Origin of the sequence: Streptomyces sp. NPDC051207 (genome assembly GCF_040682395.1) — a bacterium.
GTDB lineage: Bacteria > Actinomycetota > Actinomycetes > Streptomycetales > Streptomycetaceae > Streptomyces.
The window spans coordinates 1-57,671 of record NZ_JBFBAX010000030.1 but is presented as its reverse complement, the minus strand read 5'-3'; the positions used below and the strand labels follow the sequence as shown (position 1 = coordinate 57,671).

41 protein-coding genes (1 of these 41 running past the window's edge) are annotated in these 57,671 nt (G+C 73.1%); 28 read left to right on the top strand and 13 right to left on the bottom strand.

Annotated elements, in window-relative coordinates:
* Positions 1 to 110, bottom strand: partial view of a phosphatase PAP2 family protein gene (locus tag AB0M97_RS25040; protein ID WP_365963213.1) — the 5' portion only. Its footprint begins 556 nt before the window's first position; 110 of the gene's 666 nt are visible here — the first part of the coding sequence; its start codon is at positions 108 to 110; its stop codon lies off the left edge, out of view.
* 142 nt (positions 111 to 252) lie between these two features.
* Between AB0M97_RS25040 and AB0M97_RS25035 the strand changes: the two genes are divergently transcribed.
* Positions 253 to 1,314 (top strand): N-acetylmuramoyl-L-alanine amidase, encoded by a 1,062-nt coding sequence (locus AB0M97_RS25035; protein WP_365963212.1) that lies wholly within the window; start codon positions 253 to 255, stop codon positions 1,312 to 1,314.
* A gap of 22 nt (positions 1,315 to 1,336) precedes the next feature.
* Positions 1,337 to 2,149, top strand: a complete 813-nt coding sequence (locus tag AB0M97_RS25030) for a VCBS repeat-containing protein (RefSeq protein WP_365963211.1) — start codon at positions 1,337 to 1,339, stop codon at positions 2,147 to 2,149.
* Positions 2,150 to 2,507: 358 nt separating this feature from the next.
* On the opposite strand, the gene gabT is transcribed toward AB0M97_RS25030, so the two are convergent.
* Positions 2,508 to 3,842 (bottom strand): 4-aminobutyrate--2-oxoglutarate transaminase, encoded by a 1,335-nt coding sequence (gene gabT / locus AB0M97_RS25025; RefSeq protein ID WP_365963210.1) that lies wholly within the window; start codon positions 3,840 to 3,842, stop codon positions 2,508 to 2,510.
* A gap of 262 nt (positions 3,843 to 4,104) precedes the next feature.
* On the opposite strand from gabT, the gene AB0M97_RS25020 reads away from it, so the two are divergent.
* The 3 genes from AB0M97_RS25020 (at position 4,105) to AB0M97_RS25010 (ending at position 9,929) form a co-directional block, all read left to right on the top strand.
* Positions 4,105 to 6,507, top strand: coding sequence for an ATP/GTP-binding protein (locus tag AB0M97_RS25020; RefSeq protein WP_365963209.1), 2,403 nt, complete (start codon positions 4,105 to 4,107; stop codon positions 6,505 to 6,507).
* Between the two features lie 184 nt (positions 6,508 to 6,691).
* The gene (locus AB0M97_RS25015) at positions 6,692 to 8,347 is read left to right on the top strand and encodes a PucR family transcriptional regulator (protein ID WP_365963208.1); all 1,656 of its coding nucleotides are present in this window, start codon (positions 6,692 to 6,694) and stop codon (positions 8,345 to 8,347) included.
* Positions 8,348 to 8,483: 136 nt separating this feature from the next.
* Positions 8,484 to 9,929 carry an aldehyde dehydrogenase family protein gene (locus tag AB0M97_RS25010; RefSeq protein WP_365963207.1) on the top strand — a complete coding sequence of 482 codons (1,446 nt, stop codon included), beginning with the start codon at positions 8,484 to 8,486 and terminating at the stop codon, positions 9,927 to 9,929.
* Positions 9,930 to 10,000: 71 nt separating this feature from the next.
* Here the strand turns inward: AB0M97_RS25010 and AB0M97_RS25005 are convergent, their stop codons facing one another.
* On the bottom strand, positions 10,001 to 12,829 hold the full coding sequence (locus tag AB0M97_RS25005; RefSeq protein WP_365963206.1) for a glycoside hydrolase family 3 C-terminal domain-containing protein: 2,829 nt from the start codon (positions 12,827 to 12,829) through the stop codon (positions 10,001 to 10,003).
* Between the two features lie 357 nt (positions 12,830 to 13,186).
* Here AB0M97_RS25005 and AB0M97_RS25000 point away from each other — a divergent pair, with 357 nt between their 5' ends.
* From AB0M97_RS25000 to AB0M97_RS24970, 7 genes are all read left to right on the top strand, one after another.
* Complete coding sequence (locus AB0M97_RS25000; protein WP_365963205.1) at positions 13,187 to 14,872, top strand: extracellular solute-binding protein; 1,686 nt, start codon at positions 13,187 to 13,189, stop codon at positions 14,870 to 14,872.
* A 21-nt stretch (positions 14,873 to 14,893) separates the two neighbouring features.
* Positions 14,894 to 15,925 carry an ABC transporter permease subunit gene (locus AB0M97_RS24995; protein WP_365963204.1) on the top strand — a complete coding sequence of 344 codons (1,032 nt, stop codon included), beginning with the start codon at positions 14,894 to 14,896 and terminating at the stop codon, positions 15,923 to 15,925.
* On the top strand, positions 15,922 to 16,869 hold the full coding sequence (locus AB0M97_RS24990; protein ID WP_365963203.1) for a carbohydrate ABC transporter permease: 948 nt from the start codon (positions 15,922 to 15,924) through the stop codon (positions 16,867 to 16,869). Before AB0M97_RS24995 ends, AB0M97_RS24990 begins: the two co-directional genes overlap by 4 nt.
* Before the next feature lie 154 nt (positions 16,870 to 17,023).
* Positions 17,024 to 19,195, top strand: a complete 2,172-nt coding sequence (locus AB0M97_RS24985; RefSeq protein ID WP_365963202.1) for a 1,4-beta-glucanase — start codon at positions 17,024 to 17,026, stop codon at positions 19,193 to 19,195.
* Positions 19,195 to 21,162, top strand: a complete 1,968-nt coding sequence (locus AB0M97_RS24980; protein ID WP_365963201.1) for a beta-galactosidase — start codon at positions 19,195 to 19,197, stop codon at positions 21,160 to 21,162. The genes AB0M97_RS24985 and AB0M97_RS24980 overlap by 1 nt, the downstream gene beginning before the upstream one ends.
* On the top strand, positions 21,159 to 23,447 hold the full coding sequence (locus AB0M97_RS24975) for a glycoside hydrolase N-terminal domain-containing protein (protein WP_365963200.1): 2,289 nt from the start codon (positions 21,159 to 21,161) through the stop codon (positions 23,445 to 23,447). The genes AB0M97_RS24980 and AB0M97_RS24975 overlap by 4 nt, the downstream gene beginning before the upstream one ends.
* 38 nt (positions 23,448 to 23,485) lie before the next feature.
* Complete coding sequence (locus AB0M97_RS24970; RefSeq protein ID WP_365963199.1) at positions 23,486 to 24,199, top strand: hypothetical protein; 714 nt, start codon at positions 23,486 to 23,488, stop codon at positions 24,197 to 24,199.
* Positions 24,200 to 24,259: 60 nt separating this feature from the next.
* On the opposite strand, the gene AB0M97_RS24965 is transcribed toward AB0M97_RS24970, so the two are convergent.
* Together AB0M97_RS24965 and AB0M97_RS24960 are read right to left on the bottom strand one after the other, a co-directional pair.
* Positions 24,260 to 26,302 (bottom strand): glycoside hydrolase family 31 protein, encoded by a 2,043-nt coding sequence (locus AB0M97_RS24965; RefSeq protein WP_365963198.1) that lies wholly within the window; start codon positions 26,300 to 26,302, stop codon positions 24,260 to 24,262.
* 102 nt (positions 26,303 to 26,404) lie between these two features.
* Positions 26,405 to 27,454 carry a LacI family DNA-binding transcriptional regulator gene (locus tag AB0M97_RS24960; RefSeq protein WP_365963196.1) on the bottom strand — a complete coding sequence of 350 codons (1,050 nt, stop codon included), beginning with the start codon at positions 27,452 to 27,454 and terminating at the stop codon, positions 26,405 to 26,407.
* Positions 27,455 to 27,762: 308 nt separating this feature from the next.
* Between AB0M97_RS24960 and AB0M97_RS24955 the strand changes: the two genes are divergently transcribed.
* From AB0M97_RS24955 to AB0M97_RS24925, 7 genes are all read left to right on the top strand, one after another.
* Positions 27,763 to 29,703: an acyl-CoA dehydrogenase family protein gene (locus AB0M97_RS24955; RefSeq protein WP_365963195.1), complete on the top strand. Its 1,941-nt coding sequence runs from the start codon at positions 27,763 to 27,765 to the stop codon at positions 29,701 to 29,703.
* Between the two features lie 109 nt (positions 29,704 to 29,812).
* On the top strand, positions 29,813 to 31,075 hold the full coding sequence (gene dxr / locus AB0M97_RS24950) for a 1-deoxy-D-xylulose-5-phosphate reductoisomerase (protein ID WP_365963194.1): 1,263 nt from the start codon (positions 29,813 to 29,815) through the stop codon (positions 31,073 to 31,075).
* Positions 31,076 to 31,083: 8 nt separating this feature from the next.
* Entirely contained in the window at positions 31,084 to 32,376 is a 1,293-nt protein-coding gene (locus AB0M97_RS24945; RefSeq protein WP_365963238.1) for a site-2 protease family protein, read from the top strand.
* A gap of 169 nt (positions 32,377 to 32,545) precedes the next feature.
* Positions 32,546 to 33,703: a flavodoxin-dependent (E)-4-hydroxy-3-methylbut-2-enyl-diphosphate synthase gene (ispG, locus tag AB0M97_RS24940; protein WP_365963193.1), complete on the top strand. Its 1,158-nt coding sequence runs from the start codon at positions 32,546 to 32,548 to the stop codon at positions 33,701 to 33,703.
* A 193-nt stretch (positions 33,704 to 33,896) separates the two neighbouring features.
* Positions 33,897 to 34,745, top strand: coding sequence for a GNAT family N-acetyltransferase (locus AB0M97_RS24935; RefSeq protein ID WP_365963192.1), 849 nt, complete (start codon positions 33,897 to 33,899; stop codon positions 34,743 to 34,745).
* Between the two features lie 20 nt (positions 34,746 to 34,765).
* The gene (locus tag AB0M97_RS24930) at positions 34,766 to 35,296 is read left to right on the top strand and encodes a GNAT family N-acetyltransferase (RefSeq protein ID WP_365963191.1); all 531 of its coding nucleotides are present in this window, start codon (positions 34,766 to 34,768) and stop codon (positions 35,294 to 35,296) included.
* Between the two features lie 109 nt (positions 35,297 to 35,405).
* Positions 35,406 to 37,106 (top strand): proline--tRNA ligase, encoded by a 1,701-nt coding sequence (locus tag AB0M97_RS24925; RefSeq protein WP_365963190.1) that lies wholly within the window; start codon positions 35,406 to 35,408, stop codon positions 37,104 to 37,106.
* Between the two features lie 109 nt (positions 37,107 to 37,215).
* Here the strand turns inward: AB0M97_RS24925 and AB0M97_RS24920 are convergent, their stop codons facing one another.
* Genes AB0M97_RS24920 through AB0M97_RS24910 form a run of 3 tightly spaced genes read right to left on the bottom strand, consistent with a single transcriptional unit; the run spans position 37,216 to position 39,288 of the window.
* Positions 37,216 to 38,115 carry an aminoglycoside phosphotransferase family protein gene (locus AB0M97_RS24920; protein ID WP_365963189.1) on the bottom strand — a complete coding sequence of 300 codons (900 nt, stop codon included), beginning with the start codon at positions 38,113 to 38,115 and terminating at the stop codon, positions 37,216 to 37,218.
* Between the two features lie 22 nt (positions 38,116 to 38,137).
* Positions 38,138 to 38,614, bottom strand: coding sequence for a ferritin-like domain-containing protein (locus AB0M97_RS24915; protein WP_365963188.1), 477 nt, complete (start codon positions 38,612 to 38,614; stop codon positions 38,138 to 38,140).
* Complete coding sequence (locus tag AB0M97_RS24910) at positions 38,611 to 39,288, bottom strand: hypothetical protein (protein ID WP_365963187.1); 678 nt, start codon at positions 39,286 to 39,288, stop codon at positions 38,611 to 38,613. The genes AB0M97_RS24915 and AB0M97_RS24910 overlap by 4 nt, the downstream gene beginning before the upstream one ends.
* A gap of 197 nt (positions 39,289 to 39,485) precedes the next feature.
* On the opposite strand from AB0M97_RS24910, the gene rimP reads away from it, so the two are divergent.
* The 9 genes from rimP (at position 39,486) to AB0M97_RS24865 (ending at position 51,340) form a co-directional block, all read left to right on the top strand.
* Positions 39,486 to 39,995 (top strand): ribosome maturation factor RimP, encoded by a 510-nt coding sequence (gene rimP, locus AB0M97_RS24905; RefSeq protein ID WP_365963186.1) that lies wholly within the window; start codon positions 39,486 to 39,488, stop codon positions 39,993 to 39,995.
* A gap of 2 nt (positions 39,996 to 39,997) precedes the next feature.
* Positions 39,998 to 40,996 carry a transcription termination factor NusA gene (nusA, locus tag AB0M97_RS24900; RefSeq protein WP_365963185.1) on the top strand — a complete coding sequence of 333 codons (999 nt, stop codon included), beginning with the start codon at positions 39,998 to 40,000 and terminating at the stop codon, positions 40,994 to 40,996.
* 101 nt (positions 40,997 to 41,097) lie between these two features.
* Positions 41,098 to 41,391 (top strand): YlxR family RNase P modulator, encoded by a 294-nt coding sequence (locus tag AB0M97_RS24895; RefSeq protein ID WP_365963184.1) that lies wholly within the window; start codon positions 41,098 to 41,100, stop codon positions 41,389 to 41,391.
* A 173-nt stretch (positions 41,392 to 41,564) separates the two neighbouring features.
* Positions 41,565 to 44,642 (top strand): translation initiation factor IF-2, encoded by a 3,078-nt coding sequence (gene infB, locus AB0M97_RS24890; protein WP_365963183.1) that lies wholly within the window; start codon positions 41,565 to 41,567, stop codon positions 44,640 to 44,642.
* Between the two features lie 154 nt (positions 44,643 to 44,796).
* Positions 44,797 to 45,090: a DUF503 domain-containing protein gene (locus AB0M97_RS24885; protein WP_365963182.1), complete on the top strand. Its 294-nt coding sequence runs from the start codon at positions 44,797 to 44,799 to the stop codon at positions 45,088 to 45,090.
* Positions 45,091 to 45,128: 38 nt separating this feature from the next.
* Complete coding sequence (gene rbfA / locus AB0M97_RS24880) at positions 45,129 to 45,584, top strand: 30S ribosome-binding factor RbfA (RefSeq protein ID WP_365963181.1); 456 nt, start codon at positions 45,129 to 45,131, stop codon at positions 45,582 to 45,584.
* Positions 45,581 to 46,486 carry a tRNA pseudouridine(55) synthase TruB gene (gene truB / locus AB0M97_RS24875; RefSeq protein ID WP_365963180.1) on the top strand — a complete coding sequence of 302 codons (906 nt, stop codon included), beginning with the start codon at positions 45,581 to 45,583 and terminating at the stop codon, positions 46,484 to 46,486. Before rbfA ends, truB begins: the two co-directional genes overlap by 4 nt.
* Positions 46,487 to 46,746: 260 nt before the next feature.
* Positions 46,747 to 50,256, top strand: coding sequence for a serine protease (locus AB0M97_RS24870; RefSeq protein ID WP_365963179.1), 3,510 nt, complete (start codon positions 46,747 to 46,749; stop codon positions 50,254 to 50,256).
* A gap of 133 nt (positions 50,257 to 50,389) precedes the next feature.
* Complete coding sequence (locus AB0M97_RS24865; RefSeq protein ID WP_365963178.1) at positions 50,390 to 51,340, top strand: bifunctional riboflavin kinase/FAD synthetase; 951 nt, start codon at positions 50,390 to 50,392, stop codon at positions 51,338 to 51,340.
* Between the two features lie 27 nt (positions 51,341 to 51,367).
* On the opposite strand, the gene AB0M97_RS24860 is transcribed toward AB0M97_RS24865, so the two are convergent.
* The 5 genes from AB0M97_RS24860 to AB0M97_RS24840 are packed head-to-tail and all read right to left on the bottom strand — an operon-like array spanning position 51,368 to position 57,313.
* Positions 51,368 to 52,387 (bottom strand): ABC transporter ATP-binding protein, encoded by a 1,020-nt coding sequence (locus AB0M97_RS24860; RefSeq protein ID WP_365963177.1) that lies wholly within the window; start codon positions 52,385 to 52,387, stop codon positions 51,368 to 51,370.
* The gene (locus AB0M97_RS24855; protein ID WP_365963176.1) at positions 52,384 to 53,385 is read right to left on the bottom strand and encodes an ABC transporter ATP-binding protein; all 1,002 of its coding nucleotides are present in this window, start codon (positions 53,383 to 53,385) and stop codon (positions 52,384 to 52,386) included. Before AB0M97_RS24855 ends, AB0M97_RS24860 begins: the two co-directional genes overlap by 4 nt.
* Positions 53,382 to 54,308, bottom strand: coding sequence for an ABC transporter permease (locus AB0M97_RS24850; RefSeq protein ID WP_365963175.1), 927 nt, complete (start codon positions 54,306 to 54,308; stop codon positions 53,382 to 53,384). Before AB0M97_RS24850 ends, AB0M97_RS24855 begins: the two co-directional genes overlap by 4 nt.
* Complete coding sequence (locus tag AB0M97_RS24845) at positions 54,305 to 55,372, bottom strand: ABC transporter permease (protein ID WP_365963174.1); 1,068 nt, start codon at positions 55,370 to 55,372, stop codon at positions 54,305 to 54,307. Before AB0M97_RS24845 ends, AB0M97_RS24850 begins: the two co-directional genes overlap by 4 nt.
* 60 nt (positions 55,373 to 55,432) lie before the next feature.
* Positions 55,433 to 57,313, bottom strand: coding sequence for an ABC transporter substrate-binding protein (locus AB0M97_RS24840; RefSeq protein ID WP_365963173.1), 1,881 nt, complete (start codon positions 57,311 to 57,313; stop codon positions 55,433 to 55,435).
* Between the last annotated feature and the right edge of the window lie 358 nt (positions 57,314 to 57,671).

The window sequence follows — 57,671 nt, the reverse complement described above, 5'->3', positions numbered from 1 at the left end:
GCGTCGGCGTCCAGCAGCGGACCGTCGGCGACGACCTGCCAGGTGATCAGCCCGAAGGCAACGGCAGGCAACCACAGGGACGCAAGGAACGGCAGAAACAGGCGGGACACGGATACAGCTTGACAGGACCGGTCAATATGACGCATCCCGGTGTAGCGCGACACGGCGGGCGGAATCATCCAGCCGGACACCCCGTCCACGCCCCCCGCCGACGCCGCCCGGCGCGGCCCCCAGCGAACCGGAGGACTGCGCATGGCCGAACCGCTCACCGCGAGCCGGCTGGTCGCCGCGCTGCGCGAGGAGGGCTGCACGGTGCGGGAGGTCGGTGACTGGCGCACCAACAACCGCAACCACACGGGCCCCTGGGGCCCCGTCAACGGCGTGATGATCCACCACACCGTCACCGGCCCCTCGTACGATGTCGTGAGCCTCATCTACCACGGCCACAGCAAACTCCCGGGCCCGCTCTCGACCGGCTGCATCACCAAGGACGGCACCGTGCACCTGGTGGGCAACGGCCGCGCCAACCACGCGGGCGGCGGCGACCCGGACGTTCTCAGAGCCGTGGTGAGCGAGTCGTACGGCGACTACCCGCCCCGCACGAACGAACACCAGGACTCCTCCGGAGCCGTCGACGGCAACGCCCGCTTCTACGGCTTCGAGTGCGAGAACCTCGGCGACGGCAAGGACCCCTGGCCGCCCGCCCAGTACACCGCCATGGTCAGGGCCGCGGCGGCGATCTGCCGCGCGCACGGCTGGGGCCCGAAGTCGGCGATCGGCCACCTGGAGTGGTCCGACCACAAGTCCGACCCCCGGGGCTTCGACATGAAGGACTTCCGCCGCGACCTCGCCGACTGCCTGGCGCTCCCGGCGGGCCAGTGGGAAGGAGAGGACCCCGTGCCCCAGTACGTCAACCTCGGTCTCGCGGAGGCCTACACGCTCACCCCGGGCGACTGGAACAGCATCGAGTTCACCAGGGAGTGGAGCGACGAGCCGGGTCACCACGCCGGCGGCGGAGCCGTGTGGGCGCGCGGCCCGGCCCGGTTCACCGGTTCCGTCAGCCTGCGCATAGACGGCCTGCCCGTCGGCGCGGTGCTCCAGGCGCGGATGAGCGAGTACGAGGGCTCCGAGCACCGCACGGACCACTCGATACACGAGGTCGTCGGCACCCCGGGCGGCACGTTCGCCACGCTGCCCGTCACCAAGCGCCTGGCGTCCGGCCGGGGGATGCGGATACGGCTGCTGAACCAGGCCGGCCGACCGGTGACGGTCTCCAGCGCCGTGCTGACCGTGCTGCTGTGGAAGGAAGGCTGACGGCGGGCGCCCCGCGCGGCGGATGACGCCGACGGAAACGGGCGCCGCGTACAACCCCGGTGGCCCGCGGGCCGTCCACGTCACCATGAGCGGTCACATGCGGTCCCGCAACGGCGGACGGCGGCTGCGGCGGGGTGCCGCGCTGCCGGTGGTGGCACTGGTGCTGCTCGCCGGGTGCGGGGACGACGGGGACCCGCCGCCCGCCCCCGACGGCCCGCCGAAGGTGGCGGCCTGTGTCGGCGCGGACGGGGCCCTCGTCGCGGACGTCGACGGGGACGGCCGCGCCGACCGGGTGCTGGACCCCTCGGGCACGGGCAGGCGGCTCGCCGTGGCCTTCGGCGGACGGTCCGGCTCCGGACATCCCGTCCCCGTGCGGGAACTGGCCGGGGACGGCGCCGAGGACGCGAAGGACGTGGTGGGTGCCGTGGCGGACTTCGACCGGGACGGTTGGCCCGACCTGGTCGTGGCGGCCACGGGGGAGTGGCGGGGCGACGACCCGGTCGAGCCCGACGTGGCGGAGGTGCGCTTCGGGCCGTTCTCGGCCTCCGGCGGCGGACAGCGCACCCGCGGCCTCGACCTCGGCGAGACCCGCGGCCTCGCCGTCGCCGACTACGACCACGACCGCCACCCGGACCTGGCCGTCTACGCGTACGCGGGCGACGGTGTCCACGAGGTGCAGGCCCGCCTCGGAAACGTCGGCACGGGGCTCGGCGACGCCGACGAGCGCTCCCGTCGGTACACGGTCCTGCCGGAGAGGTTCGACGAGAGCACCCCGAGCGGGATGCCCCGCGACGCGCTGAGCGCCTTCCACCCGCGCTGCCGGGACAGCGGCTGAGAAACGGCCGAAGGGCCGGCGCAGGGGGGAGTGCGCCGGCCCTTCAAGAACGTCCGCGTCGGCCGTTCTGACCGGAACGTCGCGCGCCCCGGGGGGTTTGGGGCGGGCGACCGTCCGATCGGTGAGGAGATCCGAAGCCGAGACTTCGGTGTGCGCGAGGCACGACCAGGCCGAAGCTGGGGAGGCCCCGGCCCGATGTCACCCACAGTCCCCTGTGGGCGGGGGTGTATCTCTCAACTGCGTAGAACCTACGACAGGGGGTGCGCCCGCGACAGGCGCAACCGCCCCCTGCCATGCACCTCGCACACCTTCTTCACACGCTCTGCGGCTGGGGCGTCACCGCTGCGGCGCACCCCGCTCAGATGCGCGTGAACGCCTGCTCGATGATGTCCAGGCCCTCGTTCAGCAGGTCCTCGCCGATCACCAGCGGCGGCAGGAAACGCAGCACGTTGCCGTAGGTGCCACAGGTCAGCACCAGCAGGCCCTCCTGGTGGCAGGCCTTGGCGAGCGCGGCCGTCGCCTGCGCGTCCGGCTCCTTGGTCGTGCGGTCCTTGACCAGCTCGACGGCGATCATCGCGCCCCGGCCCCGGATGTCGCCGATGAGGTCGAACTTCTCGGCCATGGCGGCCAGGCGGCCCTTCATGACCTCCTCGATGCGCCTGGCCCTCGCGTTGAGGTCCAGCTCCTTCATCGTCTCGATCGCGCCGAGCGCACCCGCGCAGGCGACCGGGTTGCCGCCGTAGGTGCCGCCGAGGCCGCCCGCGTGCGCGGCGTCCATGATCTCGGCGCGGCCCGTCACGGCGGCCAGCGGCAGTCCGCCGGCGATGCCCTTCGCGGTCGTGATGAGGTCCGGGACGATGCCCTCGTCCTCGCAGGCGAACCACTGGCCGGTGCGGCAGAAGCCGGACTGGATCTCGTCGGCGACGAAGACGATGCCGTGGTCGGAGGCGAACTTGCTGATCGCCGGCAGGAAGCCCTTCGCGGGCTCGATGAAGCCGCCCTCGCCGAGCACCGGCTCGATGATGATCGCGGCGACGTTCTCCGGGCCGACCTGCTTGGTGATCTGGTCGACGGCCTGCGCGGCGGCCTCGGGACCGGCGTTGTCCGCACCGGTCGGCCAGCGGTAGCCGTAGGCGACGGGCACGCGGTAGACCTCGGGGGCGAACGGGCCGAAGCCGTGCTTGTACGGCATGTTCTTCGCGGTCAGCGCCATCGTGAGGTTGGTCCGGCCGTGGTAGCCGTGGTCGAACACCACGACCGCCTGGCGCTTCGTGTACGCGCGGGCGATCTTGACGGCGTTCTCGACGGCCTCGGCGCCGCTGTTGAACAGGGCCGACTTCTTCGCGTGGTCGCCCGGCGTCAGCTCGGCCAGCGCCTCGGCGACGGCGACGTACCCCTCGTACGGCGTGACCATGAAGCAGGTGTGGGTGAAGTCCGCGAGCTGGGCGGACGCCTTGCGGACGACGGCCTCGGCGGAGGCGCCGACCGACGTCACGGCGATGCCGGAACCGAAGTCGATCAGGCGGTTGCCGTCGACGTCCTCGATGATGCCGCCGCCCGCCCGCGCGGTGAAGACGGGCAGTACGGAACCCACGCCCTGCGCGACCGCGGCGGTGCGGCGGGCCTGCAGCTCCTGCGACTTCGGGCCGGGAATGGCGGTGACGACGCGGCGCTCCTGCGGAAGTGCGGTCATGCGGGGCTCCTGGGGGGTCTTGCGGACGCTTGCCTTCTTTTCTCGCAGGCTAGGGGCGCGGCCGGAGGGTGGGCATGCTCCATGTGGGCGTTGTCGCGGGACCCGGTTGTCCGCCGTGGACATAGCGGCCGGGTGACCTGGACACGGTGACGCGATGGCCGATCCGCGCGGGCCCGGCCGCGTAACCGGCCAACGCCCCGTGCGAGGGCACTAGATTGACCCGCGAACGAGGCACGGACCGGCTGGCCAGGGGGCACGCACGATGGACACTGACGGCACGCACGACGCTCGCGGCACGCACGCCGACCGGGTACCGCGCCCCGCCTCGCCCGCGCAGCCGCCGCCGGGCGCGCTTCCCCCCGTGCCGCCCATGCCGCCCGCGCCCCCCGTGCCGCAGGTCCGGCCCGGTGCCCCGTCCCCCGTCGCCGAGTGGCTCGACGCGCCGCGTCCCGTCGTGGGCCCCGGCGTCTGGCGGTTCGGATTCACCCCGCCCCGGCAAGCGAGCGCGAAGCAGCGGCTGGACCCGTCGACGTTGGCGGCCTCCCTGGTCCCGCTGGCCGTGGCGCTGCTCCTGTGGTTCATGTGGAGCGAGGGGAACGCGCCCTACCAGTGGGTCCTCATCCAGTGGCTCACGCCGGACGAGTGGTGGTACCGGGGCACGGTCTGGCCCCGGACGTGGCAGGGCGTGCACGCCAAGATCGTCTACGACCATCTGGCCCCGCTCGTCTTCCTCCTGGTCGCCGGCTACCTCGGAAGCCTGCCGAGGGTGATCCGGTTCTACCTCGACCGCCACGGCGAGCGGACCCGTGCCGCGGTGACGGCGCTCGCCGCCCTGGTCACGCTCGGCCTCGTCTGGCCGGAAGCCGTTCCCGGCGAGCCCTGGTTCACGCTGCCGGTCGTCGACCCCGTGCTCTCCCTGGTGACCCTCGTCGCGGGCGGCGTCGAGGTCTTCCGGTCCCCGGTGATCACCTATGGCCTGTACGCCCTGATCACCGCGGCGGTCCTGTGGCCCTTCGCCCGGATCGGCGGCTGGTGGCCGCTCGCCAGGCGCCGCCTCGACGCACGCTCCGCGCAGACCGGGCCCCCGCCCACGATGGCGCCCGGCCGGGCCCAGTGGCCGCAGCTCAGGGAGGCAGGACAGCATCGGGCGGCCGACCTGCTCCTCGCCGAAGTGCTGGCGGGACGGATGAACGACGTCGACTGCGTACGCGTACGGCACGCCTGGACGCGGGCGCGCCGCGACGCCGCCCGCGTGGCCGACTTCGCCGAGACGGTGCTCCGCAACGGGGCCGCGGCCTGGACCCACCCGTCGGGCGCCCGGGACCTGCCCGCCCGCACGGCCCGGCACGACCTGCTCGCCGGCCAGGTGCGGATCGGCACCTGCGTCGCGGCGAAGACCAACCCGCCCGAACGGCACGGGGCGGGCGTCGCACTCGACCCGTCGACGCTCGGCACCTCCCTGCTCGCCGTGGGGCCGTCCGGCGCCGGCAAGACCCGCGGCCTCGTCCGGCCCGTCGTCGAGACCCTCGCCCTCCAGGCGCTCACCGGGGACTGCGCCGTCGTGGCGGTCGGCGCCGCGGGCGCCCCCCTCGGCCCGGACGGGGCGTACGACGTCGTCGTCCGGCTCGGCGACCCCGCCTCCGTCCACGACCTGGACCTCTACGCCGACTCCACCGACCCCGACGAGGCGGCCTCCTTCCTGGCGGAGGGCCTGGTCGGAGACCTGGACGCGGTCGACAGCCGGCGCGCGGCCACCGCCCTGGCCCAGCTGCTGGGCCCGTACCGTGCCGTGCACGGCCGTTTCCCGGCCGTGCCGGTGTTGCGCGAACTCCTCGAAGGGGACCCGGAGGCGCTGTCCGCCCTCCGGGGCGCGCTGGACGCGGGCGCGCATCCCGCCATGCGCCGCGAACTGGAGGCCCGCATCCGGCAGGCGGGCACCGCGACCGACCCCGGACCGGCGCTGGCGGACCGGCTCGCCCTCCTCGACCGTCCCGCCTTCGAGCGGTTCTTCGGCGCCGGGGACGCCCGGCACTTCTCGCTGCGTTCCGTGACCCACCATCCGCTGCGGGTCCGTGTCGACCTGCCCGAGCGCGGCCACGAGGAGGCGTCGAGGCTCCTCGCCCGGTTGCTGCTGGCCCAGTTCACGGCCGTGGCCCGCTCCGCCGGCGACCGCGGTCACTTCGTCTGCCTGGTCCTGGACGACGCCGCGGGCACCCTGACCACCGGGACCGTCCGCGGGATCCAGCGGCTCCGCTCCCTGAACGCCGGCGTGGTCCTCACCCTGCGGACCCTCGCGGAGGTGCCCGAGCCGCTGCACGGGCCCCTGTTCAGCGCGGTCGGCTGCCGCATGGCGTTCTCCGGCGTCACCACCTGGGACGGGCGCGCCTTCGCCGAGGCGTGGGGCAAGGAGTGGGTGGAGACCGAGGAGGTCGCCCAGCACACCGTTTTCGCCGACCAGCCCCTGACCCGCGCTCTCCACACGCTGCGCAGGATGGTGACCGGCAAGGCCGTGACGACGGAGGCCGTGACCGTGCGGCGGGTGGAGCGGGAGCGCTGGTCCGCGTCCGAGCTGGCGCACGCCGTGCCGCCGGCGCACGCGGTGCTGTCGCTCACCGACGTGACGGGAGAGCACGCGCCGCCGCTGCTGGTCGACCTGCGGGGCTGAGACGGCCGGAAACGGAGGTCCGCGGGCACGGGGGACCGTACGGTGAGGCAGAATCGACATGGGTCGTTCATACGTGACGGCCAAATGATCACAATGATCACCCGATCTCCCTGTCCCGCCACATCCCGCCACTTGAGCCCCCCGCTTGCCGCAGCCGCCCCACTCGAAGAGACCCGAAGGCCTCATGCCCCCCACGCTCGCCTCGCTCGTCCACCACTCCGCGCTGAAGCTGACCGTGCGGGCCGGCGAGGACCGCCTGGACGTGCCCGTGCGCTGGGCGCACGTCAGCGAGCTCGCCGACCCCGTGCCGTACATGGAGGGCGGGGAACTGCTGCTGATCACCGCGCTGAAACTCGACGCGGAGAACCCCGACGCGATGCGCCGCTATGTGAAGCGGCTGGTCGAGGCGGGCGTCGTCGGGCTCGGCTTCGCCGTCGGCGTCAACTACGAGCAGATCCCCGAGGCCCTCGTCGAGGCCGCCGCACAGGAAGGGCTGCCGCTGCTGGAGGTGCCGCGCCGCACCCCGTTCCTCGCCATCAGCAAGGCCGTGTCCGCCGCGATCGCCGCCGACCAGTACCGGGCCGTGACCGCGGGCTTCGCCGCCCAGCGCGAGCTGACCCGACAGGCCCTCACCTCCGGCCCCGAGGGACTGCTCGCCGCGCTCGCCGCACAGGTCGACGGCTGGGCGGCGCTGTACGACGCCTCGGGCGCCGTCGTCGCCACCGCACCCGAGTGGGCCGTCCGGCGTGCCGCCCGGCTGACGGAGGACGTGCGGCGGCTGCGGGAGCGGTCCGCGCCCGCCTCCTCGGTGGTGGGCGGCCCCGACCACGAGGACCGCGTCGAACTGCACTCCCTGGGCACCGGCCGGCGGCCCCGCGCCGCGCTCGCCGTCGGCACGGCCGCCGCCCTCGGCACCGCCGAGCGATACGCCGTCCACTCGGCCATCGCCCTGCTCACCCTCACCACCGAACGCTCGCGCTCGCTGCACGCGGCCGAGCAGCGCATCGGCGCGGCCGTGCTGCGCATGCTGCTGGCCGGGGAACCGGACCACGCCCGCGCGGTCGCCGGCGACCTGTACGGCGGGCTGCTGGACGCGCCGTTCCGGATGCTCGTCGCCGAGTCGGCGTCGGCCCTGTCCGCACGGGTCCCCACCGAACCGCACCCGCCCGCGCCCGTCGTGCCGTCCGCGTCGGCCGCCGCGCTCGCCGCCGCCGACGCGGGCGGGGACCCGCTCGGCGCGTTCGCCGAGGTGGTGGAGTCCGCCGCGGCCCGCGCGGGCGAGGCCCTGCTCGTCGTGCCCGAGGGGGAGCGGCTGGTGGTGCTGGCCGGGGACGGCGGGGCGGCCGTCGCGGCCTGCGGCGAGTACGCCGCCGCGGTGGAGGCGGGCCGGTCCGAGCAGGCGGCGGCCGACGAGGACGAGGTCGTCCTCGGGATGTCGGCGCCGGTCGGGCCCATCGCCGCGGCAGCCGCCTACAAGCAGGCCGAGCAGGCGCTGTCGGTGGCGCGGCGGCGCGGCCGCGTCCTGGTCGAGCACGAGCAGCTCGCGGCGGGGTCGGTGCTGCCGCTGCTCGCCGACGACGCGGTGCGGGCGTTCGCGGACGGACTGCTGCGGGCGCTGTACGAGCACGACGCGACCGGCCGCGGCGACCTCGTCAAGTCGCTGCGCGCCTGGCTGTCCCGGCACGGTCAGTGGGACGCCGCGGCGGCCGACCTCGGGGTGCACCGGCACACCCTGCGCTACCGGATGCGCCGCGTGGAGGAGATCCTCGGCCGCTCGCTCGACGACGCGGACGTCCGCATGGAGCTGTGGCTGGCCCTGAAGGCCACCTCCGCCGACTAGACCGCCGCGTACGCCAAACCGTCCTACCGGAAGCGCCGACTGCTACGACTCGGACAAGCGACCCTCCGCCGTCGCCCCCCTACGGTGGACCCGACAGCACCAGCACACCCCCAACGCGGAAGGGCCGGGACTCGCTATGACTTCCACCCACGCCTTCTGGCTCGCCGGCCGCCAGGTCACCGGCGAGGACACCTTCGACGTCACCTCCCCGTGGGACGGCCGTCTCGTCGGCCGGGTCGCCGTGCCGACGGACGCCCAGGTCGAGGAGGCCGTGGCCGCCGCGTACGCCGTACGGGACGAGTTCGCCGCCACCCCCGCCCACGTGCGCGCCGCCGCCCTCGACCACGTCAGCCGGCGGCTCGCCGAGCGCACCGAGGAGATCGCCCGGCTGATCTCCGCCGAGAACGGCAAGCCCATCAAGTGGGCCCGCGGCGAGGTCGGGCGCGCCGTGTCGGTGTTCCGCTTCGCGGCCGAGGAGGCCCGGCGGTTCAACGGCGGCGAGGCGCAGCGCCTCGACACCGACCCCGGCGGCCAGGGCCGGCTCGCCCTCACCCGGCGCTTCCCGAAGGGCGTCGTGCTCGGCATCGCGCCCTTCAACTTCCCGCTGAACCTGTGCGCCCACAAGGTCGCCCCGGCCATCGCCGCCGGCGCGCCCATCATCCTCAAGCCCGCCCCGGCCACCCCGCTGTCCGGGCTGGTCATCGGCGAGCTGCTGGCCGAGACCGAGCTGCCCGCCGGTTCGTGGAGCATCCTGCCGGTGCCGAACGACGCCATGCCCGCCCTGGTCCAGGACGAGCGCCTGCCGGTCATCTCCTTCACGGGCTCCGAGAAGGTCGGCTACGCGATCATGGACTCGGTGCCGCGCAAGCACTGCACGCTGGAGCTGGGCGGCAACGGCGCGGCCGTCGTGCTGGCCGACTGGGCGAGCGACGAGGACCTGGACTGGGCCGCGAACCGCATCGCCACCTTCTCCAACTACCAGGGCGGCCAGTCCTGCATCTCCGTGCAGCGGGTCGTCGCCGACGCCTCCGTGTACGACCGGCTGCTGCCGCGCATCGTCGCCGCTGTCGAGGCCCAGGTCACCGGCGACCCCTCCGACGACGCGACGGACGTCGGCCCGCTGGTCAGCGAGGACGCCGCCAAGCGCGTCGAGACGTGGGTGGACGAGGCCGTGGCGGCGGGCGCGAAGCTGCTCACCGGCGGCAAGCGCGACGGCGCCTCCTACGCGCCGACCGTCCTCACCGAGGTGCCCGCCGACGTGACGATCTCCTGCGAGGAGGTCTTCGGGCCGGTCCTCACCGTGCAGAGGACGGACGGCGAGGCCGAGGCCTTCACCGCCGTCAACGACTCCAAGTACGGCCTCCAGGCGGGCGTGTTCACGCACGACGTGCAGACCGCCTTCCGCGCCCACCGCGCCCTGGAGGTCGGCGGCGTCGTCATCGGCGACGTGCCGTCCTACCGCGCCGACCAGATGCCGTACGGCGGCGCCAAGCAGTCCGGTGTGGGCCGCGAGGGCGTGCGGTTCGCCATGGAGGACTACACGTACGAGCGCGTGCTGGTCCTGACCGGTCTCGCCCTCTGACGCCACTGTGACCAGCGGCCGGAGCCCGTCTGTGCGGGGGCTCCGGCCGCTGCCGGGCGCCGTCCGGGCCCTCAGGCGGAGAAGGCGACGTGCGCGAGCCGCAGCGGGCCGCGCAGCCGCAGCGTCACGTCGTGCACGCCGTCGGCGGTGAGACCCGCGGTGACGGACGTGTAGTCGTACGGGCCCGCCGTGGGCGTCTCCAGGGTCAGGACCGTCCGCGCGGTGCCGCCGTCCAGGGACACCTCGACGCTGCCCTCCCCGGCGACCCGCGCCGTCACGCGCGTCACGCCGGAGCCGAAGTCGCAGGCGCGGAACAGCAGTTCGCCCGGTCCGCCGCCCGCGACCGGCGTCACCGCGTCGCCCGCGGTCTTCGCGCGGTCGGTGATCTCCGTGCCGCTCTGCTCGTCGTAGTCGGCCGCGTCCAGCCCGCGTTCGGCGACCGGGCGGGGCGCGCCGGGCTCGCCGTCCAGCGTGAGAGTCGTCCGCAGCCGGACGTCCTCGCTGGAGGCACCCGCGAGGAGTTCGTACGGGCCCGGCTCCACGCGCCACCGGCCGTGCGCGACGTCCCAGAACGCGAAGGCGGACAGCGGGACCTCGAAGGCCGGCGCGGCCGTGGCGCCCGGCGCCAGGGTGATCCGGCGGTGCGCGACCAGCTCGCGGCGCGGACGCGGCACCGAGGGGTCCACGGCCCGCGTGTAGAGCTGGACGACCTCGTCGGCCGTCACCTCGCCGGTGTTGGTGACCGTGAACGACACCCGCACCGCGTCCTCGCCGACCTGGGCCGTGAGGTCGGCGTACGCGAACGACGCGTAGGACAGCCCGTGCCCGAACGGGAACAGCGGGGTGCCCTCGAAGTACAGGTAGGTCTGCCGGCCGCCGATCACGTCGTAGTCGAGCAGGCCGGGCAGGTCCGCGTCGTCGGCGTACCAGGTCTGGGGGAGCCGGCCGGCCGGGGAGGTGTCGCCGGCCAGCACCCGGGCCAGGGCGGTGCCCGCCGCCTGCCCGCCGTGCGCGGTCCACAGCGCCGCCGCCAGGGGCGCCGTGTCCACCGCGTACGGGTAGGCGGAGACCAGCGTCAGCACCGTGCGGGGGTTCGCGGCGCGGGCCGCGCGCAGCAGCCGCTCCTGGTGCGCGGGCAGCCGCAGCGTCGTGCGGTCCTCGGTCTCGCGGCCGTTGATGTGCGGGTCGTTGCCCGCGACGACCACCACCACGTCGGCCCGCGCCGCCGCCCGTGCCACCGCGTCCTCGCCGCGCTCGGCGACGACCAGCTCGAACACCTCCGGGCCGGTGTCGGCAACCTTCACGCCGTCGGCGGCGACCTGCACGGGGCGACCCGTCCCCAGATGCCTGAGGAGGTGACCGTGCGCGTGCGGTTCCAGGCGGAACGTCTCCTGCACGACCCAGCCGCCGGGCTGGTCGGCGGAGGCGCGCAGATAGCCGTCGTCGGCGACCGAGAGGTAGCGGCCGTCGGGGGCGCGCAGCGTCAGGACGCCGTCGCCCCAGTCGGCGAGGGCCAGTTCGGAGCCGGTGGCGTCGGCGGTGAGCGGCGGCAGGTCGGTGCGGCCCGCGAGCAGCGCCGGGTCCAGGGCGCCCGCCGCGCCGCGCGCCTCCGCGGGCGCGTCCGGGGCCTTCGGCACCGACAGGTACGTGCCCGCCGACGTCCTCAGGCGGACGCGGTCCACGCCCTCGGCGAACTCCACGTGGTCCGCGCCGAACCGCTCGTACAGGCCGTCCAGCGGGGTGGAACGGTGGATCAGGGTGCCGCTGTACCAGTCGAGCTTGCACTCGTCGGCGAGCAGCCCGACGACGGCGATCCGCGTGCCGGGGGACAGCGGCAGCACGCCGTCGTTCCTCAGCAGGACGACCGCCTGCTCGGCGGCCTCCTGGGCGAGCGCCCGGTGCTCGGGGGTGTCGAAGGCGCCCGGCTCGTCGTAGCCGTCGAACTCGCCGAGCCGGAAGCGGACCGACAGCTGCCGGCGCACGGCGGTGTCGATGTCCGCCTCGGTCAGCAGGCCCTGCCGGAGGGCCCCGCGGACCCGCGCGAGGACGGCCGAGGAGTCCGTGCCGTGGTCGGTGAAGCTGTCGACGCCGGCCCGCAGCGCGGCGGCGGTCGCCTCCTCGTGGGTGGCGAAGTAGTGCTCGGAGTCGACCAGGTTGGAGGGCGCGCCCGCGTCCGAGCAGACCAGCAGCTCCTGGCCGGTCCAGGTGCGCAGGTGCTCCCGCAGGTACGGGGAGACGTGGTTGGGGCGGCCGTTGACCAGGTTGTACGCCGGCATCACGCCCGCCACCGCGCCCGCCTCGACGGCCTCGCGGAAGGCGCGCAGGTCGTACTCGTGCAGCACGCGCGGGCGGACCGAACTGGAGGTGGTGTCCCGGTCGGTCTCGTTGTTGTGGGCGAGCCAGTGCTTGAGGACCGGGGCGGTGCGCCAGTACACGGGGTGTTCCCCGCGCAGCCCGCGCGTGTAGGCGGTGGCGAGGGCGGAGGTGAGCTTCGGGTCCTCCGAGTAGCCCTCCTCGCCCCGGCCCCACAGCGGGTGGCGCAGCAGGTTGACGGTCGGCGACCACACGTTGAGGCCGACGCGTTCGTCCCGGGCGCGCATCGCGCGGATCTCCTTCGACACCGCGTCGCCGACCCGGCGGACCAGGTCCTCGTTCCAGGTCGCGCCGAGCCCGACCGCCTGCGGGAACACCGTCGCCGGGCCCATCCACGCGACCCCGTGCAGGGCCTCCTGGCCGGTGCGGAACGCGGCGATGCCCAGGCGCTCGACGGCCGGCGCGAACTGGTGCAGGAAGCCGGTCTTCTCCTCCAGGCTCAGCCGTGCCAGAAGGTCGTCGACGCGCTTCGCGAACGGCAGGCTCGTGTCGCGGAACGGTGGTGCGGGCGACGGGTGTGCGGTCACGTGGGGATCCCCTTGCGATGGAACGGCTCGACGCTTTCGAAGCGCTTCGATGCTCATTCGGCACGGGGCGGGTGTCAAGACGCCGCCACCCAACACGTCCGTGTCCCGGCCGTCGTCTCCAGCAGTACAAGAGGGCAGACGCACGGCGGCCGGTCCCAGGAATCTTGGAAGCGACCCTTGTGCACCCCCAGGCGTTCACTTAACCTCGCAGCAACATCGAAGCGCTTCGACTACGGGGTCTGCCGCCGGACGTACGCAGCCTCCCAGGGTCGCTTCAGCTCAGCCAGTTCCACTCGAGACACCGCAGCCGCCGGCACGACCGCCGGGTGTCCTGGTGCGCCATGAAGGGTTGACGCAATGACGCCGAACGCCGCCTCCACCCCAACCAGCCGGCGAAGCTTCCTCGCCTCCACGGCGGTGGCCACCGCAGCGGTGGCCGGGGGCATGCCGCTGCTCGCCGCCTGCGGAGGCTCCGGCGGCGGATCGCGCGAGGGCACCACGTCGGGCAAGGACGCCGAGAAGATCCTCCCCGCGTACGTGGCCGGCAGCGTGGTGACGCCGGACATCCCCGCGAAGAACGGCTCCGCCGCCGGCTTCACCGGCAAGCTCGACCTGGCAGACCTGAAGACGTCGGTGCCGAAGAAGCTGGGCAAGGGCGGCCGGGTCAGCGTCATGTCGCCGTTCTGGGGCTCGCCGCCCAAGAACGACAACGCCTACTACCGGGCGATGAACGACCTGACCGGCGTCGACGTGCGGTGGCGGAACCAGGACGGCAACACCTACGACCAGAAGCTCGGCGCGGTCCTCGCCTCCAGCGACATCCCGGACGTCGTGGTCGTCCCCGGTTGGAACATGTCGGGCAAGATACCCAGCGCCGTCATCGGCAAGTTCGCCGATCTCGGCCCCTACCTGTCCGGTGACGCCGTCAAGGAGTACCCGAACCTCGCGGCGATCCCGACCGACGCCTGGCAGCGCTCCATCTTCGGCGGCAAGCTGCGCGGCCTGCCCATGCCGTCGTCGTACGTCACGGGCATCGTGCCCCTGTACCGCAAGGACGTCTTCGACAAGGAGGGCTACGAAGTCCCCACGTCGGCCGACGAGTTCATGGCGCTGGCCAAGGACGCGACCAGCGCCCGCGCCAAGCGGTGGGCGTGCCTGGACATGAAGTGGACCGCCTTCAACGCCTTCGGGGTGCTCTCCGGCGAGGAGAAGTCCCTCGGCTGGAACATGACCGACGGCAAGCTGATCTACCGCATCGAGACCGAGGAGTACCTCGAGGCGCTGGAGTGGACCCGCAAGCTGTTCGCCGCGGGCGTCGTCCACCCCGACGCCGGGCTCGGCAAGAGCCAGGCGACCGACCCCGGCCCGAAGTTCGCCAAGGGCGAGTTCCTCATCTACAACCAGGACCTCTCCCAGTGGTGGAGCCGCACCGCCGAACAGGCCGCCCAGAACCCGGAGTTCGAGATCTGGGGCATGGACATCTTCGGCCACGACGGCGGCGACCCGACGCTGTGGGCGAAGAACCCGGCCGGCATCTTCGCCTTCGTCAACAAGAAGGCCTCCGAGGCCGTCGTCCGTGACGTGCTCGCCGTCGCCAACGTCACCGCCGCCCCGTACGGCACCAAGGAGTACATGCTCACCAACTACGGCGTCGAGGGCACGCACTACACCGTCAAGGACGGCGTCCCGGTCAAGACCGAGCAGGGCAACATCGACGTGATGAACGCCTTCGTGATGATCGCGAGCCCCGCCCCGACCATCGCCCACCCCGACTTCCCCGAGGTCGCCAGGGGTCAGGTCGAGTGGCAGCAGCGGATGGGCGCCTTCACGAAGAAGTCCTCTTTCTACGGCATGCAGATCACCGAGCCCGCCCGGTACGCCAACCTGTCCAACGACTTCGAGCAGCTCGAGGACGACATCGTCCGGGGCCGCAGGAAGATCGGCGACATGCAGCAGGCCGTCTCCAACTGGAAGAGGAAGGGCGGCGACGAACTGCGCGACTGGTACAAGAAGATCCTCGACGAGAACGGCTCCGCCAACTGACCCGAGGCAAGGAGAACGGCCGTGTCCCACAGCACGGTGCCTCGGAGCAGGCCCGAGGCCGACACGACGGCGAAGACCCCGGCGCCCGGTGACACCGGCGGCACCGGAAAGCGGCGGGCACAGGACGGGCGCGGCATCAGAGTCAGGTTCCGGCGCGACCGCGTCCTGATCCTCATGACCCTGCCGGCCCTCGCGCTGGTCCTCCTCTTCAACTACGTGCCGATCCTCGGCAACGTCGTCGCCTTCCAGGAGTACGACCCCTACATCAGCGACAACGGCGTCGTCTCCATCCTGAACAGCCCCTTCGTCGGCGTCGAGAACTTCCAGCGGATCTTCGCCGACTCCGCGTTCTGGAACGCCGTCAAGAACACCCTCGTGCTGTTCTTCCTCCAGCTCGTCCTGTTCTTCCCGATCCCGATCCTGCTCGCGCTGCTCATCAACAGCGTCGTCAGGCCCCGGGTCCGGGCGGTCGCGCAGGCCGTCCTGTACCTGCCGCACTTCTTCTCGTGGGTGCTGGTCATCGCCGTCTTCCAGCAACTGCTCGGCGGCGCCGGGATCTTCTCCCAGCTGCTGCGGCAGCACGGGTACGACGGGCTCGACATCATGACCGACCCGGACACCTTCGCCTTCCTGATCACCGCGCAGAGCGTGTGGAAGGACGCCGGCTGGGGGATCATCGTCTTCCTCGCCGCGCTGTCCTCGGTCAGCCCCGACCTGTACGAGGCCGCCGCGATGGACGGCGCGAACCGCTGGCGCCGCATGTGGCACGTGACGCTGCCCGCGCTGCGCCCGGTGATCGCCCTGCTGCTGGTGCTGCGCGTCGGCGACGCCCTGACCGTCGGCTTCGAACAGATCCTGCTGCAACGCGACGCGGTCGGGCCGGGCGCCTCCGAGGTGCTCGACACCTTCGTGTGGTGGAACGGCGTACGCAACCAGGACTTCGGCTACGCCGCTGCCGCCGGCCTGGTCAAGGGCGTGGTCAGCCTCGGTCTGGTCCTCGCGGCGAACAAGGTGGCCCATCTCATGGGCGAGCAGGGGGTGTACAAGAAGTGACCGCCGTCCTCGGCAAACCCGCGCGCGGACCGGCCCGCCGCGACCGCTGGTGGTCCGCCCCGCCCCGCCCGGTGTGGGACGAGAAACCCACTGCGGCGGGCGCGGCCGGCAAGGGCCTGGTGCTGGTGCTGGCCTGCCTCGCGATCCTCTTCCCGCTGTGGATCGTCGTCGTCACGAGCCTGTCCTCGCGCCGGGCGATCGACGAGGCCGGCGGCCTGGTCATGATCCCCGGCGACATCACGTTCGTGGCCTACCAGGAGCTGCTGAGCGGGGGCCAGGTCACCCGGGCCGCGGTCATCAGCGTCCTCGTCACGCTCGTCGGCACGCTGTTCTCGATGACCGTGTCCGTGCTGTGCGCCTACGGGCTGTCCCGCAGCGGCTCGCTCGGGCACCGCTGGTTCCTGATGATCCTGCTGGCGACGATGTTCTTCAGCGCCGGCCTCATCCCGACGTACCTGCTGGTGCAGACCCTCGGGCTGACCGACAGCTATCTCGCGCTGATCCTGCCGAGCGCGGTGAGCGTGTTCAACATCCTGGTGCTGCGCGGCTTCTTCATGGGCATCTCGCAGGAGCTGGTCGACAGCGCCCGCATCGACGGCGCCGGGGACTTCCGCATCCTGTGGCAGATCGTCATGCCGCTGTCCCGGGCGGTCCTCGCGGTGATCACGCTGTTCTACGCGGTCGGGTACTGGAGCGCGTGGTTCAACGCGTCGCTGTACCTGAACGACCAGGACATGATGCCGCTGCAGAACGTCATGATCCAGCTGGTGCAGAAGCAGGAGGCGCCGGTGGGGCTCGGGCAGGCGATCAAGACCGGGGAGCTGTCCGGGCTCGCCGTGCAGATGGCGGTGATGGTGATGGCGTTGCTGCCGGTCGCGGTGCTGTCGCCGTTCGTGCAGAAGCACTTCCGCAAGGGGATGCTGACCGGGGCCGTCAAGGGCTGAGGCCCGGGGCGCGGCGGGGCTTGGGGCTTGCGGTTCGTTTGCGAGTGCCGGTCCGCTGTGGTTGGTCGCGCCCGCGCGGCGGAGCCGCACATCGACACGGCCCGGCGCCCCCGAGTGGCTCTCCTCCCCCTCTACTACCAAGCGAGGTCATGTCATGGTCGCGTCTTATCCGAGTCGGCGTGGGGTTCTTGTCGGGGGCGCTGCCCTTGCCGCTCTGGCCGCACTGCCGGTGTCCGAGGCGGTTGCCGGGTCCCGTGGGTATCGCTGGCGGAATGTCGTCATCGGGGGGACCGGGTTCGTCACCGGGGTGCTGTTCCATCCGGCGGTGCGCGGGCTTGCCTATGCGCGGACCGACATCGGGGGTGCCTATCGGTGGGACGAACGGCGCGGGCGGTGGCTTCCGCTGCTCGACCACATCGGGTGGGACGACTGGAATCTGCTCGGCGTCGAGGCGATGGCCGTCGATCCCGCCCACCCCGACCGGCTGTATCTCGCCGTCGGCACCTATGCCCAGGCCTGGGCGTCCAACGGGGCCGTCCTGCGGTCCGACGACCGGGGCGCCACCTGGGCGCGGACCGATCTCGCCGTGAAGCTCGGGGCCAACGAGGACGGGCGGGGGACCGGGGAGCGGCTGCTGGTCGACCCGCGCGACAGCGACGTGCTGTGGCTGGGGACACGGCACGACGGGCTGCTCAAGTCCACCGACCGGGGCGCCACGTGGGCAGCCGCCGACGGCTTCCCGGCGACCCCGAGCGCCACCGGGCAGGGCGTCACCCTGCTCGTCGCCGCCGGGCGGGCGGTCTACGCCGGGTGGGGCGACGGCTCGCCCGCCCTGTACCGCACCACCGACGGCACCACCTGGACCGCCGTCCCCGGGCAGCCCGCGGGCGCCGCCGCCCGGGTGCCGATCCGGGCCGCCCACGACCGGCACAGCCGTGCGCTGTACGTGACCTACGCCGACGCTCCCGGGCCCAACGGGCAGTCCGACGGCAGCGTGCACAAGCTGTCGACCACCGACGGGCGGTGGACGGAGGTCACCCCGGTGAAGCCGGACGGCGCGTCGGACACCTTCGGGTACGGCGGTGTCGCCGTGGACGCCCGGCGGCCCGGGACCGTCGTCGTCTCCACCAACAACCGCTGGGCGGCCGTCGACACCGTGTACCGGTCCACCGACGGCGGTCGCAGCTGGACGTCCCTGAAGGAGACGGCCGTCCTCGACGTGTCCGAGACGCCGTACCTGAAGTGGGGCGGCGAGCAGGCCAAGTTCGGCTGGTGGATCCAGGCGCTCGCCGTCGACCCGTACGACTCGCGGCACGTGGTGTTCGGCACCGGCGCGACCCTCTACGGCACCCGCGACCTCGTCCACTGGGCGCCGCAGATCCGCGGCCTGGAGGAGAGTTCCGTGCGGCAGCTGATCTCACCCCCGGCCGGTGAGGCGCACCTGATCAGCGGGCTCGGCGACATCGGCGTGATGTACCACGAGCGGCTCACCGCCTCCCCGTCGCGCGGCATGGCCGCCAACCCCGTCTTCGGCACGGCCACCGGACTCGCGCAGGCCGCGGCGAAACCGTCGTACGTCGTGCGCACCGGCTGGGGCGACCACGGCAACGGCGCCCACTCCGAGGACGGCGGGAAGACCTGGGCGCCCTTCGCGGCGCAGCCGGCCATCGCCAAGGACGCGCCGGGGCCGATCGCCGTGAGCGCCGACGGCCGGGTGCTGCTGTGGAGCTTCGTGCACTGGGACGGCACCCGGCACCCCGCCCACCGCTCGGCGGACCACGGCGCCACCTGGACCGAGGTCGCCTCCTTCCCGAAAGGCGCCACCCCGCTCGCCGACCCCGTGGACCCGGCCCGCTTCTACGCCTACGACACCGGCACCGGGACCGTGCACGCCAGCACCGACGGCGGACTGACCTTCGCCGCGCGGGCCGGTGGACTGCCGTCCGGGGACAGCCAGTTCAAGCTCGTCGCCGCGCCCGGGCGGACCGGCGACCTGTGGCTGAGCGCCAAGTGGAACGGGCTGTACCGGTCCACCGACGGCGGCGCCACCTTCACCAAGGTCGACAGCTGCTGGGCCTCCTACGCCCTCGGCTTCGGCAAGGCCGCCGACGGCGCCGGCTACCCGGCCGTCTACCAGGTCGGCGCCACCGGGGCGATCACCGCGATATACCGCTCCGACGACGGGGCGAAGACCTGGGTGCGCGTCAACGACGACGCCCACCAGTGGGGCTGGACCGGCGAGACCATCGCGGGCGACCCGCGCGTGTACGGCCGCGTCTACGTCGCCACCAACGGGCGCGGCATCCAGTACGGGGAGCCCGCGTGATGCCGAAGCTCGCCGACGCCACCCGGGGCCGCATCCTGTTCGGCGGCGACTACAACCCCGAGCAGTGGCCCGAGGAGACCTGGGCCGAGGACGTCCGCCTGATGCGGGACGCCGGCGTCAACTCCGTCACCGTCGGCGTCTTCTCCTGGGCGCGGATCGAACCCCGGCCCGGCGTACGGGACTTCGGCTGGCTGGACCGGCTCATGGACCTGATGCACGACAGCGGCGTCGGCGTCGTCCTGGCCACCCCCACCGCCTCCCCGCCGCCCTGGCTCGGGCACCAGTACCCGGACACCCTGCCGCGCGACGCGGACGGCCGCACCGAGTGGTGGGGCGGACGCCAGCACTTCTCGCACTCCAGCGCCACCTACCGCCGCCACGCCGCCGCCGTCACCGAGGACCTGGCCGCCCGCTACGCCCGCCACCCGGCCCTGACCATGTGGCACATCAACAACGAGTACTGCACCTACGACTTCGGCGACGAGGCCGCCGTCCGCTTCCGCCGCTGGCTGCGCGCCCGGTACGGCACGCTCGACGCCCTCAACGCCGCCTGGGGCACCGCCTTCTGGAGCCAGGGCTACGGCGACTGGCCGGAGATCCTGCCGCCCCGGCACGCCCACTACCTGAAGAACCCCGCGCAGGTGCTGGACTTCAAGCGGTTCACGTCCGACATGCTCCTGGAGTGCTACGCCGCCGAGCGGGACATCGTGCGCCGCCACACCCCGCACCTGCCGGTCACCACCAACTTCATGCCGCTGTGGTCCGGCCTGGACGCCTGGCGCTGGGCCGAGGAGGAGGACGTCGTCTCCGTCGACCTCTACCCCGACCCGCACGACTTGTTCGGCGCGCAGGCGGGCGCCCTCGTCCAGGACCTGACCCGCTCCCAGGCACGCGGCCCCTGGATGCTGATGGAACAGGCCGCCGGGCCCGTCAACTGGCGGGACGTGAACCACCCGAAGCCGCGCGGGCTCAACCGCCTGTGGTCCCTCCAGGCCGTGGCCCGGGGCGCGGACGCCGTCTGCTACTTCCAGTGGCGGCAGTCCCGGCAGGGCGCGGAGAAGTTCCACTCCGGCATGGTGAGCCACGCCGGCGAGCACGGCCGCACGTTCCAGGAGGTCAGGCACCTCGGCGCCGACCTCGCCCGGATCGCACCCGAGGTGACCGGCCGCCCCTGCGCCGCCGAGGTCGCCGTCCTGCACGACTGGCACTCCTGGTGGGCGGGCGACCAGGAGGCCCGCCCGTCCCGGGACGTCGCGTACCCCGACGTCCTCACCGCCTGGCACCGCGCCCTGTGGCGGGCCCACCTCACCACCGACTTCGCCCACCCCGAACACGACCTGACCGCCTACCGCCTGGTCGTCGCCCCGCAGCTCTACCTCCTCACGGACGCCGCGATCGACAACCTCCTCGCGTACGTCCACCAGGGCGGCACCCTCGTCTGCGGCTTCCTCACCGGCGTCGCCGACGAGGACGACCGCATACGCCCCGGCGGCATGGACGCCCGGCTGCGCGAGCTGTTCGGCATCCGCGTCCTGCACGAGTGGTGGCCGCTGGAACCGGGGGAGCGGGCCCCCTGCGACGGCTTCACCGGCACCCTGTGGTCGGAGGAGCTGGAGCCCGACGCCACCGCCGACGAGACCCTGACCTACCGGGGCGGCGAGCTGGACGGACTGCCCGCCGTGCTGCGCAAGGGCCGCGCCTGGTACGTCTCCACCCTCCCCGAGCCCGACGCGCTGCGTGACCTCCTCGCCCGCGTGGCCGCCGACGCGGGGGTCCGCCCGGTCCTCGACGGCCTGCCGCCCGGCATCGAGGCCGTACGCCGCGGCGACCTGCTGTTCCTCCTGAACCACGGCCAGGAGGAGACGACCGTCGACCTCCCCGGCCCTCACCGCGACCTCCTCACGGACACCACGGTCACGGAACGGGTCACCCTGGGCCGCTACGGGGTGGCGGTGCTGAAGCCATGAGTGCCGGGGCGGAAGGGGCGAGGGGCGCTGCCCGGGGCACGGGCCGGGGTGCGGGAGCCGCAGGCCCCGGCACGGGCGCCCCCCACCACGGCCACACCACCCCCGTCCACAGCACCTGGGAACCCCGCCCCGCCGCCCGCTGGGAGGACGCCTTCCTCGCCGGCAACGGTCACCACGGCGCTCTCGTGTTCGGCGATCCGGACGACGACCGTGTCGTCGTCACCCACCACAGCCTCGTCCGCCCGAGCCGTGACGAGCACCGCGAGCCACCCCGCCTGGCCGCCGCGCTCCCCACCGTCCAGGACCGTCTGCTGTCCGGCGACCTCACCGCCGCCGAGGACTTCACCGACGGGCGCCCGCTGCAATGGGTGCGCGCCTTCCACCCCGCGTTCCAGGTCCGGCTGCGCCGCGAACCCGGCCCCGCCCACGGGTACCGCCGCCGCGTCGACTTCGCCACCGGCGAGACCACCGCCGTGTGCGGCGACCGGACCAGCCGCGTCTTCGTCTCCCGCGCCGACGACGTGATCGTGCAGCACGTCACCGCCCCGCACCTCACCCTCGGCCTCTGCCTGGACCACCGCCTGCCCGGCGCCCCCGACACCCTGGCCGTCGGCCACGGCGCCGTCCTCACCGCCGACGGCGCCCTGCTGAGCCTGCGCGCCCGCTACCCCGGCAGCGACCTCGGCTTCACGGGCATCACCCTGGCTGTGGTCACCGGCGGCACCACGACGATCGCCCCGCCCGGCGTGCGCGTCACCGGCGCCACCGGGGTGCTGCTCCTGACCCGGGTGCGCCGGCACACCGGGGACCTGGACGTGCGCGCCGAGTCCCGCGCCCTGCGCGACCTGCTCACCGACCGGCCCTACGACGACCTCCTCGACCGGCACCTCGCCCTGCACCGCACCGCCTACGAGCGCGTCGACCTCGACCTCGCGGCCGACCCGGCCGAGCGTGCCCTGCCCGGCTCCGAACTGCTCGCCCGGCCCCGCAGCGCGGCCCTGCTGGAGCGGCTCTTCGCCGCGGGCCGCTACCACCTGCTGTCGTCCGGCGGCCTGTGCCCGCCCCGGCTCAGCGGCCTGTGGACCGGCGACTGGGACACGGCCTGGTCGGGGGCGTTCACCAACGACGCCAACCTCAACCTCCAGACCGCCGCGGCGGCGGCCACCGCCCTGCCGGAGGTGACGGAGGCCCTCGCCGCCCTCGTCCACCGCCAGCTTCCCCACTGGCGGGACAACGCCCGCGCCATCTTCGGCGCCCGCGGCGTCGTCGCGCCCGCCCACAGCGACGGCGAGTCCGGGCACACGTACCACTTCAGCCGCGCATACCCCCTCCACCTGTGGACGGCCGGCGCCGACTGGCTGCTCAAGCCCCTGGTCGACCACGACGAGACCCGCGGCACCCGGGACCCGCGCACCGCCGTCGCACTGGACGAAGTCGCCCAGTTCTACGAGGACTTCCTCACCCGCACCGACGCCGACGGCCACCTCGTCGTCGTGCCGTCCTACTCGCCCGAGAACCGCCCCGCGAACGCGAGCTGGGGCGCCATCAACGCGGCGATGGACCTCTCGGCGGCCCGCCACGCCCTGCTCACCGCCGCCGACTACCACCCGGGACCCGGCGCCGACCGCCGGCGCGCCCTCGCCGCCCGGCTCCCGCCCCACCGGGTCAACGCCGACGGCGCCCTCGCCGAATGGGCCCACCCCGGCCTGGACGACTCCTACGACCACCGCCACCTGAGCCACCTCTACGGCGTCTGGCCGCTGGACGAGATCAACCCCTACGACACCCCGGACCTCGCGGCAGCCGCCCACCGCGCCCTCGCACTGCGCGGCGCCGAGAACGACTCCGCGCACGGCCACCTCCACCACGCGCTGATCGCGGCCCGGCTGCGCGACGCCGCCCGCGTCGCCCACGCCCTCGGCCAGGTCCTCGACGGCGACTTCTTCCACGCGTCCCTGATGAGCGCGCACTACCCCAAGCGCGACGTGTACAACGCGGACGCGGCGCACACCCTGCCCGCCGTGCTCGTGGAGGCGCTCGTGCAGTCCACCCCCCACCGGCTGGTCCTGCTGCCCGCGCTGCCGGCCGCGTACCCGGCGGGCCGGCTGCGCGGCGTCCGCACCCGGTTCGGGGCCGGACTCGACCTCGCCTGGGGGCCGGACGGCGCCACCGCCGTGCTGCGCCCGAGCCGCACCACCCGCGTCGAACTGCGGACTTCCTCCGGCGCCCGGCCGCTCGACCTGGTCGCCGGAGAAGACCGCGTCCTCACCCTGGGGGCGCGGTAGCCCTTCGGCAATTCCCCCCACCCATGGAAGGGACACCCATGGCACCAAGCACCCTCGGCAAGGTCACCAAGGCCCTGCTCGCCCCGGCGCTCGCGCTGGGCGCCACCGTCGGACTCGCCGCCGCCCCCGCCCAGGCCGCCGTCTGGAACTCCTGCGACCAGTGGGGTAACACCACGCTGGGCGGCTACACGCTCTACAACAACATCTGGGGCTCCGGCGCCGGCAGCCAGTGCGTCTGGGCCAACTCCGGCACCAACTGGGGCGTGTGGGCCGACCACCCCAACACCGGCGGCATCAAGTCGTACCCCAACTCCAAGAAGGTCATCAACAAGCCCATCACCTCGATCGGCTCGCTGACCAGCAGCTACAACGTCAGCGTCCCGTCGTCCGGCGCGTACAACACGTCGTACGACATCTGGGACACCGACTACGACTACGAGATCATGCTCTGGGTCAACAAGACCGGGCCCGTCGGACCGCTCGGCAGCGCGCAGGGCACCGTGACCCTGGGCGGCCACACCTGGTCCGTTCACAAGGGCAGCAACGGCCACAACGAGGTGTTCTCGTTCATCCGCACCTCGAACTCGTCCTCCGGCACCGTCAACATCCTGCCGATCCTGAAGTGGATCAAGGACACCAAGGGCTGGATGGGCAACGAGACCATCGGTGACGTGCAGTTCGGCTACGAGATCACCTCGTCGGCCGGCGGCCTGAACTTCACCACCAACAACCTGACCGTCTCCAGCAGCTGACACCCGGCCCGGACCGCCCGCCCCACGACAGGGCGGGCGGCCCGGCGCCCCCGGCCGCCCCTACTCGGCCACCGGCAGCCGCGCCCCGTCCCGCAGGAACAGCGGAATCCGCTCCAGCGGCGCGTCGACGGTCACGGCCGCCCCGCCCTCGTACGCCCGGCCCGTCCACGCGTCCGTCCAGGCCGCGCCCGCCGGGAGATACACCGTGCGGGCCGTCGCGCCCGCCGTCAGCACCGGGGCGACCAGCAGGTCCCGGCCGAACAGATAGGCGTCGTCGACCGACCAGGCCGCCTGGTCCCCGGGGAACTCCAGGAACAGCGGCCGCATCACCGGCAGCCCCTCCTCGTGCGCCTCCCGCATGACCTGGAGGACGTACGGCTTCAGCCGCTCGCGCAGCCGCAGGTACCGCTCCATGACGGCACCGGCCCGATCGCCGTACGACCACACCTCGTTGGGCCCGCCGGTCATGTCCGGGCCGAGCGGCATGCCCGGGTCGCGGAAGCCGTGCAGCCGCATCAGCGGCGACAGCGCGCCGAACTGGAACCAGCGGACCATCACCTCCCGGTACGCCGGGTCGTCCGGGTCGCCGCCGTGGAAGCCGCCGATGTCGGTGTTCCACCACGGGATGCCCGACAGGGCCGTGTTGAGGCCGGCCGCGATCTGGCGGCGCAGGGTGGCGAAGTCGGTGCCGATGTCACCGGACCACAGGGCCGCCCCGTAGCGCTGACTGCCCGCCCACGCCGAGCGGTTGAGGGTGATGACCTCGCTCTCGCCGACCGCCGTGAGGCCCTCGTGGAAGGTGCGGGAGTTCTCCGCCGGGTAGAGGTTGCCGACCTCCAGGCCCGGGCCCGCCCAGTAGCGCAGGTTCGCCGCGAAGCCCGGCTTCAGCTCCGGCTCGCAGGCGTCCAGCCAGAACGCGGTGATGCCGTACGGGTCGAGGTAGTTCTCCTTGATCCTGGACCACACGAACTCCCGGGCGTCCGGATTGGTCGCGTCGTAGAACGCCACCTGGACCGTCGACGCCACCTCCTTGTCCGGCCAGTCCGCGTGCGCCGTCGGGCCGTACTGCGTGCCGATGAAGTAGCCGCGCTGTTCCATCACCGGGTGGTTCTCCGACAGCGGCGACACCGACGGCCACACCGACACCACCAGCTTGATGCCCAGCTCGTCCAGCTCCCGCACCATCGCCGCCGGGTCCGGCCACTCCTTCGGGTCGAACTTCCACTCGCCCAGATGCGTCCAGTGGAAGAAGTCGCACACGATCGCGTCGATCGGCAGCCCGCGCCGCCGGTACTCCCGTGCCACCGCGAGGAGTTCGTCCTGCGTGCGGTAGCGCAGCTTGCACTGCCAGAAGCCCGCCGCCCACTCGGGCAGCATCGGGGTGCGGCCGGTCACCGCGCTGTAGCGGCGCTGCGCGGCGGCCGGATCGCCCGCCGTGACCCAGTAGTCGATCTGCCGGGCCGAGTCCGCCACCCACCGGGTGCCGTTGTGCGCCAGCTCCACCCGCCCGATGGCCGGGTTGTTCCACAGCAGCGTGTAGCCCCGGCTGGACGTCAGCACCGGGATGCCGACCTCGGCGTTGCGCTGCACCAGATCGACGACCAGGCCCTTCTGGTCCAGCCGCCCGTGCTGGTGCTGCCCGAGCCCGTACAGCTTCTCGCCCTCGTACGCCGCGAACCGCTGCTCCAGCCGGTGGTGCCCGCCCCCGACCGCCGTGTAGAGGCGCGGCCCCGGCCACCAGAAGTGGGCGCGTTCCTCGGCGAGCAGCTCGGTGCCGTCCCCGGTGCGCAGGAAGCGGACCATGCCCTCGGCGTCGACCTCGGCGGTCAGCGCGCCGACGGTCAGCGAGGCGCACCCGTCCTCGATCTTGACGGTGCTCTCGGTGGGCGGCGCGTCGTCCAGGAGCGCGCCCGGCAGCCCCTGGAGCACCGGGCCGCCGAGCCGGGCCCGGACCCGGACCGCGTCCGGCCCCCACGGCTCGATCCGTACGGTCTCCTGACGGCCGCTCCACTCCAGGGCGCCGTCCCGCTCCCGGAACGTGCCGACGGTGGGCGAGGACTGGGCGAGGCTGACCTGGGGCCGGGTCTCGGGGGGCTGATTCACGAGGCACGCTCCTGGAGGAGTGCGGGCATGGCGGTGCCCCGGCGGGACACCTCGGGTGAAGCCGGGCGGGGGACGCCCGGTGCGGAAGGGGGAGCGGGTGCGTCAGGACGCGGCCGGGGCCGGTCCGGAACTCGCCCGTACCGTCAGCTCGGGCGGGAGCAGCACCACCTCGTCGCGGCCCCGCCCCTCCAGCTTGGCGACCAGCAGTTCCACGGCGTGCCGGCCCATCTCCTGCGCCGGGATGGCGACCGACGTCAGCCGCACCGACGCCTGCGTGGCCACCTGGTCCGGGCAGATCGCCACCACCGACACGTCCTCCGGCACGGCCCGGCCCCGCTGGCGCAGCAGGGCGAGCAGCGGTTCGACCGCCGACTCGTTCTGCACGACGAAACCCGTGGTGCCGGGCCGCTCGTCCAGGATCCGGGCGAGCGTCACGGCCATCGCGTCGTAACCGCCCTCGCACGGCCGGTGCAGCACGCGCGGCCCCAGCTCCCGCGCGCGGGCGCGCAGGCCGTCCAGGGTGCGTTCGGCGAAGCCGGTGTGCCGCTCGTAGACCGCCGGGGCCTCTCCGACGACGGCGATGTCGCGGTGCCCCAGCGTCGCCAGGTGCTCGAGGCACAGCGCGCCCGTCGCCGTGAAGTCGAGGTCGACGCAGGTCAGCCCGGTGGTGTCGGCGGGCAGCCCGATGAGGACCGACGGCTGGTCCTGACCCACTCTCGGCTGCGCTCGATCGGGGGCACCCCCGCCGCGCAGCAACGGCAGCCGCTCGTCGTCCAGTTCGATGTCCATCACGATCATGCCGTCGGCGAGCCCGCTGCCCGTGACGCGGCGCACCGCGTCGGGGCCCTCCTCGCCGGTGAGCAGCAGCACGTCGTACCCGTGGGTGCGCGCGGTGGTCGCCACCGCGATGGCGATCTCCATCATCACCGGCACATACATGTCGGTGCGCAGCGGGATCATCAGCGCGATGATGTTCGACCTGCTGCTGGCCAGGGCCCGCGCGCCCGCGTTCGGGTGGTAGCCGAGTTCGCGGATGCTCTGCTCGACCCGCTGCCGGGTGGTCGCGGAGATGGACCGCTTGCCGCTGAGGACATAGCTCACCGTGCTCGCCGAGACTCCGGCGTGCTGGGCGACCTCGGCGAGGGTGACCATCCAGCTCTCCAAGCTTTGTGAAGCGCTTCGACAGTGCGCGGTACGGACGGGGGGCGGGCGAGGGTGGTCCGACAGTAGCTCTAGCGAGGAGCGGGTGTCCATAGTCTGTCGAAGCGCTTCGACAGCTTTCTCCCGGCGCCGGGCCCCGTGGTGCTCCCCGGTCACGCCAGTACTACCGGCCCGGCCGGCCTGGGCCGAACGGCCGCGCGCAGGGTGGTGGGGCCGCCCGTCATCGGGTACATACGATCGGGTAGCACCCGTCGGTAACCACATGGACCATCAGCCCGATTCGCGACGAGGTGAGCCTCATGTCCGCCAGCTCAGAACAAGCGTCCCGTCCCGTCGTCACCGAACGTGAGGCACGCCGGGTCGCGGAGGCGGCCCGGGAACAGGACTGGTGCAGGCCCAGCTTCGCCAAGGAACTGTTCCTCGGGCGCCTGCGCCTCGACCTCATCCACCCGCACCCCCTCCCGGCCGACGAGGACACCCGGCGCGGCGAGCAGTTCCTCGCCAAGCTCCGCGACTTCTGCGAGACGCGGATCGACCCGGCCGTCATCGAGCGGGACGCGCGGATCCCCGACGAGGTGATCAACGGGCTGAAAGAGCTCGGCGCCCTCGGTATGAAGATCGACACCAAGTACGGCGGCCTCGGACTCACGCAGGTCTACTACAACAAGGCCCTGGCCCTGGTCGGCTCCGCGAGCCCCGCCATCGGCGCCCTGCTGAGCGCCCATCAGTCCATCGGTGTACCGCAGCCGCTGAAACAGTTCGGCACCCAGGAGCAGAAGGACGCCTTCCTGCCGCGCTGCGCCCGCACCGACATCTCCGCCTTCCTGCTGACCGAGCCCGACGTCGGCTCGGACCCGGCACGCCTGGCCACCACCGCCGTCCCCGACGGCGACCACTACGTCCTCGACGGCGTGAAACTGTGGACCACCAACGGCGTCGTCGCCGACCTGCTCGTCGTCATGGCGCGGGTACCGAAGTCGGAGGGGCACCGGGGCGGCATCACGGCGTTCGTCGTCGAGGCCGGCTCCGAGGGCATCACCGTCGAGAACCGCAACGCCTTCATGGGCCTGCGCGGCATCGAGAACGGCGTCACCCGCTTCCACCGGGTGCGGGTGCCCGCCGCGAACCGCATCGGCGAGGAGGGCCAGGGCCTGAAGATCGCCCTGACCACGCTCAACACCGGCCGGCTCTCCCTGCCCGCGATGTGCGTCGGCGCCGGGAAGTGGTGCCTGAAGATCGCCCGCGAATGGTCGGCGGCCCGCGAGCAGTGGGGCAAGCCGGTCGCGCTGCACGAGGCCGTCGGCGCGAAGATCAGCTTCATCGCCGCCACCACCTTCGCCCTGGAGGCCGTCCTCGACCTGTCCTCCCAGATGGCCGACGAGGACCGCAACGACATCCGCATCGAGGCCGCCCTCGCCAAGCTGTACGGCTCCGAGATGGCCTGGCTGATGGCCGACGAACTCGTCCAGATCCGCGGCGGACGCGGCTTCGAGACCGCGGCCTCCCTCGCGGCCCGCGGCGAGCGCGCGGTCCCCGCCGAGCAGGTCCTGCGCGACCTGCGCATCAACCGCATCTTCGAGGGCTCCACCGAGATCATGCACCTGCTGATCGCCCGCGAGGCCGTGGACGCCCACCTGTCCGTCGCCGGCGACCTCATCGACCCCGACAAGTCCCTCGCGGACAAGGCGAAGGCGGGCGCCAACGCGGGCGTCTTCTACGCCAAGTGGCTGCCGAAACTGGTCGCGGGACCGGGACAGCTTCCGGTCTCGTACGGCGAGTTCAAGCACGAGGTGGATCTCGCCACCCACCTGCGCTATGTCGAGCGCGCCGCCCGCAAACTGGCCCGCTCCACCTTCTACGCCATGTCCCGCTGGCAGGGCCGCATGGAGACCAAGCAGGGCTTCCTCGGCCGGATCGTCGACATCGGCGCCGAACTGTTCGCGATGAGCGCCGCCTGCGTCCGCGCCGAACTGCTGCGCAGCCGCGACGACCACGGCCGCGAGGCCTACCAGCTCGCCGACGCCTTCTGCCACCAGGCCCGCATCCGCGTCGACACCCTCTTCGACCGGCTGTGGACCAACACGGACGACCTGGACCGCAAGGTCGTCAAGGGCGTCCTGACGGGCACCTACGAGTGGCTGGAACACGGGGTGGTCGACCCGTCGGGCGAGGGCCCGTGGATCGCCGACGCCACACCGGGCCCGCCGAAGGGCGAGAACGTCCACCGCCCCATCCGCTAGGGGGCGCCCCAGGCAAGGACGGCGGAAGCACCGGACGAGCGCGCCCCCTCGGCACCCGGGAGGGGGACGCCCTGTCCCTCCACCGCCCCCGTGCGGCCACAATGGGGGAATGAGCGACTCTCCAGCCCCCCTCGCCGACCCGCACCTGGTGTACGACCCCGTCGCGGGAGACGGCCCGAAGGACGTCGTGATCCTCGGCTCCACCGGGTCGATCGGCACCCAGGCCGTGGACCTCGTGCTGCGCCACCCCGCCCGGTTCCGCGTCACCGCCCTGTCCGCCAACGGCGGTCGCGTCGCCCTGCTCGCCGAGCAGGCGCACCGGCTCGGGGCGCGCACCGTCGCGGTGGCCCGCGAGGACGTCGTACCGGCGCTGCGCGAGGCGCTCGCCGCGCGGTACGGCGCCGGGGAGCCGCTCCCCGAGATCCTGGCCGGACCGGACGCGGCCACCGGGCTCGCCGCCTCCGCCTGCCACACCGTCCTCAACGGCATCACCGGCTCCATCGGCCTCGCCCCGACCCTCGCCGCCCTGGAGGCGGGCCGCACCCTCGCGCTCGCCAACAAGGAGTCGCTCATCGTCGGCGGCCCGCTGGTCAAGGCCCTCGCCAAGCCGGGGCAGATCATCCCGGTGGACTCCGAGCACGCCGCCCTCTTCCAGGCGCTGGCCGCCGGCACCCGCGCCGACGTCCGCAAACTGGTCGTCACCGCCTCCGGCGGCCCCTTCCGGGGACGCAGCAGGGCCGAGCTGGCGAACGTCACGGTCGAGGACGCCCTCGCGCACCCCACCTGGGCCATGGGCCCGGTCATCACGATCAACTCCGCGACCCTCGTCAACAAGGGCCTGGAGGTCATCGAGGCGCACCTGCTCTACGACATCCCCTTCGACCGCATCGAGGTCGTCGTGCACCCGCAGTCGTACGTCCACTCGATGGTCGAGTTCACGGACGGCTCCACGCTCGCGCAGGCGACGCCCCCCGACATGCGCGGGCCGATCGCCATCGGCCTGGGCTGGCCGGAGCGCGTCCCGGACGCGGCACCCGCGTTCGACTGGAGCACGGCGTCGACGTGGGAGTTCCTCCCGCTCGACAACGAGGCCTTCCCGTCGGTGAACCTCGCCCGGCACGTGGGCCGGCTCTCGGGCACCGCCCCGGCGGTGTTCAATGCCGCCAACGAGGAGTGCGTGGACGCGTTCCGGCGCGGGGAACTGCCGTTCAACGGCATCATGGACACCGTCACACGAGTCGTCGAGGAACACGGCACCCCGGCCGCGGGAACCTCACTGACCGTGCCGGACGTCCTCGAGGCGGAGACCTGGGCCCGGGCCCGGGCCCGGGAACTGACAGCGCGGACGGCGAGCGCGGAGGCGCGTGCATGACGACCCTGATGTTCATCCTCGGCATAGTGCTGTTCGCCGTGGGCCTGCTCTTCTCCATCGCCTGGCACGAGCTGGGACACCTGTCGACGGCCAAGCTGTTCGGCATCCGCGTGCCGCAGTACATGGTCGGCTTCGGCCCGACCCTCTTCTCGCGCACGAAGGGCGAGACGGAGTACGGCCTCAAGGCCATCCCGTTCGGCGGTTACATCCGCATGATCGGCATGTTCCCGCCCGGCCCCGACGGACGGCTGGAGGCCCGCTCCACCTCGCCCTGGCGCGGCATGATCGAGGACGCCCGCTCCGCCGCCTTCGAGGAGCTGAGGCCCGGCGACGAGACCCGATTGTTCTACACGCGCGCGCCCTGGAAGCGCGTCGTCGTGATGTTCGCGGGCCCCTTCATGAACCTGATCCTCGCGGTGGCGCTGTTCCTCATCGTCCTGATGGGCTTCGGCATCACCCAGCAGACCACCACCGTCGGCTCGGTCTCCAAGTGCGTCATCTCGCAGAGCGAGAACCGCGACACCTGCAAGGGCTCCGACCCGGCCGCCCCGGCCGCCGCCGCCGGTCTCAAGGCCGGCGACCGCTTCGTCTCCTTCGACGGCGTCCGCACGGAGTCCTGGAACCAGCTCTCGGACCTCATCCGGGCCAACCCCGGCAAGGAGGTGCCGATCGTCGTGGAGCGGGGCGGCGAGCAGGTCACCCTGTACGCGAAGATCGCCACCAACCAGGTCGCCAAGAAGGACTCCGGCGGCCGGATCGTCGAGGGCGAGTACGTCACGGCCGGCTTCCTCGGCTTCAGCGCCGCCACCGGCGTCGTGAAACAGGACTTCGACGAGTCCCTGACCTGGATGGGCGACCGCATCGGCGAGGCCGCCCACTCCATCGCCGCCCTCCCCGGCAAGATCCCCGCCCTGTGGGACGCGGCCTTCGGCGACGGCCCGCGGGAGCAGGACTCCCCGATGGGCGTGGTCGGCGCGGCCCGCGTCGGCGGCGAGATCGCCACCCTGGACATCCCGCCCACCCAGCAGCTCGCCATGTTCATCATGCTGGTCGCCGGCTTCAACCTCTCCCTGTTCCTGTTCAACATGCTCCCGCTGCTGCCCCTGGACGGCGGCCACATCGCGGGCGCCCTGTGGGAGTCGCTGCGCCGCAACGTCGCCAGGCTGCTGCGCCGACCGGACCCGGGCCCGTTCGACGTGGCGAAGCTGATGCCGGTGGCGTACGTCGTCGCGGGGATCTTCATCTGCTTCACGCTCCTCGTCCTCGTCGCGGACGTCGTTAACCCCGTGCGCATCTCCTAGCCACACCCGGTTCCCCGGTGGCCCGGCAGACGTCCTGCCGGGCCACTTCCATCGAGTGGCTCACGGCCCGTGATGTGCTGGTGCCGCCCCCCGTGCCGTAATCTCGGAGCGCGGGAGCCCGCTGCGGGCGGGACCGGGTCCTGATCCACTACTTGGGGTTGCACAGCAGATGACTGCGATTTCTCTCGGTATGCCGTCCGTTCCGACCAAGCTCGCCGAGCGCCGCAAGAGCCGGCAGATCCAGGTCGGTTCCGTGGCGGTGGGCGGCGACGCCCCCGTGTCCGTGCAGTCCATGACCACCACACGCACCTCGGACATCGGCGCCACCCTCCAGCAGATCGCCGAGCTGACCGCCTCCGGCTGCCAGATCGTCCGCGTCGCCTGCCCCACCCAGGACGACGCCGACGCCCTGGCGACCATCGCCCGCAAGTCGCAGATCCCGGTGATCGCCGACATCCACTTCCAGCCGAAGTACGTCTTCGCCGCCATCGAGGCCGGCTGCGCCGCGGTCCGCGTGAACCCGGGCAACATCAAGCAGTTCGACGACAAGGTCAAGGAGATCGCGCGCGCCGCCAAGGACCACGGCACCCCGATCCGCATCGGCGTCAACGCGGGCTCCCTGGACCGCCGCCTGCTCCAGAAGTACGGCAAGGCCACCCCCGAGGCCCTCGTGGAGTCCGCCCTGTGGGAGGCGTCCCTCTTCGAGGAGCACGACTTCCGGGACATCAAGATCTCCGTCAAGCACAACGACCCGGTCGTGATGATCGAGGCCTACCGGCAGCTCGCCGCCCAGTGCGACTACCCCCTCCACCTCGGCGTCACCGAGGCCGGCCCCGCCTTCCAGGGCACCATCAAGTCGGCCGTCGCCTTCGGCGCGCTGCTCTCCCAGGGCATCGGCGACACCATCCGCGTCTCCCTGTCGGCGCCGCCCGCCGAGGAGGTCAAGGTGGGCCTGCAGATCCTGGAGTCGCTGGGCCTGAAGGAGCGCGGCCTGGAAATCGTCTCCTGCCCCTCCTGCGGACGCGCCCAGGTCGACGTCTACAAGCTGGCCGAGGAGGTCACGGCGGGCCTGACCGGCATGGAGGTCCCGCTGCGCGTCGCCGTCATGGGCTGCGTCGTCAACGGCCCCGGCGAGGCCCGCGAGGCCGACCTCGGCGTCGCCTCTGGCAACGGCAAGGGGCAGATCTTCGTCAAGGGCGAGGTCATCAAGACCGTCCCCGAGTCCAAGATCGTGGAGACCCTCATCGAGGAGGCCATGAAGCTGGCCGAGCAGATGGAGCGCGACGGCGTGACCTCCGGCGAGCCGTCGGTCTCCGTCGCCGGCTGATCGGGCCCCGCACAGCGGTCCCGTCCACCAGGACCCCGTACCGCAGGACGCCCCGTCACCCCCGCAGGTGACGGGGCGCACGCGCGTCCGCACGGCCGCACCGGGTCACGGCATGGCCGCCCACCGGGCGACGCGGCACATTTTCGGCAGGTACAGTGCGGAAACCAGCAGACCTGAGGACGAGGCCCCGCACGTGTTGACCCAGACCACCTCCCGCGTGCTCGAACCGAGGGACCTGGACGCCGCGCTGGCCGTCCTGGACCGCGAGCCGGTCGCCAACGCCTTCGTGACCTCCCGCGTGCAGGTCGCGGGCCTGGACCCGTGGCGGCTCGGCGGCGAGATGTGGGGCTGGTACGAGGACGGCACGCTCACCTCGCTGTGCTACGCGGGCGCCAACCTCGTGCCCCTGTGCGCCACACCCCGCGCCGTCCGCGCCTTCGCCGACCGCGCCCGCCGGGCCGGCCGCCGCTGCTCCTCCATCGTCGGCCCCGCCGAGTCCACCGCCGAGCTGTGGCGCCTGCTCGAACCGAGCTGGGGCCCCGCCCGTGAGGTCCGCTCCCACCAGCCCCTCATGATGACCGACCGCATGCCCCACGGCATCACCCCCGACCCCCACGTCCGGCGCGTCCGCAAGGACGAGATGGACACGATCATGCCGGCGTGCGTGGCCATGTTCACCGAGGAGGTCGGCGTCTCCCCGCTGGCCGGCGACGGCGGCCTGCTCTACCAGGCCCGGGTCGCCGAACTCGTCGGCGCCGGCCGGTCCTTCGCCCGCTTCGACCAGGACGGCAAGGTCGTCTTCAAGGCCGAGATCGGCGCCGCCACCGACCGCGCCTGCCAGATCCAGGGCGTCTGGGTCGCCCCCGAACACCGCGGCAAGGGCCTCGCCACCCCCGGCATGGCAGCCGTCCTGCGCTACGCGCTGGCCGACGTCGCCCCCGTGGTGAGCCTCTACGTCAACGACTTCAACACCCCGGCCCGCCGCACGTACGAGAAGGCGGGCTTCCGGCAGGTCGGCGCCTTCATGAGTGTCCTGTTCTGACCGCCTGTAGGCTCCCCGCCATGGATCTCGTGATCGGGCCCCTGGACCTCCCGTCCCATGTGGACGAAGCCCTCGCCGTCCAGGCCGCGGCCTTCGGACTGGGCGCCGACGAGGTCGCCGTACGCCGCCAGATCGTCCTGCGCCACATGACGTACCCCGGGGCCAGAGCCCTCGGCGCGACCAGCGGCGGCCGGCTGGTCGGCTTCGTGTACGGCATGCCCAACGACCGGACCCACTGGTGGTCCACCGTCGTCGAGCCGTACCTGCGCGCCCAGGGCCACGAGGACTGGCTCGACGACTCCTTCGTCATCACCGAACTGCACGTCCACCCCCGCCACCAGAACCGCGGCATCGGCCGCGGCCTGATCACCCGCATCACCGACACGGCCGCCGAACCCCGCTCGATCCTCTCCGCGATCGACACCGAGAGCCCCGCCCGCGGCCTGTACCGCTCCCTCGGCTACCAGGACCTGGCCCGCCAGGTGCACTTCCCGAGCGCCCCGAGGCCGTACGCCGTCATGGGCGCCCCCCTGCCGCTGCGCCGCCCGTAACCGATTTCCGAAGCCCCGCGACCCCCCGCTAACCTCCTTGCCATCACCATCCCCCACCCCCGGCCCCGCCGGAGCGGGGGAACCCCCGTCCGGCAGGAGTACGAGAACGATGGCGAACGCACCGGTCCAGCGCATGTCCCAGTTGTTGGCGAAGACGCTGCGCGACGACCCGGCCGACGCCGAGGTCCTCAGCCACAAGCTGCTGGTCCGCGCCGGTTACGTCCGCCGTACCGCGGCGGGCCTGTGGAGCTGGCTGCCGCTCGGCAAGAAGGTCCTGGCCAACGTCGAGCGGATCGTCCGCGAGGAGATGGACGCGATCGGTGCCCAGGAGGTGCTGCTCCCCGCGGTCCTGCCGAAGGAGCCGTACGAGACGACGGGCCGCTGGGACGAGTACGGACCCGAACTGTTCCGCCTCAAGGACCGCAAGGGCGGCGACTACCTGCTCGGCCCCACCCACGAGGAGATCTTCACCCTCCTGGTGAAGGACCAGGCGTCCTCCTACAAGGACCTGCCGGTCATCCTGTACCAGATCCAGAACAAGTACCGCGACGAGGCCCGGCCCCGGGCGGGCATCCTGCGCGGACGCGAGTTCCTCATGAAGGACTCGTACTCCTTCGACACCGAGGACGAGGGCCTGGCCCAGTCCTACGCCCTGCACCGCCAGGCCTACCAGCGCATCTTCGAGCGCCTCGGCCTCGACTACCGCATCTGCGCCGCCACGGCGGGCGCCATGGGCGGCTCCAAGTCGGAGGAGTTCCTCGCCCCGGCCGAGGCCGGCGAGGACACCTTCGCCGACTGCCCCAGCTGCGACTTCGCGGCCAACACCGAGGCCATCACGTACGCCCTGGACCCGGTGGACGCGGCCGGTGTCCCCGCGGCGCAGGACATCCCCACGCCCGACACCCCCACCATCGAGACCCTGGCCGCCTCCCTCGGCGTCCCCGCCTCCGCGACGCTGAAGAACCTCCTCGTGAAGGTCGACGGCGAGATCGTGGCCGTGGGCGTGCCGGGCGACCGCGACGTCGACATGGACAAGGTCGAGGCGCACTTCGCCCCCGCGGCCGTCGAGATGGTCACCGAGGAGGACTTCGCGGCCCGCCCCGATCTGGTCCGCGGCTACGTCGGGCCGCAGGGCCTGCCCAAGGTGACGTACATCGCCGACCCGCGCATCGCCCCCGGCACCGCCTGGATCACCGGCGCCAACAAGCCGGACACCCACGCGAAGAACGTCGTCGCGGGCCGCGACTTCCAGGTCGACGAGTACGTCGACGTCGTGGTCGTGCAGGAGGGCGACCCCTGCCCGAAGTGCGGCACCGGACTCAAGCTGGGCCGCGCCATCGAGATCGGCCACATCTTCCAGCTGGGCCGCAAGTACGCCGACGCCCTCAAGCTCGACGTCCTCGGCCAGAACGGCAAGCCGGTCCGCGTCACCATGGGCTCCTACGGCATCGGCGTATCCCGCGCGGTCGCGGCGCTGGCCGAGCAGCACGCCGACGACAAGGGGCTCATCTGGTCCAAGGAGGTCGCCCCGGCCGACGTGCACGTGGTCGCCGCCGGCAAGGCCCTCCAGACCGAGCTGGCCCTCGACGTCTCCGGGAAGCTCGCCGCGGCGGGCGTGCGCGTCCTCGTCGACGACCGGACGGGCGTCTCGCCGGGCGTGAAGTTCACCGACGCGGAACTCATCGGCGTCCCGCAGATTCTCGTCGTCGGCCGCCGCGCCGGAGAGGGCGTCGTGGAACTGAAGGACCGCCGCACGGGCGAACGCGAGGAACTCACCGTCGAGGAAGCGATCACCCGCCTGACGGCCTGACCGACGACGCGTCCGGCACCCCGGCGTCACGGTGACGCCGGGGCGTTCGCAGGGACGTCACGGCGTCCCGCGGCCCGGCGTCCCGCTGGGCGCACCGGCGCGCCGCGCCCTACAGCCAGCCCGCGAACTCCAGCAGCAGCTCCGCGTCCTGGGGGCGGCCCACCCTGCGGGCCCGTACGCCCGATTCCACCGCGCGGAACAGGGTCCAGCCCCGCAGCCGCTCCTGGTCCACCTCCAGGGACTCCGCCAGCCGCTTCACCCGCCGCCGCGTGGTCGCCGCCCCCGACGGCTGCGCGATCAGGTCCTCCACCCGGTCCCGCACCAGCCGCGCCAAGTCGAACGCGGTCTCACCCACCACCGGGTCCGGCCCCACCGCCAGCCACGGCACCCGGTCCCCGGCCAGCACCTTGCTCTGCCGGAACGTCCCGTGCAGCAGCCGCTCCTCCGGCGGAGCCACCAGCAGCTCCGCCCGCGCCGCCAGCGCCACCTCCACCAGCGGCGCCACCTCCGGGTCCCGCACGGCACTCGCCCGCATCGCCTCGGCCTGCCGCCCGGTCCGCTCCGCCACGGTCTCGAAGGAGCACCCCGCCGGCGGCTCCACCCACAGCCGCCGCAGCGCCCCCGCCGCCTCCAGCAGCGCCTTCGCCTCCGGCAAGGACCGCACCGACACGTCCGGATGCAGCCGCTCCAGCAGCAACGCCCCGTCCCCCGAGGACTCCTCCAGCAGCTGAACGGCGCCCCGGCCGCCCCAGTGCGCCAGCGCCGCCCGCTCGCTCTCCGGCCGCGCCCGGCGCGGCGCCAGCTTCAGCACCGCGGGGGAACCGTCCGCCCGCCGCACCAGCACCACCAGACTGCTGCGCCCCCCGGGCACCTGCACCCGCTCCACGGCCAACTCACGCCGCCCGACGGCCTGTTGCGCGAGGCCGGGCAGCTGCTGCAGCCAGTCGTCACCGTCCGGTGCCGCCTCACCGAGCGCCCTGACCAGACGCGGCGGCGCTTCGAAAGCCATGCGCGAGCCGTTCCCTTCGTCGTTACGCCGGTGGCGTGGATGGCGCCGCCGACGCGGTGGCCGACCGTTCGGCGAGCCCAGGGAAGGCTACGCTCTCGCCGCGCCACCGCACCGCCCGCACCGCGGCCTCCCGCAGCGCCCCGGCCGCCGCGGCCCGCCGCTCGCCCTCGGCCGACCGCACCAGATCGGCGTACACCCCGGCCACCCGGTCCTCCAGCTCCGCGGCCAGCCGTACGGCCGCTGCCGAGTCCGGCACCGCGAACGGCAGCGCGTACCCGGCCGCCGCAGCGACCGGCTCGGCGCCCAGGTCCCGCACCTCGCGGGCCAGCGCGTCCCGCCGCGCCCGATGCGCGTCGTACGCCGCCCGCGCCTGCCCGCGCCGCTCCTCACGGATCCGTCCGCCGACGACGCCGTAGCCGTACACCGCGGCGTGCTCGGCGGCGAGCGCCGCCTGGAGGGCCCGGAGGGCCTCGGCCTTCGCGTCCCGCGCCGTGCTCACAGGTCACCCTCCGTCAGCAGGTACACGTGCGCGGCCCCGGCAGCCGCCACGGAGGCGAGCAGGCGCGCCAGTTCGCCCGGCGCGTCGAGCAGTGCCCCGGAGCGCCGCTCGGCGAGCGCGCGCTCGGCGGCGGCGAGCCCGGCCAGGGCGTCCTTCTCGTCCCCGGGCACGACGACACCCGGCGCCCCGGACCCGGACGGCACCCCCGACGGACGCCCGGAGGACGGCCCCGACGGCCCCTCGGACGGCGACCCCGACGGCCCCTCGGACGGCCCACCGGAAGCCCTGCTTCCGGCACCTCCGCCCCCCTTCGCGCCCGGCTCACCCTCGCCGCGCCCCGACCCGGCCGCCTCCCCGGCCGGCTCCCCGGACGCGTCCCGCCCTCCGTCCTCACCCCCCTCGAACACCCGCACGTGCCGCACCACCTCGCCCCGCAGCGGCGTCAGCCGCTCGCCCAGTGCGGGATGCGCCGCGATCACGGCGTCGTAGTGCTCGAGGAGCCGTCTGCTGTCGCGGGCCGCACGCGCGCGGGTGCGGTCGGCCGCCGGCGGCAGGCCCCCGCCCGTACCGGGGGAGCCGGAGCAGCCGGCCAGCAGGACGGCCCCCGCGGCCGAGGCGAGCAGACTCCTTCTGCGCGGCCCGGCGGAAAGGCGCGGCGGTGGGGACAGCGGCACGGCGGACGTCCTCGGGGTCGTACGGAATCGGGGGCGGCATGGCACGCCGGTGATCACGGTACCCGCGCACCCGTGCGCCCTCACTCAACGCCACCGGTCCCCGCACGGGGTGGACGGCAACACCCCCCGCGACCGGATACCCTTTGTCAGACACGCGACCATCCCACAACAGCACACGCGGCCGAGGAGTCACCCGGATGAGCACCACCCAGAGCGAGAGGCTGCGAGAACTTCTGGAACCGCTCGTCACCTCCCAGGGCCTCGATCTCGAGGAGATCGCGGTGGACTCGGTCGGCCGCAAGCGTGTGCTGCGCGTCGTCGTCGACTCCGACACCGGAGCGGACCTCGACCGGATCGCCGATGTGAGCCGCGCGCTCTCGGCGAAGCTCGACGAGACGGACGCGATGGGCGAGGGGGAGTACACCCTCGAGGTCGGCACCCCGGGCGCGGAGCGCGCCCTCACCGAGCACCGCCACTACGTGCGCGCCACGGACCGCCTGGTGAAGTTCCAGCTCCACGAGGGCGGCGAACTCGTCGCCCGCATCCTCGACGTGGACGACGACGGCCTCGACGTCGAAGTGCCCGGCGTGAAGGGCCGCAGGGCCACCGCCCGCCGGCTCGCCTTCGCCGACATCGACAGGGCGCGCGTCCAGGTCGAGTTCGGCCGCAAGGACAAGAAGGACATGAAGGAAGAGGAGGAGGCGTAGCCGTGGACATCGACATGAGTGCCCTGCGGGGCTTGGTGCGGGAGAAGGAGATCTCCTTCGACCTGCTGGTCGAGGCGATCGAGGCCGCCCTCCTCATCGCCTACCACCGCACCGAGGGAAGCCGCCGGCACGCGCGCGTGGAGCTGGACCGGGAGACCGGGCACGTGACCGTGTGGGCGAAGGAGGACCCCGAGGACCTCGAGGAGGGGCAGGAGCCCCGCGAGTTCGACGACACGCCGTCGGGTTTCGGCCGTATCGCCGCCACCACGGCCAAGCAGGTCATCCTGCAGCGCCTGCGCGACGCCGAGGACGACGCGACGCTCGGGGAGTACGCCGGCCGGGAGGGCGACATCGTCACGGGCGTGGTCCAGCAGGGCCGCGACCCGAGGAACGTGCTGGTGGACATCGGCAAGCTGGAGGCCATCCTGCCGGTGCAGGAGCAGGTGCCCGGCGAGACCTACCCGCACGGCCTGCGGCTGCGTTCGTACGTCGTCCGGGTCGCCAAGGGCGTCCGCGGGCCGTCCGTGACGCTGTCGCGCACCCACCCGAACCTGGTGAAGAAGCTGTTCGCGCTGGAGGTGCCGGAGATCGCCGACGGGTCCGTCGAGATCTCCGCGATCGCCCGCGAGGCCGGCCACCGCACCAAGATCGCCGTCCGTTCCACCCGTTCGGGCCTGAACGCCAAGGGCGCCTGCATCGGCCCCATGGGCGGCCGGGTGCGCAATGTGATGGGCGAGCTGAACGGCGAGAAGATCGACATCGTGGACTGGTCGGACGACCCGGCGGAGATGGTGGCGAACGCCCTGTCGCCGGCCCGGGTGTCCAAGGTCGAGATCGTCGACATGGCGACCCGGTCGGCCCGGGTGACCGTGCCGGACTACCAGCTGTCGCTGGCGATCGGCAAGGAGGGGCAGAACGCCCGCCTGGCCGCCCGCCTGACCGGCTGGCGCATCGACATCCGGCCGGACACCGAGCAGCCCGCACAGCGGCCCGAGGAGTAGGCCGGGAAGAGATCCAAGCCGCAGGTGGTTGGGATTACGACAACAACCGTTCGATTTTTGCCCCAAACGGGTGAGGTCGATGCGGGGAGGTAGACTTAGCTGTGTCTGGCCGGACGCGAGCCCGTGCACGCCCTGAGCGCACCTGTGTGGGGTGCCGGGAGCGAGCGGCCAAGACCGAACTGCTGCGGATCGTGGCGGTCGAGGGCGCATGCGTCCCCGATCCACGCGGTACGCTGCCCGGCCGGGGTGCGTATGTACACCCCGCCCCGCTCTGTATCGACCAGGCGGTGCGCCGCCGGGCGTTCCCGCGGGCGCTGCGCGTCCCGGGACCGCTCGACGTAATGGCGTTGCGCCACTACGTCGGGCAGGCACAGGGTTGCGGTCAGCGGCTGTGAGCTTGCTGAACAGGCAACCCGCACGGAAGACGTGCCGCACGGAACCCCGTGCGGTCTGGTACCTCGCGAGTCGAAAGCAGGTCGAGATTGCGATGAGCACTCGATGAGTACGCGATGAGTACGCCCATGAACTAGCGACGGTCCGGACGCAACCCGGACCTCAAAGGAGCGAAGTGGCTAAGGTCCGGGTCTACGAACTCGCCAAGGAGTTCGGTGTCGAGAGCAAGGTCGTCATGGCCAAGCTCCAGGAACTCGGTGAATTCGTCCGTTCGGCGTCTTCGACCATCGAAGCGCCGGTTGTACGCAAACTGACTGACGCCTTCCAGGGCGGTGGCAACGGCAAGTCCGCCGGCAAGCCCGCCCCGAAGAAGGCCGCCCCCAGGCCCGCGGCGCCCTCGCCGGCGCAGGCCGGGAGCACCTCCCAGGGCGCCAAGCCCGCGGGAGACCGTCCGGCTGCCCCGAAGCCGCCGGCCGCGCCCAAGGCACCGACGGCGCAGCAGCCCGCTGCCCCGTCCTCTCCCGCGCCGGCTCCCGGTCCGCGTCCGACGCCGGGCCCCAAGCCCGCGCCGCGCCCGGCCCCGGTAGCACCGGCCGCCCCCGAGTTCACCGCTCCGCCGTCGGCCCCGGCCGCCCCGAAGCAGAACACGCGCCCCGGCGCCCCCAAGCCCGGTGGCCGTCCGGCCCCGGCTCAGGGTCAGCAGGGCGGCCAGGGCGGTCGTCCCGGTGGCCAGGGTGCCCGTCCCGGCGCCTCCGCGCCGCGTCCCGGCGCCCGTCCGGCCGGTCCCCGTCCGGGCAACAACCCCTTCACGTCCGGTGGTTCCACCGGCATGGCGCGCCCGCAGGCGCCCCGTCCGCAGGGCGGCCCGCGTCCCGCTGGCCCCGGTGCCCCCGGCGCCGGTCCCCGTCCGCAGGCTCCGGGCGGCCAGGGCGGCGGTCCCCGTCCCCAGGGTCCCGGCGGTCAGCGTCCCTCTCCGGGCTCGATGCCGCGTCCGCAGGGCGGCGGCCCGCGTCCCGGTCCCGGTGGGCCGCGTCCCAACCCGGGCATGATGCCGCAGCGTCCGGCTGCCGGCCCGCGTCCCGGCCCTGGTGGCGGTCGCGGTCCCGGCGGTGCGGGTCGTCCCGGCGCCGGTGCCGGCCGTCCCGGTGGTGGCGGCGGCGGCTTCGCCGGCCGTCCCGGCGGCGGTGGCGGCGGCGGTGCCGGTCGTCCCGGTGGCGGCGGCGGTTTCGCCGGTCGCCCCGGTGGTGGCGGTGGCGGCTTCGGCGGTGGCGGCGGTGGCCGTCCCGGCTTCGGCGGCCGTCCCGGCGGTCCCGGTGGCCGCGGTGGCACGCAGGGCGCCTTCGGCCGTCCCGGCGGTCCCGCGCGTCGCGGCCGCAAGTCGAAGCGGCAGAGGCGCCAGGAGTACGAGGCCATGCAGGCCCCGTCGGTCGGCGGCGTGATGCTGCCTCGCGGCAACGGCGAGACCATTCGCCTGTCGCGCGGTGCGTCGCTCACCGACTTCGCGGAGAAGATCAACGCCAACCCGGCGTCGCTCGTCGCGGTCATGATGAACCTGGGCGAGATGGTCACGGCCACGCAGTCCGTCTCCGACGAGACGCTGCAGCTCCTGGCCGACGAGATGAACTACACGGTTCAGATCGTCAGCCCGGAGGAGGAGGACCGCGAGCTCCTCGAGTCGTTCGACATCGAGTTCGGTGAGGACGAGGGCTCCGAGGAGGACCTGGTCGTCCGCCCGCCGGTGGTCACCGTCATGGGTCACGTCGACCACGGCAAGACCCGACTGCTGGACGCCATCCGCAAGACGAACGTCATCGCGGGCGAGGCCGGCGGCATCACCCAGCACATCGGTGCCTACCAGGTCGCGACCGAGGTCAACGACGAAGAGCGCAAGATCACCTTCATCGACACCCCGGGTCACGAGGCGTTCACCGCCATGCGTGCCCGCGGTGCGAAGTCGACCGACATCGCGATCCTGGTCGTCGCGGCCAACGACGGCGTCATGCCGCAGACGGTCGAGGCGCTCAACCACGCCAAGGCGGCCGACGTCCCGATCGTCGTCGCGGTCAACAAGATCGACGTCGAGGGCGCCGACCCGACCAAGGTGCGCGGTCAGCTGACCGAGTACGGCCTGGTGGCAGAGGAGTACGGCGGCGACACCATGTTCGTCGACATCTCCGCCAAGCAGGGTCTGCACATCGACTCCCTGCTGGAGGCCGTGATCCTCACGGCCGACGCCTCGCTCGACCTGCGGGCCAACCCGAACCAGGACGCGCAGGGCATCTCCATCGAGTCCCGCCTGGACCGCGGTCGCGGTGCGGTCGCCACCGTCCTCGTCCAGCGAGGCACGCTGCGGGTCGGCGACACGATGGTCGTGGGCGACGCCTACGGCCGGGTGCGCGCCATGCTCGACGACAACGGCAACAACGTGGCCGAGGCGGGCCCGTCGACGCCGGTCCAGGTCCTCGGCCTGACCAACGTCCCGGGCGCGGGCGACAACTTCATCGTGGTGGACGAGGACCGTACGGCCCGTCAGATCGCGGAGAAGCGCGCCGCCCGCGAGCGCAACGCGGCCTTCGCCAAGCGCACGCGCCGTGTGTCGCTGGAGGACCTGGACAAGGTCCTGAAGGCCGGCGAGGTCCAGCAGCTGAACCTGATCATCAAGGGTGACGCTTCCGGTTCCGTCGAGGCCCTCGAGTCCTCCCTGCTCCAGCTGGACGTCGGTGAAGAGGTCGACATCCGGGTCCTGCACCGCGGCGTCGGTGCGGTCACGGAGTCCGACATCGACCTGGCGATGGGCTCCGACGCCATCGTGATCGGCTTCAACGTCCGCGCGGCAGGCCGTGCGGCGCAGATGGCCGAGCGCGAGGGCGTGGACGTCCGGTACTACTCGGTCATCTACCAGGCGATCGAGGAGATCGAGGCGGCCCTCAAGGGCATGCTCAAGCCGGAGTACGAAGAGGTCGAGCTCGGCACGGCGGAGATCCGCGAGGTCTTCCGCTCGTCCAAGCTGGGCAACATCGCGGGTGTTCTCATCCGCTCCGGCGAGGTCCGCCGCAACACCAAGGCGCGCCTCATCCGCGACGGCAAGGTCATCGCGGAGAACCTCAACATCGAGGGTCTGCGTCGCTTCAAGGACGACGTCACCGAGATCCGCGAAGGCTTCGAGGGCGGTATCAACCTCGGAAACTTCAACGACATCAAGGTCGACGACGTCATCGCGACGTACGAGATGCGCGAGAAGCCGCGCGCGTAGGCGCCCGGTTTCCGAGACGGTCCGGTCCGGGGCCGGTCGACGGAGAGTAATTTCCGTCGATCGGCCCCGGCCGTTCGTTGTACGGTTCTGATGTCCCTGCCACACGGATGGCGGGGCCACCGATCCCGTACCGGCGGGTGAACCGGCTGCACTCATGTATGTGGGGACGCTGTCCTTCGACCTCCTCCTCGGCGACGTACGGTCGCTGAAGGAGAAGCGCTCCGTCGTCCGCCCGATCGTCGCCGAGCTCCAGCGGAAGTACTCCGTGAGCGCGGCCGAGGTCGACCACCTGGACCTGCACCGCAGGGCCGGTATCGGCCTGGCGGTGGTGTCCGCCGACGCGGGGCATCTCACCGACGTCCTGGACCGGTGCGAACGGCTGGTCGCCGGCCGCCCCGAAGTGGAACTGCTGTCCGTACGGCGGCGCTTCCACGGCGAAGACGACTGACCCAAGAACGCAAGAGAGAAAGAACGGGAGACGGACCAGTGGCCGACAACGCGCGGGCTAAAAGGCTGGCGGACCTCATCCGAGAGGTGGTGGCCCAGAAGCTGCAGCGCGGGATCAAGGACCCGCGGCTCGGCTCGCACGTCACCATCACGGACACCCGCGTCACGGGCGACCTGCGGGAGGCGACCGTCTTCTACACGGTGTACGGGGACGACGAGGAGCGCGCGGCGGCAGCCGCCGGCCTGGAGAGCGCCAAGGGCGTCCTGCGCTCCGAGGTCGGCCGGGCCGCGGGCGTGAAGTTCACGCCGACCCTGACCTTCGTCATGGACGCCCTCCCGGACACCGCCCGGGCCATCGAGGACCTCCTCGACAAGGCACGCCAGTCCGACGAGAAGGTGCGCGAGGCGGCCACGGGCGCCACGTACGCCGGTGAAGCGGACCCCTACCGCAAGCCGGGCGACGAGGACGACGAGACGGACGACGCCGCCGAATGACCGCCAAGCACACCGCGCCCGACGGCCTCGTCATCGTGGACAAGCCGTCGGGCTTCACGTCGCACGACGTCGTCGCCAAGATGCGGGGCATCGCGAAGACCCGGCGCGTCGGGCACGCCGGCACCCTCGACCCGATGGCGACGGGCGTCCTCGTCCTCGGCGTCGAGAGGGCGACCAAGCTCCTCGGTCACCTCGCGCTGACCGAGAAGGAGTACCTGGGCACCATCCGCCTGGGCCAGACGACCCTCACCGACGACGCCGAGGGCGAGATCACCGCCTCCACCGACGCGGTGAGGATCACCCGGGACGCCATCGACGCCGGGATCGCCAAGCTGACCGGCGACATCATGCAGGTCCCGTCCAAGGTCAGCGCCATCAAGATCAACGGCGTGCGGTCCTACAAGCGGGCGCGGGACGGCGAGGACTTCGACATCCCGGCCCGGCCCGTCACCGTGTCGTCGTTCGGCGTGCACGACGTGCGGGCGGCCGTCGCCGAGGACGGCACCGAGGTGCTCGACCTGGTGGTGTCCGTGGTCTGCTCGTCCGGCACGTACATCCGGGCCCTCGCCCGCGACCTGGGCGCCGGCCTCGGCGTCGGCGGCCATCTCACCGCCCTGCGCCGCACCCGTGTCGGGCCGTACGGGCTCGACGCGGCGCGCACGCTGGACGAGCTCCAGCAGGACCTCACCGTGATGCCCGTCGCCGAGGCCGCGTCGGCGGCGTTCCCCCGCTGGGACGTCGACGGCCGCCGGGCGCGGCTGCTGATCAACGGGGTGCGGCTCGACATGCCCGACGCATACGCGGGGTCCGGCCCCGTGGCCGTCTTCGACCCGGACGGGCGCTTCCTCGCGCTGGTCGAGGCGCAGCGGGGCAAGGCCAAGAGCCTGGCCGTCTTCGCCTGACGCTCCACCGGCGGGACCGTCCCGTACGGGGACGTCCCGCCCGTGGAGCGGCGGCCACGGGAACCCACCGCCGCCGCTCCACGGCCCCCCTTGGTTCCCCCACAGGGAGAGTGCGTCGCGCCGCCCCCGTCCATTCACCCGTCCGGCCGGGCGCTCGGAGTGAACCGGGGGAGCGGAAGGGGGCGTGTTCACCGGCCCGTCTGTTCCGCCGATCATCGTCCGCCTACCGTCGGGACGGGGCACGGCGGGGAGGTACGGCGATGACGGCGCAACGGGGCTCGCGCGACGGGCAGGACACCCCCCGCGGCACGCACGACGAGACGCTCCGCCGCACGGATGGCGACGCGTCCCGGGCGGTGTACGACACCCCGCTCGTCCGGCTGCTCGATCCGGCCGGCCGGCTGCGCGGCACCGGGTTCGCCGCCGACCACCACGGCACCGTCGTCACCAGCCACGAGGCCGTCGACGCGGCGACGTGCCTCGTGGTGACCGCCGCCGGGGGCCGCCAGTGCATCGTGGGCGCGGACGCGGTGACCCCGCTGCCCGGCCTCGACCTCGCCCTCGTCCGCACCGAAGGCCTCGGTCTCCAGCCGCTGCCCGTGACCGTGCGGGACCGGATCGAGCCCGGCACCTATGTACGGATCGCCGCGGGAGGCTGGCGCGAGGCACGGCTGCTCGGCACCGCCCCGGCCGCGTACACCGCCGCCGGGTGCCGTCATCTCCTGGAGAGGGCGGTGGAGTTGGCCATCGGCACGGCCGGGTGCGACGCGCTGCGGATCGGCGGCGGGGCGTCCGGGGGACCGGTGCTCGACGCGGCGACCGGTGCCGTCCTCGGCGTGCTCGGCACCGCGCTGCACTCCGCCCACCGCGACGTCGGCTTCGCGGCGCCGCTGCGGCCCTCCGGCGCCCCCGGCACCGAGGGCCCGCTCGGCGCGCTGCTCGCCGCGAACGCCGCGACCGTGCCCGCGTACGGTGCCGACCTCAACCTCGCCGGGGTACTGGAACTCACCGCCACGTCGGTCGGCCAGGACGGCCCCCCGGCCGCGCCCCCCGGCCCGGCGGCCGTCGATCCGGTCGGACGGGCCGCGACCGCCGCCGCGTTCGCCGCGTTCCAGGCGGGGCCCGCCGCCGTGCTCGCCCTCGTCGGGCCGCCCGGCAGCGGACGGACGACCGAACTCGCGGCGCTCGCCACCCGCCGCGGCCGGGGAGCCGCGCCCGCGCCCACGCTCTGGCTGCGCGGCGCCGACCTCCACGACGACGACACGTCGGTCGCCGACGCCGCCCGCCGCGCCCTGGACCGCGCGGTCCGCATCGTCGCCGCGTCCCGCACCACCCCGCCCACCGACCTCGGCGACATCACCCCCGACCGTCTCGCCCGCCTCGCCCACGAGGCCGGGCGTCCCCTGCTGGTCCTGCTGGACAGCCCCGAGGAGATGCCACCGGTCCTGGCCCACCGCCTGCCCGGCTGGACGGCCGGCACGGCCGACTGGCTCCGCCGCACGGGCGCCCGCCTGGTGGTGGCGTGCGGGCCCGAGTTCTGGGAGGAGGCCGGGGCCGCGCTCCCGGAGGACCTGCTGCACGGGACGGCGACCGGTGGCGAGGGCACCCGGACGCCCGCCTCCTCGCGCCTCCCCGCCTGTGTGCCCCTCGGCGACCTGGACCCGGCCGAGGCCCGGCAGGCCCGCAGGCGGTACGCGATCCCCGACGGCGTGCTCGGCGACCGGGACGCGCGCCATCCGCTCACCCTGCGGCTGCTGTCCGAGGTGCGGGCCGCGCTGCCCGACGGGGACGCCGCGCGGATCGACCGGCACGACGTGTTTGCCGCCTACCTCGACCTGATGTGCCTGCGCGTCGCCGTCCGGCTCTCCGCCGGGAACGGGCTGCGCGGCACCGCCGTCCGCAGACTGGCCGCGAAGGTCGCCGGGCAGGTGCACGAGGCCGCCCGGCGCAGTCTCGGGCCCGGCCAGGGCGAGCTGGACCGGGCCGCGTTCGAGGCGGTGTTCCCGTGGGGACCTGCACCCGCCCGGCTGGGCGGAGGCACCGGCTGGGCCTCTGCCGTGCTCGCCGAGGGCCTCCTGGTGCCGGCCGGCACCGGCTACCGCTTCGCGCACGAGGAACTCGCCGACTGGCTCCAGGGCACCCACCTCGACCTGGACGCGGCCCTGCACGCCCTCGTCCACCGCCGCACCCCGGACACCGCCGGCCCGCCGCCCGTACCGCACCACCGCATCGGGCCCGTCGTCCAGGCCCTGCTCCTGCTGCCCCGCCAGTGCGGCCCGGACCGGCTGGCGGCACGGCTGGAGGAGCTGGTGCTCGCGCTGGACGCCGACCCGGAGTCCTGGTGGGCCGCCCGGCTGCTCGCCGGGGTGCTGACCCGCGTCACCGACGCGACGCCCTGCGCGAGGCCGCTGCGGCTGCTCGCCGCCCGGCTCGCGGCCCGGCGGGAGCGGGAACACCGGCCGGTGCCACCGGAGTTCGGGCCCGCGTTCTGGACCGCGCTGCCCCTGCCGGAGGACGTCCGCTGCGAGCTGCTGCGCGACCTGGTGCGCGCCGACGGCCCGCCCGACGAGCCCGGCCCCCGCTTCCTCGACGCCACCGCGCGGCTGCTCGCCGCCCGGCCCGCCGCCGTACAGCCGCACCTCGTGCGCTGGTTCGACGACGAGCGTCCGCTGCCCGGCACCCCGCACGCGAGCGTCGGCACGGCCGCGCAGGCGCTGCTGCACACCCACCGGCACCGGGCCCTGGACGACCTGGCCGAGGCGCTCGCCGGCAGCGCGCATCCGCGCGCCGCCGAACTGCTCGGCGCACTCGCCCGGGAGGAACCCTCGGCCGTGTGCCGGGCCGCCGACCGGTGGGCGCACGACGAGCGCCCCGAGCGCCGGGCGGCGGCACTGACCCACGGGCTGGTGGCCGCCCCGCACGCCCGCACCGAGGCCGACCGCATACTGCTGCGCTACACCGCCCTCGCCCTGCTCGCCCGCCCCGCCGACCACACCCTGCACGGCGGCGCGCTCGCCCTCCTCGTCCGCGACCCGCACACCCGCGCCCGGTACCTGCCGCAGGCGCTGCGACACTTCGCGGCCGGCGACCCGCTGTTCCCGCCGGGCGCCCTCGCCGGTGCCCTCGTCACGCACCCCGACCCCGTCCTCGACGCCTTCCGGGAGCGGCTGCGGCTGCCCGGCACCGGGCCCGCCCTGCGCACCCTCGCCGACGTCACCACGCCCGGCCTGGCGATCCGGGTCGCCGCCCTCGTCCAGGAGGTCGTCGAGCGGCGCCCCGAGACCGCCGGGGACGTCGCCGCGTACGTCGACCGGCGCCTCGAGCAGGGACCGGCCGCCCGTGCCGTGCTGCTGCCGCTGGCCGGCTCGCTGCTCGCCGACGGACCCGAACCGGTACGGGCCGCGCTCGCCGGGGTCATCGGCGCCCCCGGCGCGCCCGCCTCCCGGCCCGTGCGCCGCGAGCTGCGCGAGATGCTGCTCGCCCGCGAGGACGAACCCTCCGTCCTGGACGCCCTGCTGCGCGGCGCCGCCCGGCACGACGGCGACGAGCTGCGCGACCTCGTGCACCGCACCGGCCTGCGCCTGGCGCGCACCCCGGACGGCGCCACCCGCCTCGACCTCGGCCTCGCCGACCTGAGCAGGCACGTGCCCGGCTTCGCCGCCCGCGTGGCCGGCTGGCTGACCGGCGCCCCCGGCGACTGGGCGGCGCTGGTGGGCCCCAGCACCCGCCGCGCGATCGAGCACCTGGCGGGCGTCCGCGTTCCCGCCTGAACCGCCCCGCGCGTGCCCTGCGTCACAGCCCGACGCCGATGAGGGCCGGACGGCGACGGCATGGCACCCTTAGACCTGCGTACGAGGCAACCACGGACCCGGTTCGACGAGTTTGCGACAAGGAGCATTCACAGTGCAGCGCTGGCGTGGCTTGGAGGACATCCCCGAGGACTGGGGGCGCAGCGTCGTCACCATCGGCTCCTACGACGGAGTCCACCGCGGCCACCAGCTGATCATCCGGCATGCCGTGAACCGCGCCCGCGAGCTGGGCGTGCCCGCCGTCGTCGTCACCTTCGACCCGCACCCCAGCGAGGTCGTCCGGCCCGGCAGCCACCCGCCGCTGCTCGCCCCGCACCACCGCCGCGCCGAACTGATGGGCGAACTGGGCGTGGACGCCGTGCTGATCCTGCCGTTCACGAAGGAGTTCTCGAAGCTGTCCCCGGCCGACTTCGTCGTCAAGGTCCTGGTGGACCGGCTGCACGCCAAGGCGGTCGTCGAGGGCCCCAACTTCCGCTTCGGTCACAAGGCCGCGGGCAACGTCGAGTTCCTCGCCGAGCAGGGCGCGGTCTACGACTTCGAGGTCGACGTCGTGGACCTGTACGTCCGCGGCGAGGCGGGCGGCGGCGAGCCCTTCTCCTCCACCCTGACCCGGCGCCTGGTCGGCGCGGGCGACGTCGAGGGCGCCGCGGAGATCCTGGGCCGCCCGCACCGCGTGGAGGGCGTCGTCGTCCGGGGCGCCCAGCGGGGCCGCGAGCTGGGCTTCCCCACCGCCAACGTCGAGACGCTGCCGCACACCGCGATCCCGGCCGACGGCGTGTACGCGGGCTGGCTGCACGCCCAGGGCGAGGCGATGCCGGCGGCGATCTCCGTCGGCACGAACCCGCAGTTCGACGGCACCGAGCGCACGGTGGAGGCGTACGCCATCGACCGCGTCGGCCTCGACCTGTACGGGCTGCACGTCGCCGTGGACTTCCTGGCGTTCGTGCGCGGCCAGGCGAAGTTCGACACGCTCGAAGGGCTGCTGGAGCAGATGGCCGCGGACGTCGAGCGGTGCCGGGAGCTGGTGGGGGCGGCGCAGGCGTAACCGCCGCCCCGGCTGCTCCGGCCCGGCTCAGGCCTGTACCGCCCGTGCCCAGTGGCACGCCGCCTGCGCCGCTCCGCCGCCGTCCAGGATCTCCAGGTCACGCTTCCGGCAGGCGTCCGCCACCCCCGCGCGTTCCGCCTCGCCGCTCGCCAGGACCTGACAGCGGACGTGGAAGCGGCACCCGGCCGGGACGCGCGACGGGTCCGGGGGCTCGCCCGTGAGGACCACCGGATCGCCCGGGGCCTCCGGGAGCACCGACAGCAGGGCCTGCGTGTACGGGTGCCGGGGCGCCGTCAGGACCTGCTCCACAGCGCCGGTCTCCACGATCCGGCCCAGGTACATCACGGCCACCCGGTCGGCGATGTTCCACGCCAGCCCCAGGTCGTGCGTGACGACCAGCGCGGACAGGCCCAGCTCGGTGCGCAGCCGCAGCAGCAGCGCCAGGATCTCGCCGCGCACCGAGGCGTCGAGGGACGCCACCGGCTCGTCCGCGACGAGGAGTTCGGGCTCCAGGACCAGCGCGCCCGCGATGACGACCCGCTGCCGCTGCCCGCCGGACAGCTCGTGCGGGTAGCGCAGGAAGAACCGCTCCGGTGGCCGCAGCCCGGCCCGGGACAGCGCCCGCGCGACGGCCTGCTGCTCGTCACCGCCGTACCCGTGGATGCGCAGCCCCTCGGCGACCGCGTCGTACACCGTGTGCCGCGGGTTGAGCGAGCCGCTCGGGTCCTGCAGGACCAGCTGGACGCGCTTGCGGTACGCCTTCAGGGCCCGGCCCGAGTAGTCCAGCGGGCGGCCGTCGAAGGTGACGTCGCCGGACGTCGGCCGGACCAGGCCCAGCAGGCTGCGCGCCAGGGTCGTCTTGCCGCAGCCGGACTCGCCGACCAGGGCGACGATCTCACCGGGCCGGATGTCGAGGTCGACGCCGTCGACCGCGCGGGCGCGGGCCGCGCCGTGCCGACCCGGGAACGTGACGTGCAGGTCCCGCGCGCTCAGCAGCGGGGCGCCGGTGACCCCGGGCGCCTCGGGGACTGCGGGGGTCGTGGTCATGGCGTGCTCGGCCTCGCTTCCTCAAGGGGTCCCGGTGCCGCGGGCCCGTCCGCCGTCACGTGGACGCAGGCCGCCCGCCGGTCCGCTCCCGCCGCCCGCAGCGCCTGGTCCTGACGCGCGCAGGGGTCCAGGGCCACCGGGCAGCGCGGGTGGAACGTGCAGCCGGACGGCAGCGCCGCGGGGTCGGGCGGATCGCCGGCCAGACCCTGCGGCGCGAACCGGGACGCCGGGTCGCCGATCCTCGGGAACGCGGCCGACAGCGCCCTGGCGTACGGGTGCCGGGCATCGTCGTAGACCTGCCGGGCGGGGCCCTCCTCGACGACCCGGCCCGCGTACATCACGGCGAGCCGGTCGCAGGTGTCCGCGAGCACCGCCAGGTCGTGGCTGATCATGACGAGGCCCACGTCCTGCTCGGCGACGAGCTGCTCGATCAGCCGGAGGATCTGCGCCTGGATCATCACGTCGAGCGCGGTGGTCGGCTCGTCGGCGATGACCAGCCGCGGGTCGCAGGCCAGCGCCATCGCGATCATGACGCGCTGGCGCTGCCCGCCGGACAGCTCGTGCGGGTAGGCGTTGGCGCGGGCGGCGGGCAGGCCGACCTGCTCCAGCAGCTCGCCGGTCCTCCTCTTCGCGCCGGCCGGGGTGGCCTTGCGGTGTAGCAGGATCGGCTCGGCGATCTGGTCGCCGATGCGGTGCACGGCGTTGAGGGAGTGCATCGCGCCCTGGAAGACGATGGACGCCCCGGCCCAGCGGACCGCGCGCACCCGGCCCCACTTCATGCCCAGCACGTCCTCACCGTCGAGCAGGATCTCCCCGGTGGCCCGCGCCCCGGCGGGCAGCAGCCGCAGCACGGCCAGCGCCAGCGTGGACTTGCCGCAGCCGGACTCACCGGCCAGGCCGAGCTTCTGCCCCGCCTCCAGGCGCAGGTCCACACCGCGCACGGCCGCGGCCCCGCCGGCGTACGTCACCGTCAGGCCCCTGACGTCGAGCAGACTCACCGGGACACCCCCAGCCTCGGGTTGAGGACCGACTCCACGGCCCGGCCGCACAGCGTGAACGCCAGCGCCACCACCGCGATCGCGATGCCCGGCGGCACCAGGTACCACCAGTGGCCGGCACTGACCGCGCCCGCCTCCCGGGCGTCCTGGAGCAGACCGCCCCAGGAGACGACCGTCGGGTCGCCGAGGCCGAGGAAGGCCAGCGTGGCCTCGGCGAGAATGGCCGAGGAGATGATCAGGGTCGTCTGGGCCAGCACCAGCGGCATCACGTTCGGCAGCACGTGCCGGGACATGATGTGCCAGTGCCCGCCGCCCAGCGCCCTCGCCCGCTCGATGTACGGCCGGGTCTCCACCGCCAGCGTCTGCGCGCGCACCAGCCGGGCCGTGGTCGGCCAGGTGGTCACGCCGATCGCCACGACGATGGTGGTCAGCGAACGGGACATCACGGTGGCCAGCGCGATCGCCAGGACCAGCGTCGGCATGACGAGGAACCAGTCCGTGATCCGCATCATCACCGTCGCGTACCAGCCGCGGAAGTGCCCGGCGGTGACACCGATCAGCGTGCCGATCGCCACCGACAGCACCGCGGCGAGCAGCCCCACCAGCAGCGACACGCGCGAGCCCCACACCACCAGGCCCAGCAGGTCGCGGCCGAACTGGTCGGTGCCGAGCGGGAATGCGCCGCTGGGGCTCTGCAGGGGGCTGCCCGGCGCGTCGGTCACGTTGCTCACGTCGGAGCCGACGATCAGCGGCGCGGCCAGCGCCAGCAGCGCGAACAGCGCGAGCGCCGCCAGGCCGGACACACCGGCCCGGTGCGTGCGGTACTGCCGCCAGAAGCGGGCCACGGAGGCGCGGCGCCGCTGCCGGGCGAGCGCGCGCGGACTCGCGGGGGTCTTCCCGGTGGCTGCGGTCTCGGTCGTCATCGGCCCACCCGGGGGTCGAGCAGCGGATAGATCAGGTCGGCGAGCGTGTTCATCACGATCACCGCGGCGGCGAACACGAAGAACAGGCCCTGCACCAGCGGCAGGTCGGGCACGCTCAGAGCCTGGTAGAACAGCCCGCCCAGGCCCGGCCAGGAGAACACCGTCTCCACCAGGATGACGCCCGCGACGGTCCGCCCGAGGTTGATGAAGATCAGCGTCACGGTCGGCAGCAGCGCGTTGGGCACCGCGTGCCTGCGCCGCACGAGGTCGTCGCGCAGGCCCTTGGCGCGCGCGGTCGTCAGATAGTCGCTGCCCATCTCGTCCAGCAGCGCCGACCGCGTCACGAGCAGCGTCTGCCCGTACTCGACGGCCACCAGGGTCAGCACCGGCAGGATCAGGTGGTGCGCCACGTCCAGGACGTACGCGAACCCCTCCTCGCCGCCCGACTCCATGCCACCGGTCGGGAACAGGCCCGGCAGCGGGCCGATGCCCACCGACAGCACGATGATCAGCAGCAGCCCCAGCCAGAACGACGGGATGGAGTACAGCGTCAGCGCCAGACCGGTGTTGATCCGGTCACCCGTCCGGCCGTGCCGCCACGCCGAGCGGGTGCCCAGGTAGATGCCGAGCACCGTGTAGAGGACGAAGGAAGTGCCGGTCAGCAGCAGCGTGTTCGGCAGCGCCTCGGTGATCTTGTCGATGACCGGCGCCCGGAACTGGTACGACGTGCCCAGGTCGCCGGTGAGCGCCTTGCCGCAGTAGTCGGTGAACTGCTGCCACAGCGGCAGGTCGAGCCCGAACTCCTTGCGGTAGGCCGCGAGTTGCTCCGCCGACACCTGACGGCCGCCGGTCATGTGCTTGACCGGGTCGCCCGGGATCAGCCGGAACAGGAAGAAGCTGGTGACGAGGACGGCGAGCAGCGAGACGGCCGCACCCGCCACCTTGCCCGCCACGTACCGCAGATACGCGGTGGTGGTGCGCGCCCGTGGCCCGCGGGCCGCCGGCCCGGCATCGGCCGGACCGGCGGTCTCCTCGACCAGCGCGGGTGTTGCGTCAGCGGTCATGTGAACTCAATCGCCTGGTCGGTTCGGGAGTGCGCGGGCGCCGGAGGGCGCCTGCCCGGTCTACTCGCGGTCCTCGGCGGTGGACCGGCGGCGCATCGCCAGGAACGCGCCCAGACCCGCGAGGACGACGACACCCGCCACGATGCCGATCACGACCCCGGTCGAGGACGAGTCGTCCGACGACTCGCCGGAGTCCGCCGGAACGGCCGACCACCAGCTCCAGTAGCCGTCCTGGCCGTAGATGTTGCCCGCCTTGGCCGGCATGGTGGTGATCGACTCGATGTGGTCCGTCCGGTAGGCCTCGACCGCGTTCGGATACGCCATGACGTTCATGTACCCGAGGTCGTACAGCCGCGACTGCATCTGCTTGACGATGTCCGCCCGTTTGGCCGGATCGTATTCGGCGAGCTGCTTCGCGTAGAGCTCGTCGAACTTCTTGTCGCAGATGAAGTTGTCCGTCGCGCCGGTGTCCTTGGGCGTCGCCGGGAGCGCCGCGCAGGTGTGGATGGACAGCACGAAGTCCGGGTCGGGGTTGACCGACCAGCCGTCGAAGGCCAGGTCGTACTTTCCGGCCAGCCAGGGGTCGGTCACGTTGTCCAGGCAGTTCAGCGTCACCCCGATGCCGAGGTCGCCCCACCACTCCTGGAGGTACTTGCCGATCGCCTTGTCGTTCGGGTCCGTGGCGTGGCACAGGATGCGGTAGTTGATCGGCCTGCCGTCCTTGCCGACGCGCCTGCCGTCACCGTTCTCCTTGTACCCGGCCTCGTCGAGCAGCTTCGCGGCCCTCGCCGGGTCGTACGCCAGCTCCTGGTCGCCGGACGGCTTCCAGAAGTACTGCGAGAACCGCGGCGGGATGTACCCGGCGCCCTCGACGGCGTGGCCCTGGAACACCTTGTCGATGACGGCCTTGCGGTCGACCGCCATGAACAGCGCGTTCCTGACCCGCTGGTCCAGCAGCGAGGGGTGCCCGTCGCCGAACTTCTCGCCGTTCTTCGCCTTCGCGCCCGGGTTGGTGGCCAGCGCGTAGAAGCGCCGGCCGGAGGCGTCGTTGACCTTGATGTTCTCCTCGCCCTTGAGCGAGGCGGCCTGGGCGGGAGTCAGCGACGGCGAGCCCGAGACGAAGGACACCTCACCCTTGCGCAGGGCGGACACCGCCGCGTCCTGGTCCTTGTAGTAGCGGAAGACCAGCTCGTCGAACTTCGGGGAGCCGCGCCAGAACTCCTTGTTGGCCTTGAGGCGTACGTAGCTGTCGGGCTTGTAGCCGGTGAGCACGAACGGCCCGTTCCCGACGATCGGGAACTCCTTGTCGTTGTTGAACTTCGAGAAGTCGTCGACCTTCTCCCACACGTGCTTGGGCACGATCGGCACGTCCAGCGCCGTCATGGTGGCCTGCGGCTTCTTCAGCTCGATGACCAGCTTGGTGGGGCTGGGCGCGGTGACCTTCTTGAAGTTCCCGACGAAGCTGCCGTTGGCGGTGGCGGCGCCCTCGTCGGTCATCATCGTGTTGAACGTCCACGCCGCGTCCTCGGCGGTGGCCTGCTTGCCGTCGGACCACGTGGAGTTGTCCCGGATGGTGTACGTCCAGGTCAGCTTGTCGGGCGACGGCTCCCACGCGGTGGCAAGGCCCGGGACGACCTTGTTGTCCTTGGGGTCGTAGTTCGTCAGGTACTCGTACGTGAGCCGGTGGATGCTCGTACTGAGCAGCCGGACCGCCAGGAACGGGCTGAGCGAGTCGACGCTCTGCGCCACGGCGACCGTGAGCACCTTCTTGCCGTCGTCGGCCGCGCTCGCCTGCCGCGGCGCCGGGTCGAGCGGTGTCGCGAGACCGGCCGTCAGGGCGAGCGCGGCCGCACCGGCCGCCGCCGCGAGCCGGACGCGGCGCGGGAGATGACGAGAGCGCGGGCGCGAACGCCCTCTGCCGTACTGATCGTTCTTGTCCATTGCGTCGGTGACCTCGCGTCATGGCTCGCGTGGGAAGGGCAGGTGGAGACCGGTTGAGACGGGTGGAGCGAACGGGCTGATCAGACAGATGAGGTTGTCTATCAGCGAGTATCTGCGCGCGTCAACGGCAGGTGAACCCCATGTGGCCTGCGGAAACAACGAATTGACGAGGTTTTTCGTGTCCATTGGACGAGACCTCTGAAGGGCGCCTGGCCAGGGGCTGGCGGCGGGTTCGGCCGCGATGCGCGAAGGCCCGCGCCGAGGGGGACGCTGTTGGTTAATCCGGGCCGAGCGTGACGTCGGTCTTCACGATCCAGTTGTGGTCGTGGAGACCGACGTTGTCGTGTGGGGCGGGGTA

What these genes read in the sequence shown, in the direction of transcription:
- AB0M97_RS24930 (WP_365963191.1), top strand. Translation starts at nt 34,766, where the DNA reads ATGGATCTCGTGATCGGGCCCCTGGACCTCCCGTCCCATGTGGACGAA.
- AB0M97_RS25015 (WP_365963208.1), top strand. Translation starts at nt 6,692, where the DNA reads ATGCCCCCCACGCTCGCCTCGCTCGTCCACCACTCCGCGCTGAAGCTG.
- AB0M97_RS24985 (WP_365963202.1), top strand. Translation starts at nt 17,024, where the DNA reads ATGGTCGCGTCTTATCCGAGTCGGCGTGGGGTTCTTGTCGGGGGCGCT.
- dxr (WP_365963194.1), top strand. Translation starts at nt 29,813, where the DNA reads ATGAGCGACTCTCCAGCCCCCCTCGCCGACCCGCACCTGGTGTACGAC.
- AB0M97_RS24980 (WP_365963201.1), top strand. Translation starts at nt 19,195, where the DNA reads ATGCCGAAGCTCGCCGACGCCACCCGGGGCCGCATCCTGTTCGGCGGC.
- AB0M97_RS24925 (WP_365963190.1), top strand. Translation starts at nt 35,406, where the DNA reads ATGGCGAACGCACCGGTCCAGCGCATGTCCCAGTTGTTGGCGAAGACG.
- AB0M97_RS24870 (WP_365963179.1), top strand. Translation starts at nt 46,747, where the DNA reads ATGACGGCGCAACGGGGCTCGCGCGACGGGCAGGACACCCCCCGCGGC.
- AB0M97_RS24845 (WP_365963174.1), bottom strand. Translation starts at nt 55,372, where the DNA reads ATGACCGCTGACGCAACACCCGCGCTGGTCGAGGAGACCGCCGGTCCG.
- AB0M97_RS24960 (WP_365963196.1), bottom strand. Translation starts at nt 27,454, where the DNA reads ATGGTCACCCTCGCCGAGGTCGCCCAGCACGCCGGAGTCTCGGCGAGC.
- gabT (WP_365963210.1), bottom strand. Translation starts at nt 3,842, where the DNA reads ATGACCGCACTTCCGCAGGAGCGCCGCGTCGTCACCGCCATTCCCGGC.
- AB0M97_RS24970 (WP_365963199.1), top strand. Translation starts at nt 23,486, where the DNA reads ATGGCACCAAGCACCCTCGGCAAGGTCACCAAGGCCCTGCTCGCCCCG.
- AB0M97_RS24920 (WP_365963189.1), bottom strand. Translation starts at nt 38,115, where the DNA reads ATGGCTTTCGAAGCGCCGCCGCGTCTGGTCAGGGCGCTCGGTGAGGCG.
- AB0M97_RS24885 (WP_365963182.1), top strand. Translation starts at nt 44,797, where the DNA reads ATGTATGTGGGGACGCTGTCCTTCGACCTCCTCCTCGGCGACGTACGG.
- AB0M97_RS25030 (WP_365963211.1), top strand. Translation starts at nt 1,337, where the DNA reads ATGACGCCGACGGAAACGGGCGCCGCGTACAACCCCGGTGGCCCGCGG.
- AB0M97_RS24850 (WP_365963175.1), bottom strand. Translation starts at nt 54,308, where the DNA reads ATGACGACCGAGACCGCAGCCACCGGGAAGACCCCCGCGAGTCCGCGC.
- AB0M97_RS25000 (WP_365963205.1), top strand. Translation starts at nt 13,187, where the DNA reads ATGACGCCGAACGCCGCCTCCACCCCAACCAGCCGGCGAAGCTTCCTC.
- AB0M97_RS24975 (WP_365963200.1), top strand. Translation starts at nt 21,159, where the DNA reads ATGAGTGCCGGGGCGGAAGGGGCGAGGGGCGCTGCCCGGGGCACGGGC.
- AB0M97_RS24945 (WP_365963238.1), top strand. Translation starts at nt 31,084, where the DNA reads ATGTTCATCCTCGGCATAGTGCTGTTCGCCGTGGGCCTGCTCTTCTCC.
- AB0M97_RS24840 (WP_365963173.1), bottom strand. Translation starts at nt 57,313, where the DNA reads ATGGACAAGAACGATCAGTACGGCAGAGGGCGTTCGCGCCCGCGCTCT.
- AB0M97_RS24860 (WP_365963177.1), bottom strand. Translation starts at nt 52,387, where the DNA reads ATGACCACGACCCCCGCAGTCCCCGAGGCGCCCGGGGTCACCGGCGCC.
- AB0M97_RS25035 (WP_365963212.1), top strand. Translation starts at nt 253, where the DNA reads ATGGCCGAACCGCTCACCGCGAGCCGGCTGGTCGCCGCGCTGCGCGAG.
- AB0M97_RS25010 (WP_365963207.1), top strand. Translation starts at nt 8,484, where the DNA reads ATGACTTCCACCCACGCCTTCTGGCTCGCCGGCCGCCAGGTCACCGGC.
- AB0M97_RS25020 (WP_365963209.1), top strand. Translation starts at nt 4,105, where the DNA reads ATGGACACTGACGGCACGCACGACGCTCGCGGCACGCACGCCGACCGG.
- truB (WP_365963180.1), top strand. Translation starts at nt 45,581, where the DNA reads ATGACCGCCAAGCACACCGCGCCCGACGGCCTCGTCATCGTGGACAAG.
- ispG (WP_365963193.1), top strand. Translation starts at nt 32,546, where the DNA reads ATGACTGCGATTTCTCTCGGTATGCCGTCCGTTCCGACCAAGCTCGCC.
- AB0M97_RS24955 (WP_365963195.1), top strand. Translation starts at nt 27,763, where the DNA reads ATGTCCGCCAGCTCAGAACAAGCGTCCCGTCCCGTCGTCACCGAACGT.
- rimP (WP_365963186.1), top strand. Translation starts at nt 39,486, where the DNA reads ATGAGCACCACCCAGAGCGAGAGGCTGCGAGAACTTCTGGAACCGCTC.